Source organism: Dokdonella ginsengisoli (genome assembly GCF_042652785.1).
Taxonomy (GTDB): Bacteria; Pseudomonadota; Gammaproteobacteria; order Xanthomonadales; family Rhodanobacteraceae; genus Dokdonella_A; species Dokdonella_A ginsengisoli.
This window is the reverse complement of the sequence record NZ_JBHSHD010000005.1, coordinates 1-57,671: the sequence shown is the minus strand read 5'-3', so window position 1 is coordinate 57,671 and position 57,671 is coordinate 1. Positions and strand designations below refer to the sequence as shown.

The following is a 57,671-nucleotide window of genomic DNA, read 5'->3' as shown; positions in this document are numbered from 1 at the left end:
AGGCCAGGAGAACCTTCGTGCCTCTCCGGCTATCGAGCGCCAGCCAGAGCACGACGAGCATCCCGACCAGGACGCTCATGGTCAGAGCGAATTGGGGACGCGTCGACACCGCGGCGACGCCCAGCGACAGGCCCAGCCCCCAGCTCAGCCAGCCAGGCCACCCCTGCGGTGGCCGCAACAGCAAGGCCCAGCACGCGGCCAGGCACGCTGTCGCGATCAGGTCGATCTGCACGAGAGCGAAGTACGGCGTGATCAGCAGCAGATAGAGCGCGCCCAGATGGGCGAATACGCGCCAGCGCGTCGTATCGCAGCGCCAGAACAGCCACAGCAGGAACACCGCAGCCGAGAGATTGACGAACAGGGCCGCCCATTGCGGTGCGGACAGAAACCGCCGCACCAGCGCGAACACCAGCACGCCGGCGCCGCCGCGTTCGTAGGCCGCGGTTCCGCCGGCCTCGTCCCAATAGAGAAAGAAATCGCTGAACGGGGTGGGCCAGAACCAGAGGGTCCAGAGCACGCCCAAGACGACCAATGCCACCAGCTGTACGACGGCGCATTGGCCCAGCAAGGAAGATGGGGACGGATTCGAGCTTGCTCTCCGTCGCGCTGCCATAGGCCTGTCGTATTGTCCGAAACCGATTTATGTCCTTATGAGGAATTTCCTTCCTGCATCAATTTTCCAAAAATTCAATATAACCCAAGCTCAACCACGACTCGACCCTCAGGATCGTACCCGACGCTTTCGCCCTCGGCCGTGGATGAAATCTTTCATGTTCATGGGCTTTCCGGCGCCCCGAAGAATCAGCCGCTGAAAAGATCGCGAACACCGCTCGTGCCTGTTCTTCGCACGCCGGAAACTTGCGGAAGTTGCGCCAACGAATGGGCGCGCCAGAGGAAAGAGGCCGAATGGCAAAAGTCTTTTCGAAGACTCGATCGCGTGACCGCCGGCATGGGCTTCACCCTGGCGCAGCATCGCCGCGAACAAGGCGAGCATCAGTTAGCTGTCAGCGGAAAGCCTGCAGCGATGTCGGCGTCTGTCCAAAGGTGAGCAGGCAGCCGATTGCCGCCCGAGCATCGAGCGTGCACGAGGTCTTCCACGGAAGGCCGCTGACCAGCGGTTGTCGTGAGACGTTGCGATCGGATTCGGACATCAAAGGCTCCCCTCCGCCACGTTGTGGGGAAGCCGCCGTGCGTCCTTCAACTGGAGGACCGACGGGTCTTGCCAGGAAGGCCAGTGCGACGACGCAGATCCGGTGTCACAGGACGTGACCATGCGCCGGCCGAGCATTGCGCCGAAGGGCAAGCGACGAGAGAAAACCTCGATCGTCGCGCAAGCCTCGGCGGAACGGGGATCTATGCGCGAGCCGCTGTCATGCAGCGGCCCGCGCGAGCGGGATACGGCTCAGAGCACGTAGACGAACAGGAACAGGCCCAGCCAGACCACGTCGACGAAGTGCCAGTACCAGGCGACGGCTTCGAAGCCGAAGTGGTTGTCGCGCGTGAAGTGGCCCTTCGCGCAGCGGAACCAGATCACCGCCAGCATGATCGCGCCGAGCGTGACGTGCATGCCGTGGAAGCCGGTCAGCATGAAGAACGTGCTGCCGTAGATGCCGCTGCCGAGAGTCAGGTTCAGGTGGCCGTAGGCGTGCGCGTACTCGTACACCTGGAAGCCGAGGAAGACCACGCCGAGCAGCACGGTGAGCGCGAGGAACACCAGCAGGCGGCCGCGGTGGCCGGCGCGCAGCGCGTGGTGCGCGATCGTGATGGTGACGCCGGAGGTCAGCAGCAGCAGGGTGTTGAGCAGCGGGATGCCCCACGGGGTCATCGTGTGGAACGTGCCGCCGACGTCTCCCGGACCGTTGGTCGGCCAGGCCGAGGTGTAGTCGGGCCACAGGAAGTAGTTCGTCAGCGCGCCCTTGCCGGCGCCGCCGAGCCACGGCACCACCAGCTCGCGTGCGTAGAACAGCGCGCCGAAGAACGCGGCGAAGAACATCACTTCGGAAAAGATGAACCACATCATTCCCATGCGGAACGAAGTGTCGACCTGCTTGTTGTAGAGGCCGCCGACCGATTCACGGATGACCGTGCCGAACCAGCCGAAGATCATGATCACGAGCAGCGCGATGCCGACCGCCATGACCGGCTTGCCGAGGCTGTGCTCGTTGAGCCACATGCCGGCGCCGCCGACCGTGCCGAGCAGGCCGAACGAGCCGACGATCGGCCAGTGGCTGCCGTGGGGGACGTAGTAAGCACCTTGTGTTTGCGCCATGGCGGCGGCCCTCGATTCGTGTTGCGTTCGGTGAATGCGCGGTCTCAACCGGCCGTCGGAAGCGGCGAACCGGTCTCGGAAAGCCGCTGGGTGGCGACTTCGTTCGTATAGAACGTGTACGACAGGGTCAGCTCGCGCACGCTCTTGGGCAGCTGCGGATCGACGAAGAAGCGCACCGGCATGCGGCGCGTCTCCCCGGCGTTCAGCACCTGCTCGGTGAAGCAGAAGCATTCGGTCTTGTTGAAGTACAGCGAGGCGTTGCTCGGTGCGACGCTGGGCACCGCGTTGCCGACGATGGCCTGCGCGCTCGTGTTGGTCGCGTCGAACCAGACCTCGGTCAGCTTGCCCGGATGCACGTCGACGCTGGTGCGCTCGGCGGCGAAGCTCCACGGCAGCTTGCTGTTGACGCTGGTGACGAACTGCACGGTGACCGTCCGGCTGGTGTCCTCCACCAGGTCGGCCACGCTGGTCGGCGAGGTGCCGCCGTTGGCCAGCTTGATGCCGAACACGTGCTCGCAGACGATGCGGTACACCGGAACCATCGCGAAGCCGAACAGGAACGCGCACGCGACCACGATCGCGCCGGTCTTCAGCACGCTCGCGTTGCGGTTGGCGATTTCTTGCTTCATGTCCTGCGAGTTCGGTTCCGGCGAGTACATCCGATTCCAACGATGACGCGGTTCACCTCTCCCGCCTGCGGGAGAGGTCCAGACGCGAAGCGTCTGGGGTGAGGGAGCGCTTGCGACAACGTCACGAACTGTGCCCCTCATCCGGCCCTGCGGGCCACCTTCTCCCGCGAGCGGGAGAAGGGAAAACATTCCTTTTAGTGACTGACGTCGTCGTGCGCCAGCATGCCCGGCTTGATCACCGGCGGCGTCGAGAACGTGTGGTGCGGCGCCGGCGACGGCACGGTCCACTCCAGACCCTTCGCGCCTTCCCACACCTGCGCGGTCGCGCGCTGCTTGGAGAAGTACACGCAGTGGATGATCACGCCGACGAAGATCAGCTGGCTGGCGCCGAACCAGAAGCCGCCGATCGAGCTGATCATGTTGAAGTCGGCGAAGGCGACGTTGTAGTCCGGGATGCGGCGCGGCATGCCGGCCAAACCCAGGAAGTGCTGCGGGAAGAACAGCACGTTGACCGAGATCACGCTCGACCAGAAGTGGATCTTGCCCCACTTCTCCGAGTACATGTTGCCGGACCACTTCGGCAGCCAGTAGTAGGCCGCGGCCATGATCGAGAACACCGCGCCGGTCACCAGCACGTAGTGGAAGTGCGCGACGACGAAGTAGGTGTCCTGGTACTGGAAGTCGGCCGGCACGATCGCGCACATGACGCCGGAGAAGCCGCCGATCGTGAACAGGATGACGAACGCGATCGCGAACAGCATCGGCGTCTCGAACGTCATCGCGCCGCCCCACATCGTGGAGACCCAGTTGAACACCTTCACGCCGGTCGGGATCGCGATCAGCATCGTCGCGTACATGAAGAACAGCTCGCCGCCGAGCGGCATGCCGACCGAGAACATGTGGTGCGCCCAGACGATGAACGACAGGAACGCGATCGAGGCGACCGCGTACACCATCGCCTGGTAGCCGAACAGCGGCTTGCGGCTGAAGGTCGGGATGATCTCCGACACCACGCCGAACGCCGGCAGGATCATGATGTAGACCTCGGGGTGCCCGAAGAACCAGAAGATGTGCTGGAACATCACCGGGTCGCCGCCGCCGGCCGCGTTGAAGAAGCTGGTGCCGAAGAACTTGTCGGTCAGCAGCATCGTGACGGCACCGGCCAGCACCGGCATCGCCGCGATCAGCAGGAATGCGGTGATCAGCCAGGACCAGACGAACAGCGGCATCTTCAGCAGGTCCACGCCGGGGGCGCGCATGTTGAGGATGGTGGCGATGATGTTGATCGCGCCCATGATCGAGCTGATGCCCATCAGGTGCACGGCGAAGATCATGAAGGCGACGTTGGCGCCGCCCTGCATCGACAGCGGCGGGTACATCGTCCAGCCGCCCTGCGGGCCGCCGCCCGGCAGGAAGATCTCGAAGATCAGCAGGAAGAACGCGAACGGCAGGATCCAGAACGACCAGTTGTTCATGCGCGGCAGCGCCATGTCGGGCGCGCCGATCTGCAGCGGGATCATCCAGTTGCCGAGGCCGACGAACGCCGGCATGACCGCGCCGAAGATCATGATCAGCGCGTGCATCGTGGTCATTTCGTTGAAGAACTCGGGCTGCACCAGCTGCATGCCCGGCTGGAACAGCTCGGCGCGGATGACCATGGCCATCGAGCCGCCGATGAAGAACATCACCAGCGAGAAGACCAGGTACAGCGTGCCGATGTCCTTGTGATTCGTCGTGAACAGCCAGCGATTCAGGAAGCCGTGCGGCTTGTGATCGTGGTCGTCGTGCGCGTCGTGGATGGCGGGATTGGCAGCGGCCATGGCCTGAACCTCGTAATTTGAAAAGTGCGGTCAAGGACGACCGCTTTTTTCCAGCTCTGCGTTCAAGGACGAACGCTGTAAATCATGCGCGGCCGGAGATCACCGCTTTTTCTCTTGCTCTGGCGTTCACGGATGAACGCACATACGACTCGTCAACCCTGGGTGGCCGCCGGCACATTCGCCTGCGCGGTCGCCGGAGCCTTCGCCGCGGCCGCCTCGGCTTCCTGCGTGGCCAGCCACTGCTCGAACTCGGCCTTCGGCACCGCCTTGACCACGATCGGCATGAAGCCGTGGTCCTTGCCGCACAGCTCGGCGCACTGGCCGCGGTAGACGCCGGGCGTCTCGATCTGCGTCCACTGGTCGTTGATGATTCCGGGGATCGCGTCCTGCTTCCAGCCGAGCGAGGGCACCCACCACGAGTGGATCACGTCGTCGCCGGTGATGACGAAGCGGATCTTCACGCCGGTCGGCACCACCAGCGGCTTGTCGACGTTGAGCAGGTAGCTGTCGTAGCTGCCGTCCTTGGCCGACTTCGGATCCAGGCCCGAACCCGGCTGGCGGATGCGGTTGGACTCGGCGTCCAGGCTCGAGATGAAGTTCACGCCGGTCGCCTTCTTGTAGTAGTCGACGTACTCGTAGCGCCACTTCCACTGGTAGCCGGTGACCTTGACGGTCATGTCGGAATTCTCGACGTCGGCCATGTCCACCAGCAGCTTGGTCGCCGGCCATGCCATCACGACGAGGATGATGATCGGCACGACGGTCCAGATCGCCTCGAGCGTGGAGTTGTGGCTGAACTGCGCCGGCACCGCGCCCTTGGATTTGCGGAACTTCAGCATCGCGTAAATCATCGCGCCGAACACGATGATGCCGATGCCGACGCAGACCCACAGCGCGATCATGTGCACGTCGTGGATGCGCTGCGAGATCGGCGTCACGCCGCGCGTCATGTTGAGCTGCCACGGCTCCGGATTGGCGAATGCCGTACCGCTCGCCAGCAACGCGAGCGCCGCAAAGACGCGACTGGCGCGCCGTACCCCGGATGAAATCATCGCCATCACCTTGTCTCGATTAACCGGATGCGCCGCCGTGCCGCCGCGACGCCGACCCCTCGCCCGAGGCGCCGGTCGGTCGCCTGGGAGCCGAACATCTATTGGGAAAATCCCGGCGATGATAGTGGACGGCGCACGGCAGCGGCAACCGCGATGCCACGCAGCGACGCGGCGCGTTGCCGCGCCCGTGCAGGCCATCCATAGCCGATGCCACCGGCCTTTTCGCGCGCCCGACCGGCGGCCGCGAACCCCCGCCCGCACTGCGACAAAGCGCCGCGCCGGGGAGGCCGCCGGACCCCGGCGGGAGCGTCCTCGACCCCCGCCGGCCGCCTCACTACACTACGCGACTCCGCGGCGCCGGACGGCGCCGTCCTCTCGATTTCCGCGAGAACGACCGCCTTGAGCGAACTTCTGAATTCCGAGCTGCCGGCCGCGATCGAGCCGGCGCGCGCGCGCATCACCGCCGCCTGGTCGCGCAACGAAACCCAGGCCGTCGACGAACTGCTGGCACAGGCCGCCCTGCCCCCGGCCGAGCGCGAACTGGTGCTGGCGCGAGCCGCGGAACTCGTCGCGCGCGTGCGCAGCAAGGCCGGCGATCAGAGCGCGGTCGAATCCTTCATGCGCCAGTACGATCTTTCCAGCGAGGAAGGCGTGCTGCTGATGTGCGTGGCCGAAGCCCTGCTGCGCATCCCGGACAAGGCCACCGCCGACAAGCTGATCCGCGACAAGCTCGGCGAGGCGAACTGGAAGAAGCACCTCGGCGGCAGCGATTCGGTGTTCGTCAACGCCTCCACCTGGGGCCTGATGCTGACCGGCCAGCTGGTCAATCTCGCCGAGGAGACCCGTCGCGACTTCACCGGCGCGCTCAAGCGCCTGGTCGGCCGCGCAGGCGAACCGGTGATCCGCCTCGCCGTGCGCCAGGCGATGCGCATCATGGGTCACCAGTTCGTCATGGGCCGCACGATCGAGGAGGCGCTCGACCGTTCCGCCGAGAAGGACAACGCGGCCTACCGCTATTCCTACGACATGCTCGGCGAAGCGGCGCTGACGCAGCCGGACGCCGAGCGCTACCACCAGGCCTACAAGGACGCGATCGCCGCGCTCGGCCGGCGCGGGCCGTTCAGGAGCGTGCTCGACGCGCCGTCGATCTCGGTCAAGCTGTCGGCGCTGCATCCGCGCTACGAAATCGCCAAGCGCGCGCGTGTGCACGCCGAGCTGACGCCGAAGGTGCTCGAACTGGCGCAGCTGGCGATGAAGAACGGCATCGGCATGACCGTCGACGCCGAGGAGGCCGACCGCCTGGAACTCTCGCTTGACGTGATCGGCGCGGTGTTCGCGCATCCGTCGCTGGAAGGCTGGAACGGCTTCGGCCTCGCCGTGCAGGCCTACCAGAAGCGCTGTCCGTTCGTGATCGACTGGCTGGCCGAGACCGCGCACAAGGCCAAGCGCCGCTGGTGCGTGCGCCTGGTCAAGGGCGCCTACTGGGACTCGGAGATCAAGCGCGCGCAGGAGCTGGGCCACGGCGGCTATCCGGTCTACACGCGCAAGCCGAACACCGACGTGTCCTACCTCGCCTGCGCCAGGCGCCTGTTCGCCGCCGGCAGCGAGGCGATCTATCCGCAGTTCGCCACGCACAACGCGCACACCATCGCCGCGATCCATCACTACGCGCAGGGTCGTCCGTTCGAGTTCCAGCGCCTGCACGGCATGGGCGCTGACCTCTACGGCGAGGTGATCGGCGAAAAGAACCTCGCCGTGCCGTGCCGCGTCTACGCGCCGGTCGGTTCGCACGAGGACCTGCTGCCGTACCTGGTGCGCCGCCTGCTCGAGAACGGCGCCAACACCTCGTTCGTGAACCGCGTCGTCGACGAGGACGTGTCGATCCGCGACCTCGTCGCCGATCCCTGCGAGACGGCTCGCGCGTTTCCCTCCAAGCCGCATCCGCGCATCCCGCTGCCGATCGGTCTTTTCGGTGAACAACGGAAGAATTCCATGGGCGTCAATCTCGCCAACGACAACGAACTCAGGGCCCTCGCCGACGCGGTCAACGCGAACAAGGCCGGCTGGAAGGCCGCGCCGCTGGTGCCGGGCGCGAGCAGCACGACCGAGCTGCGCCTGGTCACCGACCCGGCCGACCGCCGCCGCGTGATCGGCGAAAGCCGCAACGCCGACGCCGCCACGATCGAGAAGGCGCTCGCCAACGCGGTCGCCGCGCAGGAAGACTGGGACACGCTGCCGGCGGCGAGCCGTGCGGCGATCCTCGAGCACGCCGCCGACCTGCTCGAGCAGCGCCGCGCCGACTTCATCGCGCTGTGCGTGCACGAAGCGGGCAAGACGCTGTCGGCGGCGATCTCCGAGGTGCGCGAGGCGGCCGACCTGCTGCGCTACTACGCGGCCACGGCGCGCAAGCTGTTCGGCCAGCCCGAACAGCTGCCCGGCCCGACCGGCGAAAGCAATCAACTGTTCCTGCGCGGCCGCGGCGTGTTCGTCTGCATCAGCCCGTGGAACTTCCCGCTGGCGATCTTCACCGGCCAGGTCGCGGCCGGCCTCGCCGCCGGCAACGCGGTCATCGCCAAGCCGGCCGACCAGACCACGCTGATCGGCCACGCCGCGGTCAAGCTGCTGCACGAAGCCGGCGTGCCGGAAAGCGTGCTGCAGTACGTGCCGGCGAAGGGCTCGACGATCGGCAGCACGCTGCTGACGCGTCCGGAGATCGCCGGCGTGTGCTTCACCGGCTCGACCGAGACCGCGTGGACGATCAACCGCACGCTCGCCGCGCGCCACGCGCCGATCGCCGCGCTGATCGCCGAGACCGGCGGCCAGAACGCGATGATCGCCGACTCCTCCGCGCTGCCCGAGCAGCTGGTCAAGGACGTCATCGCCTCCGCGTTCGATTCCGCCGGCCAGCGCTGCTCGGCCGCGCGCGTGCTGTTCGTGCAGGAGGACATCGCCGACAAGGTGATCAAGATGCTCGCCGGCGCGATGGACGAACTCGTCGTCGGCGATCCGGCCGTGCTCTCCACCGACGTCGGCCCAGTCATCGACGAACCGTCGAAGAAGGCGCTGACCGATCACGCCGAGCGCATGGAGCGCGAGGCGAAGAAGATCGCGCAGGTCGCGCTCGCCGCCGAGGCCGAGCACGGCACGTTCTTCGCGCCGCGCGCGTTCGAGCTGCCGTCGCTGTCGCTGCTGACGCAGGAAGTGTTCGGCCCGGTGCTGCACGTGATCCGCTGGAAGGCCGACCAGCTCGACGCGGTCATCGACGCGATCAACGCGACCGGCTTCGGCCTCACGCTCGGCATCCACAGCCGCATCGACGCGACCATCGAGCACATCTCGCGCCGCGCCAAGGTCGGCAACTGCTACGTCAACCGCAACCAGATCGGCGCGGTGGTCGGCGTGCAGCCGTTCGGCGGCGAGGGCCTCAGCGGCACCGGCCCGAAGGCCGGCGGCCCGCACTACCTGCTGCGCTTCGCCACCGAGCGCACGCTGACGATCAACACCACCGCCGCCGGCGGCAACGCCTCGCTGCTGACGCTGGGCGAGTGAGCGCGCCGATCGCCTGATCCGGGCTTCCGGCAGCGCGATCGACGCGATTGGGGTTTCCCGCGCCGTTCCGCGTACCTGTACGCAGGGACGACGAAAAGGGGACCTCCATGCCGACCATCCACCGGCGCGCCGGCGGCGCACTGCTTGCCTTCGCCGCATTCGCGGCGGCCGACGTCGCGTCCGCGGCGATCTACTGCGTGCGCAACGAAAGCGAACTGCAGCAGGCGCTGAACGACGCCGCCGCTTCGGGCAACGACGACGAGATCCGCATCCGCGAAGGCGCCTACACCGCCTTCAGCCAGAGCTTCCGCTACACCGCCACGACCACCGGCTGGCTCGTCATCAGCGGCGGCTGGACCACGGTCGACGGCGTCGACTGCGTCGGGCAGGGGCGGGACGCCTCGCGCACCATCCTCGAAGGCGCTGGCCAGCGCTCGGTGCTGCGCATCACCCATCTTGCCGCCGAAGGCGCGACGCGCGCGCCGAGCGTGTTCGTGCAGAACCTCAGCCTGCGCAACGGACGCGGCGACGAGGCCGCGTTCGAACGCGGCGGCGCGCTGGACGTCAGCGGCTACTCCGATCACTACATGGAAATCCGCCTCGACAACCTGGTCGTCGCCGACAGCAGCGGCTACTTCGGCGGCGGCGCCAACCTGTACGTCAAGAATGGCATGATCCGCGTGCTCAACAGCCTGTTCGCCGGCAACCGCTCGGAAACGGTGGCCACCGGCCATCTGACGACGACCGTCGTCGCCACCGAGGCAGGCACCAGCCCGGCGGTGACGATCGCCAACAGCACCTTCGTCGGCGGCCGCTGCCCGGGCCAGGGCTCGCGCGGCTGCGGCGTCAGCGCCGGCCTGCCGGAAGGCGTGCGCCTGGACGTCGTCAACAGCCTATTCTTCGACAACGAGATTTCCGACCTCAACATCGAGGGCATGAGCGTGATCGGCCTCGGCAACGGCGAGGCGCACGCCGACCACAGCCTGATCGGAACAGTCAGCGGCAACCTGCCGCTGGACGCGACGAACCTGCTGTCGGGCGATCCACGCTTCGTCGACGCCGCCAACGGCGACTACCGCCTGCGCGACGACTCGCCGTTCATCAACCAGGGGCTCGCCGCCGTGCCGCTGACGCAGCCACCGCTGGCCCACGACCTGGGCGGCTCGCCGCGCACGCGCTTCGGCGCGATGGACCCGGGCGCCTACGAGAACCAGACCTGGGACTTCATCTTCCGCGACGGCTTCGGGGACTGAGCCTCGCAAGCGCGGCCGCGAAAGGCGCGCCTCACCGCCGGAAAGCTCGCGGCAGCCGCGATCGCACACGATCGCGGCTGCCGAAAAGGCAGCGGGCGCCCGAAGGCGCCCGCCACGTCTCCCCAAACCGGTTGCGTCAGAACCTGTACTGGCCCGACACGCTGAGCACGTTGCCCTTGCTGGTGAACTTGCCCTTCAGCGTGCTGAAGGTGGCCGCCTGGTGGTCGACCGCACCATCGTCGACCCAGATGTGCAGGAAGGCCGCGTCGATCTTCAGCTGTTCGTTGACCTGGTAGCCGACGCCGATCGAACCCCAGGTGCGGTCGCCGTCGGGCACGCGCGGCGTGCGCGTCGCGTCCACCGTCGGCGTCTCGTCGAAGGCGACGCCGGCGCGCAGGGTCCAGCGATCGTTCAAGCGGTAGTCGCCGCCGATCGAGTAGAACCAGGAATCCTCCCACTTGAACTCGGACACCGAGTTCGGCTGCGCGGGATTGTCGTAGTCGACGACCAGCTCCTTGAAGCTCGACCAGTGCGTGAAGCCGAGATTGACGCCGAGGCTGAGGCGCTCGTTGACGGTGTGCCACCAGCTCGCGTTGACGAACCACGGCGTGTCGAAGCCGGCCTTGCCGCCGCTGTTGACGAAGGTGTTGCCCAGCAGCGGCCGCAGGTTCACCGGCACCTTGAACTTGCCGTCGCCGTCGATGGTGTGGTCGATCTGCGAATGGAAGTTGATGCCGATGCGGTCGGCGTCGGTCGGCTTCCACAACGCGCCCAGGCCCCAGCCGAAGCCCCAGTCGTTGCCCTTGAGGCTGCCGAAGCCGTCGGCTTCCTGCGGCAGCAGCGCGCCGCCGGTCGGCGTCGCGAGGATCGTGCCGAAGTCGATCGCCTGGGTCAGCTCGGCGGCGGTGTTCTGCACGATGAAGCTGGCGCCGACCGAGAAGCTGTCGCTGATCTTGTACGAGGCCGAGAAGGTCAGGTCGATCGACTGCAGCTTGGACTTCAGCGCTTCGTAGCGGCCGACCCAGGTGTCGTTGTACTGCGTCTCGAAGCCGAACGGCGCGTAGATCGCCGCACCGACGACCCAGTCCTGGTTGACGCGGTGCGTGAAGAAGGTGGCCGGCACCGGCTTGGTCACGCCGCCGTCGCCGCCGTTGCTGCCGGTCAGCGGTCGGCCGAGGAAATCGCTGCCGCCGCCCTTGAACTTGGTCTCGAAGTTGATGATGTTGAAGTCGGCCTGGGCGCAGTTGCCGTCACCGAGTTCGCTCATCGCCGCCGGATTGTTGACGACGACGGCGCAGTCGCCCGGCGCGGACGTCTCGCCGGCGAACGCCCGACCCAGTCCCTGCACGCTGTTTTCCTTGAGCTGGAACGCGCTGGCCTGCGCCTCCTGCCCCGCCAGGGCCGCAGCCAACGCCAGAGGCAGCGTGGCGAGCGCCGGTGCGAGCCGAGGACGACGGGGGTTACGCTGCATGGGACACTCCTTCTCCGAACGGCTTTTTTGCGGGTTTATAACAAATCAGCGGCGATCTTAGCCGCAAATTCGACGATCCATCATCGTGCGCTGCCGCAATTCGCATGGCACCGCGGGCTGGCGCCACCCCGCGGGGCCGGCAAACCCTACCGCGGCGTACGGGCGAGGCCGCCGGTGCCGCGGCTAACCACGCTCTAACCCGCGGCTAACCCGGCCGACGCCATCATCGTGCGGATGCGCCTGCCCCTCCGCTTCCTGTTCTGCCCCGTCCTGGCTTTCGCTCTCGCCGCTTCCGCCGGCGCCGCCAGCACCGTGCGCCTGCCGCCCGGCGAGTGCTCCGGCTCGGGCACGGACCGCATCTTCGGCGACGGCTTCGAGGGCGTGGCGATACCGCACGATCCGTCCAACGGCAGCGGCGGACCGTTCCCCGGCAACGTCACGCGCACGATCGCCGTCGCCGGCTTCGGCAACCGCAGCTACTACCTGCATCTGCCGCCCGACTACACGCCGACGCGCTCATGGCCGCTGCTGCTGGCGCTGCGCGGCTCGACCTCGCCCGCAGCGACGGCCACCGCCGCGCAGCAGGTGCGCAGCGACTGGTCGGCCTGGGCCGACAGCGGCGGCTTCATCGTGCTCGCGCCGGTCGGCACCTCGACCCAGGGCGGCTGGGGCGCCAGCGGCGACGGCGCCGAGATTTCCGCCGCGCTCGACGACGCGTTCGCCAGCTACAACGTCGAACGCAGCCGCATCTATCTGTGGGGCTTCTCCGCCGGCGCGCATTTCGGCCACGCGCTCGCGTTGAACAACACCGATTTCTTCGCCGCCTACGGCGTCAGCGCCGGTTCGCTGGAGCAGTACGCCTGCACCGACAACGGCTCGTTCCCGCCGACCTGCGCGGCGCTGCTGTCCGGCGCGCAGCCGAAGATTCCGGTCGACATCCACCTCGGCACGAGCGACCCGCTGGCGTCGCCGCCGTACACCGCGGCCGGCGATCCGGCGCGCTTCCAGAACCAGGGCTGGGTGTCCGGACAGACGCTGTTCTACACCTCGTTCGCCGGCGGCCACACCTACACCGCAGCGCACCTGGGGCAGATCTGGAACCACCTGTGCGGCTTCGCGCTCGGGCCCTGAGCGCGCGCCTCAGGACGCCACGGCGCTTTCCATCGACGCCAGTTCGCGCACCCCGGCACGCGCCAGCTCGCTGAGTCCCTCGCCGCCGGAATCCAGATGGGCGGCGATGCGCCGGCGCATGCGCGGCTCCCAGAAGCGGCGCATGTGCGCGGCGATGCCGCTGGTCGCGGCGACGCGGTCGGGCTCCGAGGCGAAGTAGTCGGCGATGTCGTTGGCCATCTTCACCAGGTGTTCGTTGCGGCTCATGCGACCGGCTCCGGCCGCGCGAGGAAGCGCTGCGGCTGCGTGTAGACGACGTGGCTGTCGCGCCGCGCGAAGCCGATCAGGGTGACGCCGGTCTGCTCGGCCAGCTGGATCGCCAGCGCGGTCGGCGCCGAGATCGCCACGACCAGCGCGATGCCGAAGGTCGCCGCCTTCTGCACCATCTCGTAGCTGGCGCGGCTGGTGACGACGAGGAATCCGCGCTGCGCGTCCTCGCCGCTGCGCGCCATCGCACCGATCAGCTTGTCCAGCGCGTTGTGGCGGCCGACGTCCTCGCGCAGCAGCGCGATCGCGCCGTCCTCGCGCACCCAGGCGGCCGCATGCGTGGCGCCGGTCGCCACGTTCAGCGGCTGGCGCTCGTGCAGGTCCGCCAGCGCGCGGCGCAGGATCGCCGCGTCGATGGCCGGGCCGCCGCTCACCGGTGCCGGCTGGCGCACCGCGTCCTCGAGCGCCTGCGCGCCGCACAGGCCGCAGCTGGTGCGGCCGGTCAGGTTGCGCCGTCGTGCCTCCAGCGCGTCGGCGCGTGGCGCCGGCACGCGCAGGCGCAGCTCGATGCCTTCCAGCAGCGTGCGCTCCTCGACCGCTTCCAGCTCGCACGCCTCGGCGATCACCGCCTCGCTCAGCGAGAAGCCGAGGGCGAAGTCCTCCAGATCGCGCGGCGTCGCCATCATCACGACGTGCGGCCGTTCGTTGTAGAGCAGCGCCACGGGCACTTCCTCGGCGATCGCGTCGCGCAGTCGCTCGACGCCGTCGCCGCGGTGGCGCTCGACGTCACGCGCGACGGCGCCGCGCGGGAGCGGATCGACTGTCGGGCTCGCGGGCTGCGCGGACATCTCACTTCACCGCCACGGCGTCCTGCAGCAGCGCCTGCTGCCGCTCGCTGAACGCGCGGTAGCGCTGCTGCCAGTCCGACGGCTGCGTCACGCGCGTGATCTGCACGGCGGTCACCTTGTACTCGGGGCAGTTGGTCGCCCAGTCGGAATTGTCGGTGGTGATCACGTTGGCACCGGAGAACGGGAAATGGAACGTGGTGTAGACCACGCCCGGCTGCATGCGCTCGCTGATCGTCGCACGCAGCACCGTCTGGCCCGCGCGGCTCTCGATGCCGACCCAGTCGCCCTCGGCGACGCCGCGGTCCTCGGCGTCCTGCGGGTGGATCTCCAGGCGGTCCTCGCTGTGCCAGCGGCTGTTCTCGGTGCGCCGCGTCTGCGCGCCGACGTTGTACTGGCTGAGGATGCGGCCGGTGGTCAGGATCAGCGGGAATTTCGCGTTGACCTTCTCCGCGGTCGGCACGTATTCGGTCAGCATGAAGCGGCCCTTGCCGCGCACGAACTCGTGCACGTGCATGGTCGGCGTGCCGTCGGGCGCCGCCTCGTTGCACGGCCACTGGATGCTGCCGAGCCGGTCGATGCGCTCGAAGCTGACGCCGTGGAAGGTCGGCGTCAGTCGCGCGATCTCGTCCATGATCTCCGAAGGATGCGCGTAGTCCATCCGATAGCCCATCGCGTTCGACAGCAGCTGGGTGATCTCCCAGTCGGCGTAGCCGCGCTTTCCGTCCGAATTGCGCGGCCGCATGACCTCGCGCACGCGCGAGATGCGCCGCTCGGCATTGGTGAAGGTGCCGTCCTTCTCGAGGAAGGAGGATCCCGGCAGGAACACGTGCGCGAACTTCGCCGTCTCGTTGAGGAACAGGTCCTGCACGACGACGCACTCCATCGACGTCAGCGACGCCGTCACGTGCTGCGTGTTCGGGTCGGACTGCGCGATGTCCTCGCCTTCGATGTACAGGCCCTTGAAGTCGCCGTCGAGCGCGGCCTCGAACATGTTCGGGATGCGCAGGCCCGGCTCGTTCTGCAGCGGCACGCCCCAGGCGTGCTCGAAGCTGGCGCGCACCGCGTCGTCGGAGACGTGCCGGTAGCCGGGGAACTCGTGCGGGAACGAGCCCATGTCGCACGAACCCTGCACGTTGTTCTGCCCGCGCAGCGGATTCACGCCGACGCCCTCGCGGCCGATGTTGCCGGTCGCCATGGCGAGGTTGGCGATGCCCATCACCGTGGTCGAGCCCTGCGAATGCTCGGTCACGCCCAGGCCGTAGTAGATCGCCCCGTTGCCGCCGGTCGCGTACAGGCGCGCGGCCGCGCGCACCGTCGCCGCCGGCACGCCGGTGACGCTCTCGGTGGCCTCGGGCGAATGCCGCCCCTCGGCGACGAAGGCGCGCCACTTCGCGAACGAGTCCGCCTCGCAGCGCTCGCGCACGAACGCCTCGTCGACCAGGCCCTCGGTCACGATCACGTGCGCCAGCGCGGTCACCAGCGCCACGTTGGTGCCAGGCCTGAGCTTGAGGTGATGGTCGGCGCGCACGTGCGGCGTGCGCACGATGTCGATGCGGCGCGGATCGACGACGATCAGCCGCGCGCCCTGGCGCAGGCGCCGCTTCATCTGCGAGCCGAACACCGGGTGGCCGTCGGTCGGGTTCGCGCCGATGACCATGATCACGTCGGCCTGCATGACCGAGTCGAAATCCTGCGTGCCGGCCGATTCGCCCAGCGTCTGCTTCAGTCCGTAGCCGGTCGGCGAATGGCACACGCGCGCGCAGGTATCGACGTTGTTGTTGCCGAACGCCGCGCGCACCAGCTTCTGCACGAGGTAGGTCTCCTCGTTCGTGCAGCGCGAGGAGGTGATGCCGCCGATGGAATCGCGGCCGTAGCGGGCCTGGATGCGCTTGAACTCGGACGCGGCGTGGCCGATCGCCTCTTCCCACGAAACCTCGCGCCACGGATCGCTGATCTTCGCGCGGATCATCGGCTTGAGGATGCGGTCCTTGTGCGTGGCATAGCCGATCGCGAAGCGGCCCTTCACGCAGGAATGGCCGTGGTTCGCGTGGCCGTCCTTGTTCGGCACCATGCGCACGACTTCCTCGCCCTTCATCTCGGCGCGGAACGAGCAGCCGACGCCGCAGTAGGCGCAGGTGGTGACGACGCTGTGCTCGGCCTGGCCCTTGGCGATCAGCGTTTTCTCGCTCAGCGTCGCAGTCGGGCAGGCCTGCACGCAGGCGCCGCACGAGACGCACTCGGAATCCATGAAGCCTTCGTTCTGGCTCGCCGACACCTTCGACTCGAAGCCGCGGCCCTGGATGGTCAGCGCGAGCGTGCCCTGCTGCTCGTCGCAGGCGCGCACGCAGCGCGAGCAGACGATGCACTTGGACGGATCGAAGGTGAAGTACGGATTGCTCTCGTCCTTGACGGCGAACAGCGGATTGGCTTGCTTTTGTCGAGAAGTGCGGCCATGGACGGCCGCTTCTTGATCTTCGCGATCAAGGACGATCGCACTGGTAACGGGAAACACGTGATTGGCGCCGTCATAGCCGTAGCGCACCTCGCGCAGACCGACCGCGCCGGCCATGTCCTGCAGTTCGCAATGCCCGTTCGCCGGGCAGGTGAGACAGTCCAGCGGATGGTCGGAGATGTACAGCTCCATCACGCCGCGGCGGATGTCGGCGAGCTTGGCGTTCTGCGTGGTCACCTTCATGCCCGGCGCGACCGGCGTCGTGCACGAGGCCGGGTAGCCCTTCATGCCGTCGATCTGCACCAGGCAGAGCCGGCACGAACCGAACGCGTCGAGCAGCTCCGTCGCGCAGAGCTTGGGGATGCGGATGCCGGCCTCGGCCGCGGCGCGCAGCACCGAGGTGCCGGCCGGCACCGTCACTTCGCGCCCGTCGATGGTCAGCGCGACCGGCTGCGCGGACGGCGACTTGGGCGTACCGAGATCGAGTTCGACGATCGACAACATGACGCTTTCTCCAACGCCGCTTCTCCCGCGGGAGAAGCGCGCACTATGCCGCGCCGACGCGCGGCTCGAAATCTTCCGGGAAATGCCGCAGCGCGCTGACCACCGGATCGGGCGTCAGCCCGCCCAGCGCGCACAGCGAGCCGTAGCGCATCGTCTCGCACAGGTCGTTGAGCACGACCAGATTGCCGTCGCGCTCGATGCCGGCGCGGATGCGGTCGATCACCTCGACGCCGCGCGTCGAGCCGATGCGGCACGGCGTGCACTTGCCGCAGGACTCGGCCGCGCAGAACTCCATCGCGTAGCGCGCCTGCTCGAGCATGTCGACCGTGTCGTCGAAGGCGACGATGCCGCCGTGGCCGAGCATCGCACCGACCGCGGCGAAGGCCTCGTAGTCGAGCGCGGTGTCGAACCGCGACTCCGGCAGGTAGGCGCCGAGCGGACCGCCGACCTGCACCGCGCGGATCGGCCGGCCCGACCAGGAACCGCCGCCGTAGTCCTCGAGCAGCTCGCGCAGGGTCAGGCCGAAGGCCCGCTCGACCAGGCCGGTACGGCGCAGGTTGCCGGCGAGCTGGATCGGCAGCGTGCCGCGCGAGCGGCCGACGCCGAAGTCGCGGTAGAACGCGGCGCCGCGGTCGAGGATGGTCGGTACCGAGGCGAACGAGATGACGTTGTTGATCACCGTCGGCCGGCCGAACAGGCCCTTGATCGCCGGCAGCGGCGGCTTGAAGCGCACCTGGCCGCGCTTGCCCTCGAGGCTGTCGAGCAGGGAGGTTTCCTCACCGCAGATGTAGGCGCCGGCGCCGAGCCGCACCTCCAGGTCGAAGCGCCGGCCGCTGCCGCCGACGTCCGCGCCGAGCCAGCCGGCGGCGTAGGCGTTGGCGATCGCCGCCTGCAGCGCGCGATGCGCGTGCGGGTATTCGCTGCGCAGGTAGATGTAGCCCTGCGTCGCGCCGACGGCGACGCCGGCGATCGTCATGCCTTCGATCAGGCACAGCGGATCGCCTTCCATCAGCATGCGGTCGGAGAACGTGCCCGAGTCGCCCTCGTCCGCATTGCAGACGACGTATTTGGCGGCTCGTCCGATTCCCGATTCGCGATTCCCGATTCCCGACGGTGCGTCCAGCACCGTCTTCCACTTGATGCCGGTCGGGAATGCCGCGCCGCCGCGGCCGCGCAGGCCGGATTCGGTGACGGTCGCGACGATTTCGGCGCCGCTCGTCACGAGCGCATTGCGCAGGCCGCGATAGCCGCCGTGCGCGACGTAGTCCTCGACGCTGAGCGGATCGGTGATGCCGACGCGCGCGAAGCACAGGCGCTGCTGCCGCGCGAACCAGGCGCTTTCCTCGATCGCGCCCCGATGCAGCGCATGCGCGCGGCGACCGTCCTGCGCGGAAGGAGAAGCGTCGAAAGCGCCGGCCTCGAAAAGGCCCGCCACGTCGTGCACGCCGACCGGGCCGTACGCGACGCGCGCGCCGGCATTGCCGGACTGGACTTCGACCAGCGGCTCGAGCCAGAACATCCCGCGCGATCCGTTGCGCACCAGTTCGATGTCGAGGCCGCGCCGCTGCGCCGTCTCGACGATCGCGCGCGCGACCGCGTCGGCACCCAGCGCCAGTGCGGTGGCGTCGCGCGGCACGTAGACCTTCACGCCGCTCACGGGGCCGTCCTCGCCGCTTCGACCAGCGCGTCGAACGCCGCCGGCGTCACGCGCGCGTGCAGCTCGTCCTCGCCGACCAGCACCGACGGCCCGCAGCCGCAGTTGCCCAGGCAGTAGACCGGCTCCAGGGTGACCGCGCCGTCGGCACTGGTCTGGTGCCAGCCGATGCCGAGCGTGCGCATCGCGTGCGCCTCGAGCGCGCGCGCGCCGAGCGCCTGGCAGGCTTCCGCGCGGCAGATGCGCACGACGCGGCGGCCCGGCGGCGCGCTGCGGAAGTGGTGATAGAACGTGACCACGCCGTGCACTTCGGCGCGGGTCAGGTTGAGCTCGTGCGCGATCAGCGCCAGCGACTCGGGCGGCACGTAGCCGAGCGCCTCCTGCACGCCGTGCAGGATCGGCAGCAGGGCGCCGAGGCGGTCGCGGTGCGCATCGAGCGCGGCGCGGACCGCGGCGGCGACGGCCGGTGCGAGATCGGCGCCGCGGCGTCGCGGCGGATCCATCGGTAGCGGTTGGGCTGCCATGTCATTCCTCGAGTCGCCATCGCGGGGCACGGCCGCGGCGGCCGTTCCCGCGCGGACCGGCGCAGGGCACAATAGGCTTTTTCCGACCTATTCGGGCGCGTCGCTTGCGATCCTGCGAGGACTCTGCCGCAGCGCCCGAAAGTCTACAATAGGCTCCGGAAAGCCTTTTTGGGACTCGGCTCATGTTCAAGGTGGCGATCGACACGCACTGGCAGCTGCGACGCGCCGACGGCACGCCGCTGGTGCCGCGGCTGACCACGCTGCTGGTCGGCATCCAGCGCAGCGGCACGCTCGCGGCGGCCTGCCGCTCGGCCGGGCTGACCTACCGCTACGCCTGGGGCCTGCTGCGCGAAGGCGAACGCGCCTTCGGCTGCAGCCTGGTCGAAAGCCAGCGCGGGCGCGGCGCGCGGCTGACCTCGCTCGGCGAACGGCTCGCCTGGGCCGACCAGCGCATCTCGGCGCGGCTGGCGCCGATGCTCGACAGCCTCGCGTCCGAGGTCGAGGCGGAGATCGAACGCGCGCTGTCGCAGGCGCAGCCGGTGCTGCGGCTGCAGGCCAGCCACGGCTTCGCGGTCGAGACGATGCGCCAGCTGATGATCGACCGCGAGATCCCGCTCGACCTGAAATACCGCACTTCCGACGAAGTGCTCGGCGCGCTGGCCGATCGCCAGTGCGACCTGATCGGCCTGCACCTGCCGATCGGCGTGCTCGAGCCGGCCGCCGCCGCGCACTACGCCGAGCGCATCGGCGCCGACTGGAGCGTGATCCATCTGGCCACGCGGCGGCAGGGCCTGATCGTCGCCGCCGGCAACCCCAGGCGCATCCGCGGCCTGGACGACCTGACGCGGCGCGGCCTGCGCTTCGTCAACCGCCAGCCGGGCTCCGGCACGCGGCTGCTGTTCGACCTCGTGCTGCAGCACGCCGGCATCGACGGCCGCGCCATCGAGGGCTACGAAAGCGTCGAGTACACGCATGCCGCGGTCGCCGCCTACATCGGCAGCGGCATGGCCGATGTCGGGTTCGGCCTGGAAGTGCCGGCGCGCCGCTTCGGCCTGGGCTTCGTGCCGCTGCTGAGCGAGCGCTACTTCTTCGTCTGCCGCGACGAGCTGCTCGACGAGCCGGTCATGCGCGACTTCCTCGCCATGCTCGGCGACGCCGAGCTGCGCGCGAAGATCGCCCGGCTGCCCGGCTACGATCCGTCCGGCGCCGGTCGCATCGAGCCGGCACGCGAGGTGTTCCCGGCCGCGCGCGCGCGTCCCCGCGGCGCGCGCCGCACGTAGCCGATCGCCTACCATGCACGGTCCGCCGCCCGCCGCATTCCGATGAGCAAGCCCTACGATCGCGCCTATTTCGACAAGTGGTACCGCAGCCAGCGCCACCGCGTCGGCTCGCGCGCGCAGCTCGCGCGCAAGGCCGCGCTGGCCGTGCATCTGGCCGAGTACTACCTCGCACGGCCGATCCGCAACGTGCTCGACGTCGGCTGCGGCGAGGCGCCCTGGCGCGCCGCGCTGAAGCGGCTGCGCCCGGACATCGAGTATCAGGGCCTGGATTCGAGCGAGTACGCGGTGCGCCGCTACGGCCGCACGCGCAACATCGGCCTGGCGACGTTCGGCCAGCTCGGCGAGCTGCGCTTCGACACGCGCTTCGACCTGATCGTCTGCTCCGACATGCTGCACTACGTGCCGGCGCCGGAAGTGCGCCGCGGACTGGCCGGCTTCGCCGACCTGCTCGAGGGCGTCGCCTTCATCGAGGTGTTCACCTCGCGCGATCGCGTCGACGGCGACACGCACGGCTACATCGCACGCTCGCCGGCCTGGTACCGGGCGGCGTTCGTCGAGGCCGGCCTGCTGCCGTGCGGCTCGCACGCCTATCTCGCGCCGCGCCTGATGCGCTCGGTGGCCGCGCTGGAGAGCCTGTAGGGCCGCACCGCATGCCCGCTTCGATCTACCGCTTCGGCGCCTTCACGCTCAACGCCTCGACCCGCGAACTGCACAAGGACGGCGCACGCATCGCGCTGCCGCCGCGCGCGTTCGCCTGCCTGCTGAAGCTGATCGAGCAGCGCGAGCGCGCGCTCGGCCGCGACGAACTGATCGCCGCGCTGTGGCGGCACGGCGCGGCCTCGGACGTGCAGCTCGGCCAGCTCGTCGTGCAGTGCCGGCGCGCGCTCGACGACGACGGACAGACGCAGTGGGCGATCCGCACCGTGGCCGGCTTCGGCTATCAATGGGCGGCGGCCACCGTCGCCGAGGAAGCGCCGCCGGTGATGCCGGCCGCGGCCGCCGAAGACACCGCTTCCGCGCCGCCCCTCGCAGCGCCGCCCGGGACGGATGCCGCGCCGCGGCCGCGAAGGCGCGCACGTGCGGCGGCCGTCGCCGTCGCCGCGCTCGGCGCGCCGGCGGCGGCCGCGCTGGCGATCCTCGGCTCGCCGCGACGCGCCGCGCCGGTCGCCACGGGCGACGCCGAGCGCGTGATCGTGCTGCCGCTCGCCGCGGGCGACGGCGAGGACAGCTGGCTGCGCCTGGGCGGCATGGATCTGATCGCCGAGCGCCTGCGCCGCGGCGGCCTGGTGGTGCAGCCGAGCGAACAGACCGTCGGCCAGCTGCGCGCGCTCGACGAATCCGGCGCCGCGACGCAGGACCCGGCCGCCGCCCTGCACCGCGTCGCGCCGGCGGCGACCTGGGTGGAAGGCTCGATCGAGCATCGCCAGGCGCGCTGGTTCGCGCAGGTGCGCGCGACGCACGACGGCAGGCCCGCATCGGCGGCGAGCCACGAGGACGCGACGCCGACCGGCGCGCTGCGCGGCGCGGCCGACCGCCTCGTCGCCGCGCTCGGCCGCGTGCCGGCGGCGGCGGTCGAGACCGAATCCGTGGCCGAGACCCTGCAGCGCGCGCAAGCCGCCCTGCTCGCCAACCAGATCGACACGGCGCGCTCGATCCTGCTGGCCGACGCACGCCTGGCACGCGACGCGCCGCGCCTGCGCCTGCAGCTGGCCGAGGTCGACATCCGCGCCGGCCGGCTCGACGACGCGCGCGCCGCGCTGGACGAACTGCTCGCCGCGCCGGGCGGCGATGCGGTGTTCCGCGGGCAGCTGTTCGCCGCACGCGGCCTGGTCGCGGTGCGCTCGGGCGAGTACGCCGACGCCGGCCGCTGGTTCGGCGAAGGCATCCAGGCGCTCGGCGAGGCCGCCGAACCGCAGCTGCGCGGCCGCCTGCACAACGGCCGCGCGGTCAGCCGCACCTCGCTGGAGGACTACTCGGCGGCGCTGCTCGACTACGGCATCGCGCGCGACGCGTTCCGCCGCGCCGGCGACGAAGGCGGCGTGGCGCGCGTGGACGGCAACATCGGCGCGATGGAACTGCTGCGCGCGCACCCGGCGCAGGCCGAGCCGTATCTGGTCGCCGCGATCGCGCGCTTCGAGACGCTCGGCCTGGTGCAGGAGCGCATCGGCGAACTGCAGCTGCTGTTCGAGGCGCGCCGCGCGCAGCTGGACAACGCGCGCGCCTGGGAGGCGATGGACGCCTCGTGGGCGCAGCGCGCGCGCGTGCCGAGCCCGTACTCGCGCCTGTCGATGCGGCTGTATCGCACGCAGCAGCTGCTGCAGCAGGGCCGCCACAACGAAGCGGGCGAACTGCTCGACGATCCCGCCAACGACGGCCGCCCGGCCGACGTGGCCGAGAACGAGCGCATCCGCCTGCTGCGCGCCGAACTGGCGTGGCGCCGCGGCGACGGTGCCGCGGCGCTGGCCGAACTCGAACCGGTGCCGGTGGGAGCGCTGGCCTCGGCCGACAGCGACCTGATCCGCGCCGACGTCGAGCTGCTGCGCGCGCGCATCGAGCGCGCGCTCGGCCGTCGCGACGCGGCGCCTGCCGGGGCCGACGACGGCTCGGGTCTGGCGGCGGTGCCGAACGCGCGCACGCCGCTGCGCCTGGCCGCCGCGGCCAACCGCGCCTGGGCCGCGGAGCGCAGCGACGCGGCGGCGCGCGGATTCGGCGAGGCCTTCGCGCTCGCGCAGGCGCAGGGCGTGGCGCTGACGATCCTGCGCGTGGCGCAGGACTACGTCGACTTCCTGCTCGCCCAGGGCCGCGTCGACGACGCCGCGGTGATCTCCAACCAGGTCGCGCTGTGGGCGCCGGTCGACTACGACGCGGCGCGGGTGCAGCTGGCGGTCGCACATGCACAGGGCCGGCGCGAAGCCTGGGCGGCCGCGTTCGAGACCGCGCGGCGCCTCGCCGGCGAGCGCGTCATTCCGCGCGCGCTCGGCGTTCCGCCGCCCTGAGCGGCGCGGCGAATGCGATCCGAGCGTGATCCGAGCGCGATCGGAATGCGCCGGCAACACGCCCGACGCAGGCTGCCCGCTCCCGTCCGCCGCGACGCCGTTCCCGGAGTGCCGTCCATGTCCCGTTCCGCCCTGGCCCTGTCCGCCCTGCTCTGCCTGCCGGCGCTGGCCGCGCACGCCGGCGAGGCGCCGCGCTACCACCTGACGCCGATCGAAGTCCCGGGCGCCACCGGGGTCTACGTCAACGCCGTCAACGAGGCGGGTCAGGCGGTCGGCTACTACGTCTCGGACGAGGGTTACAACCAGGCTTTCCTGTTCGACGGCGCGAAGGTGGTCACCCTGCCGCGCCCGGCCGGCCGCGACGAGGCGATGGCCACCGCGATCAACGACTCGGGCCAGATCGTCGGCTACGCCAGCACGATCACCGACGACGGCGCGCAGACCACCGCGCTGGTCTGGAACGCGGCCGCGCCGCAGGACTACCTCGTCATCGGAGACGACCAGTCGCACAAGCTCAATCCCGCCGACATCAACGACAACGGCGTGGTCGTCGGCCTGGCTTCCGTGGACGGCGCGTTCCGGGCGTTCAGCTGGACCCAAGCCGGCGGCCTGGTCGACGACGGCGTGCCGCCGAACGGCCCGGATTCGCAGGCGTACTGGTCGGCGATCAACAACGCCGGCACCATCGTCGGCGGCTGGAACGCGATCTTCGCCGCGACGCACGCGACCACCGGCCAGTTCGGCGCCGCCGGCATCGTGCCGATCGCCGCCGGCGTCGACGACGTCGCCAGCATGGCCCACAACCTCGACGAGGACGGCACCGCCGTCGGCGAGATGGACGTGGACGGCAGCGGCAACTCGGTGCCGGTGACCTTCCGCGACGGCACCGCCAGCGCGATTCCCGGCGCCCTGCTCGGCCTGAGCACCGGCGCCGCCTTCGGCATCAACGCCGCCGGCACCATCGTCGGCCGCGCGCAGGACTTCGCCACGCTGAGCTTCAAGGCGTTCGTCTACGCCGACGGCGTCGCCTACGACCTGCTGCAGCAGAGCGACGGCGACGCGGGCTATCCGTACCTGCTCAAGGCGGCCGCGATCAACGACCGCGGCGTGATCGTCGGCCTCGGCCGCGTCGGCGACTTCCAGGTCGGCAGCTTCATCGCCACGCCGCTCGCGGGCGACGCAATCTTCGCCGACGGCTTCGACGGCTGAGTTTCAGCGCCGGGCGTCTTTCGGTTTACCGGGAAGAACGGCTCTCGCAGAGACGCAGAGGGCGCGGAGAAAAGCTTTTTAAAGTGTCCTTTTCTCTTCTCTGCGTCCTCTGCGTCTCTGCGAGAAATCAGGCTTTGGCCGTCACTTCTTACTCGCCTGCAGCAGCTGCGCGCGCGTCGGCTGCTCGACCGGCACGCCGTCGCGGTCGCAGGCGCCGAGCCGGCACAGCTGTTCGCGCAGCGCGTCGGAACTCTGCGCCAGCACGTGGAACAGCGCGTTCTGCTCCATCGAGCCGCGCACCGCGCCCGCGCCGGGGCCGCGCGCGTAGACGGCCACGTCGTCGCCGCCGTGCGTCTCCGACGACAGCGGCACCAGCGCCTCCTGCTCGTAGTCGGGGCTTTCGGTGTCCACGTCGGTCAGGTTCGGGCGGCCGTCGCGCGCGGCCTGGTAGCCGCTGGCCCGGTGCGGGTAGCGCTTGGCGCCCTCGGGCTGGGAGTCGCTGGCGCCGGCATAGCCGGGGCCGTTGGCGTAGCTGAGCGTGGCGTACGGCAGGCCGATGGCGTCGCGCGCCAGCTCCTTGCTCGGCGCGCCTTCGCCGCTGGAGCCGCGCACCTTGCCGAGGATCGGGTTGCCGCGCGCCGGATAGCCGACGATGTTGAGCGTGTGCGCGTGGTCGGCGGTGACCAGGATCAGCGTGTCGTCCGCCGAGGTCAGCTCGTTGGCGACGGCGACCGCGCGGGCGAACTCGATCGTCTCGGTCAGCGCGCGATGCGCGTTGCCGGCGTGATGGGCGTGATCGATGCGGCCGCCCTCGACCATCAGGAAATAGCCCTTCGGATTCTTCTGCAGCACCGACAGCGCGGCGCGCGTCATGTCGGCCAGGTTCGGCTCGCCGGCCGGATCGGTGGCGCGCTCGATCTCGTACTTCAGATGCTCGGGTTCGAACAGGCCGAGCAGGTGCCGCGTCTTGGCCGGATCGATCGCGGAGAGCTGCTGCGCGTTCCACACGTAGGCGGAACCGGACTTCTTCTTCCACTCGGCGATCAGGTCGCGTCCGTCCAGGCGCTTGCCCGGCAGGCCGTCGTATTCCGGATCGCGCTGCGTGGCCGGCATGAATTCGGTGCGGCCGCCGCCGAGCGCGACGGTGACGCCGCCGCCGAGCGGGAACTCGACCAGCTGGCGCGCGAAGTCGGCGCAGCCGGCCGCGCGTTCGCGCTCGGGCATCTCGACGTCGACTTCCCAGTCGCGGTCCGGCAGGTGGCCGTAGGTGGCCGCCGGCGTGGCGTGGGTGATGCGCGTGGTGGTGACCACGCCGGTCGCCTGGCCGGCCAGCGCCGCCAGCTCCAGCGCGCTGACCAGCTCGTGCCCCTTGCTCGCGGCGCAGTCGCCGCGGTTGGGCACCTGGTCGATGCCGATGTAGCCGGCGCGCGTCTTCACGCCGGTCATGATGGCGGTCATGGTGCCGGCCGAGTCGGGCGTCTGCTGGTCGGTCTCGTAGGTCTTGGAGAGCGCGCTGGCCGGGAAATTCTCGAAGCTGAGCCGGTTCTCCTCGCCGCTGCCGCCCTTGCGCTGGCCGTCGAGGATGCGCGCGGCGGTGATGGTCGGGATGCTCATGCCGTCGCCGAGGAAGACGATGACGTTCTTCGCGTGCGCAGGTCCCGGCGCGTTCGCATGCGCGGCGGCGGCGCCGGCACGGAACCAGTGCGCGGGCGTCTCCTCGCGCGGCTGCACCGCCGGCGGCGGAACGATCGCGGCGAGCGGCGCCGGCGGCGGAGTGGCCGGGCCGGACGTCGCACAGGCGGCGAGGCCGAGGCAGGCCAGCACGCTGGCGGAAAGGACGGACGGGAACGCACGGCGCATGGCGGAGACTCCGAATTCGATCCGTGCAGTATCGGGAATTCGGTTACCGCTTGCCTACAACGGCGGCCTCGTCTGCCGCCGGCCGCCCTGTCGCGACGCGCTCAGGCGCCGGCAGTTTCGCGCCGGCGGCGCGCCCGCCGTTCGCGCCGTTCCGCCAGATGCCGCTCGATCTGCACCACCACCGGACCGGCCGCGCGCACGGCCCGCACCAGTTGGGACTCGCTCAGCCCCAGGCGCTCGGACCAGTAGCGTCGCGAATGCCAGTTCTCGACGTCGACGCGGGCCGTGTCGCACACCGCCGCGCATCCGCCGTCGCCGGACGGGGCGCGGGGCCCGGTAGAAAAAACTGCCGTGATTTGTCGCTCACTGACGAGTTGAGGCTTGTTCAAACGCGTCATGGAACACCTTCCGCCTGCAATGCGCCGCATCGCGTCCGCGATTTGGCTGGATGATTTCCGTTTCGCCAGCGCGCCGTCCTGGCCCCCGCGAAAAGTGAATCAAGTTTCGTGCCAGCAATTACCGGAAGGCGTTGATGTACTTCACATTTCAGTATTCCACTTTGTCACGAAGTGAAACCTTGCCGCGATCAGCGCGGCGCCGGCTCGGCCGGAAGCAGGCGGATTTCGTCGACGGCCCACAGCGGATCGTGCCCCTTGCCGCTGAACCGGAAACACAGGTCGCCGCGGCCCGGATGTGCCGCAAGCGGCGCCGACAAGGTCGTCAGCACCGGGTTCGCCGCGGCGGCGGCGAGCGGCAGCGCGGCCAGCGTCTGCCCGTCGCAGCCGCCGAACCGGACCTGCAGTTCGCCGGGCACCGACGCCGGCGCGGGACGCGGCACGATGTTGCGCACGTCGTTCCACAGCTGGAAGTTGTACGGAAGCTGGCCGACCACCGCCTCGATGCGCGCGATGCCTTCGAGCGGCGCGTCCGGCCAGATCCAGCACGGATCGAACAGGTCGACGTCGAAGAACGCGCGCGCGCCGGCCGGCGGCGCGTCGTCCTCGATGCGCAGGGTCAGCTTGCCGCTGCACTGCTGCAGGCGATCGCTGCCGCGGGCCAGGACGGACCGCGCGGGCTCGAAGCGCAGCACCGGCCCGGCGCGTTGCGTGCCGAGGAAGGCCGCCGCGCGCAGCTCGCCCGTCGGCGCCAGCGATAACGGCTCGCGGTACGCGGGCGAGTCCGCCTGCGGATCGCGGCCGTCGAGCGCGTAGCGGATCGGCAGATCGGACTGGCTCGACAGCGCGACGTCGATGCGTGCGTCGTCCACGGCCGGTTGCGCGGTCGCACGCACCTGGAGCGCGCTGTCGGCCGCGGCGACGCCGAGCGAGCGCCAGCGCGCCATCTGCGGCACCAGCCGCTCGACGAAGCCGGGCCAGTCGTGCGTGCGCAGCGGCGACCACAGCACCTCGGCGAGCGCGGCCAGGCGCGGGAACGCCGCGTGCTCGACGAAGGCGGGCGTGCGCAGGTGCTCGGTCCACAGGTTGGCCTGCGCGCCGAGCACGTGCCTGGCCGCACTCTCGTCGAGCGCCGCGGGCAGCGGGTCGAAGGCGTAGACGTCGGCGAGGCTGCGCACCTCGAAGCGCCCGCCGGGCTCGCCGGCAGCATCGCTCTGTAGGTGGTTGAGGTACAGGTCCGGGCTCGGCGACATCACCACGTCGTGCCCGGCGTGCGCGGCCTCGACGCCGCCCTGCGCGCCGCGCCACGACATCACCGCCGCCTCGGGCGGCAGGCCGCCCTCGAGGATCTCGTCCCAGCCGATCAGCAGCCGGCCGCGCGCGGCGAGGTGCCGCTGCAGGCGCGCGACGAACCAGCCCTGCAGGCGGGCGTCGTCCGGCAGTCCGAGTTCGCGCCGTCGCGCCTGCACGCGCGCCGACGCCTGCCACTGGTCCTTGACCGCCTCGTCGCCGCCGATGTGGACGTAGCGCCCCGGGAACAGCGCGATCACCTCGTCGAGCACGTTCTGCACGAACGCGAACGTCGCCTCGTCGACGTTGAGGAGATAGCTGTGCACGCCCCAGTCCGGCGAGACCGGCGGCGTGTCGCCGGCCGAGCCGAGTTGCGGATAGGCGGCGATCGCCGCCTGCATGTGGCCGGGCACGTCGATCTCCGGAACGATCGTCACCTGGCGTTCGGCGGCGTAGCGCACGACGTCGCGGATCTCCTCCTGCGTGTAGTAGCCGCCGTAGCGCACCGGCTGTCCGTTCGCGTCGGTGCCGGCCGCGCCGGCCGGCCGGCGCCACGCGCCGACCTCGGTCAGCCGCGGATAGCGCTTGATCTCGATGCGCCAGCCCTGGTCGTCGGTCAGATGCCAGTGGAAGGTGTTGAGCTTGAGCAGGGAAAGCTGGTCGATGAAGCGCTTGACGAATTCCACCGGCTGGTAGTGGCGCGCCGAATCGAGCATCGCGCCGCGCCAGGCAAAGCGCGGCGCGTCGACGATGCGCAGCGCCGGCAGTTCGATCGCCGTCGCCGGTGCGGTGCTGGCGGTCAGCAACTGCCACAGCGTCACGCCACCGTAGAACAAGCCGCGCGGCTCGCGCGCGCGAACCACGGCGCGCTGCGCGTCGACGTCGATTTCGTAGCCCTCGCCGGCCGGCGCCTGCGCGTCGAGACGGAACGTGATCGCTTCCGCGTCGATGCCGGTGCCTTCGTCCGTCTGCAGCTGCAGATGCAGCCCGCGCGTCCGGGCCAGCAGGTCGGCGAAGCGGCGCGCGACGCCGACGGCTTCGTCGCTGCGCGCATCGACCCGCAGCGCCATGCCGTCGCGAACGAGGAAATGGCCGGGGCGGCGCTCGACCTGCGCCGGCATCGGCAGCAGCGGCAGGGCCGTCCGGGTGTCCGGGGCGACGGCCGCCTGCCGGGCGCAGCCGCCGCACGAGAGGACCAGCAGCGCGAGCGCGGCGAGCCTTCGTGTCCGGGTCGCGATCACGCGCATCGGCGGTACCTCCGTTCGATCAAAAAAAAACGGGCCGGATTCTCCGCCGGCCCGCAATTCGCCGCGTTGGAGTCGGGGGCGTCGCGCAACGCCGAGGTCCCCTCGACGTTTCCGCGACGTGCGAAACGGAGTTGCGGAACGGGAGTCCGCATCGCCGCGTTCGACGTCGTGCTCGCGTTGGCGGGCACGACGCCGGCGCAGCCTTCCGGACTTTCCCGAGGCGCGCTCAGAAATTCAAGCGCAGGTTCGCCATGTAGCGCTGGCCCGTGGTGTATTCGGCGAACAGCTGCTGCTTGTTGCCGACCGCATACTGGTGGTACTTCTCGTTGAGCAGGTTCATCGCGTCGAACGTGACCATCAGGTTCGGCGTGAAGCGCCAGCCCAGGCTCGCGCTGAGGTCGGTGTAGTCGTCCACCACCGCCGGCGGCGCACCGGCGACGTAGCCGCCGGCGAGGTAGTGGCTGCGCCAGTTGTAGTTCAGGCGCGCGCTGAGCGGACCGTGCTCGTAGTACGGACCGATGCTGATCGAGTTCTTCGACTGGTACGGCATCGGATTGCCCTGGCTGGTCTCGCCGTCGGCGTAGGTGTAGTTGGCCACCACGCCGAAGCCGCTTTCGCCGAACGCCTGCTGGTAGGTCAGCGTGACACCCTTGATCTTGCCGCTGCCGGCGTTGTGCGGACGCGAGACCTGGTAGTCGCAGAAGCCGTCGGCGCTGCAGCCGCCGCTGCCGATCATGCTCGCCCACTGCGTCGGGTCGGTGTCGCGGATCGAGTTGTAGTGGCGTTCGGTCGCCGGCGTGGTGTCGATGAAGTTCAGCACGTGCTTGAAGAACACCGATGCCGCCAGCACCGACTGTTCGGCGAAGTACCACTCGGCCGACAGGTTGAAGTTGGTCGACTTGTACGGCTTCAGGCCGGCGTTGCCGCCGGTACCGGTCAGCACCGTGTCGTTGAGGAAGGTGTTGTTGACCATCTGGTTGTACGGCGCCCACGCGATGACCTGCGCGCCGGCCAGGCGCAGCACGACGTCGCTGGCCAGGTCATAGGCGAGATTGAACGACGGCAGCACGTTGTTCTGCGTCGAGCTCCGGGTCTGCCACCAGCCCGGCTGCGCCGGCAGGCTCGGCGCGATGCTGCCCGGCAGGTTGAAGCCCGAGCCGTCGGTCTTGGTGTGCACGTAGCGCAGGCCGACGTTGCCGCGCCAGCCGTCGCCGCCGAAGTTCAGCTGCATGTACGCGGCGCTGTTCTTCTGCGTCAGCTCCCAGGTGTTGTTGAGGAAGCTGCCCGGATCGGGATGCGCGCGATCGAGCGGGCTGTTGCGGATCCAGCGCAGGATGTTGCCGCGGCCGACCTGGATGTGCCGCGCCTGGTCGCGCGAGAAGCCGCCGAACTCGCCGAGGATGTCGGTGAAGCCGATCGTGCCGACGTCGGCCAGCGTGCCGGGATTGACGCCGCCGTAGACGTTCAGCGCGTAGTCCTCGTCGTGCTTGTTGTAGCGCACGCCGACCAGCAGCTGGTTGAAGAAGCCGCCGAGGTCCTTGCTGAAGTCGAGCTGGCCGTAGGTCTCCTTCGCGTGCGCGGAGAAGATGCCGTTGTTGCCGAGCCAGCCGCCGCCCCAGCGCGACGGGTCGCGGCCGGACTGCGGATCGTCGAGCGTGTAGCCGTTGCGCAGCGTCCAGCTGAAGTCGCCGTAGTAGACCGGCTCGAGCAGGTACTGGCCGATCTTCGGGTTCTCCGACTTGCTGACGCCGGCCTGGCCGCTCAGGCCCCAGCCGTTGCCGTGGTAGTTCAGGCGCAGGTCGGCGCCCTTGGTGGTGACTTCCGACTGGCGCAGCTGGTTGTCGTAGATGATGCCGGCGTTCGGCCCGGACGAATGTCCGCCGACGACGAGGCCGTTGTCGCCCTGCGTCAGATGGTCGACCGCCGCCATCGTGCCGGCGTTCCAGTGGATGAAGTTGTAGACCGACTGGTTGTAGCTGTCGAAGTTCTCGCGGATCCACATGCCGCTGAGGGTCGCGTCGAACTCGTCGCTCGGCTTGAACTGCAGGTTGACCACGGCGCTGTCGCGCTTGCGCGTCTGCTGGAAGTACGCCGCGTTGATCTCGTCGGGCACCAGCGCGTTCGGATCGAGTTCGCCGGCGGCCACCTGCGCCGCCACCGCCGCGCTGTGCTCGGCGTATTCGGCGACCTTGTGGTAGTTGAAGATCTCGATGCCCTGGCGGTCGACCTTCTCCTCGTAGCGCTGCGCGGCGACGTTGAAGCCGAAGGTGCCTTGCGGGTTCTTCCAGTTGTACAGGATGGAGCCGGTCGGCCGGCCGCTGCCGGCCTGGTCGTTGTAGTTGTAGCCGATGGAGCCGGAGATCGTGTTCGCCTCCAGGTCGAGCGGCTGGCGCGTGTGCATCATCACGGTGCCGCCGAGGCTGCCGTCCGGCAGGCGCGCCTCGGGCGACTTGTAGACCTCCAGCCGGCCGAGGATTTCCGGCGCCAGCAAGGTGTAGTCGAAGCCGCGGTTGGGCTGCTCGCCGTACAGCCAGATCGCCTGCGCGACCGGATGGCCGTCGATGAAGGACAGGTTGAGGCTCGGGTCGGTGCCGTCGATGCTGACGCGCTCGCCCTGGCCGAAGCGGCGGTCGATGGAGACGCCGGGAATCGTCACCATCGCCTCGGCGACGTTGGTGTTGGGAAACTTGCCGATGTCCTCGGCGGTGATCGCGTCGACGATGGCATCGGCGTCGCGCTTGGTTTCCAGCGAGCGCTTGAGGCTCTCGCGGATGCCGTGCACGACGATCGTCTCCATTTCCTGTCCCGGAGCCCTGTCGCCCGGCGCACCGGCGTCCTGCGCGGCGTCGGCGCCTTCCGGCGCCGCGGCCTCGGCCGGCGCTCCGGCATGCGCGGCGCTGGCGAGGGCGAATGCGGCGAGGATGCCCGCCGAAAGCAGCGTTCTGTTGTACTGGATCATCTCGTTCCCCTCTCAGGTCTTGGTCTGCTGACGCGTCCGCTGCGCGCCGCTCGCCGGGTCTGGCCGATCCTTGCTCGGTTGCGCCGCGGTCCCCGCAGGCGTGTCCGCGCGGACCGCGCGGCGGGTGGTGGACGGGTGCCGGTCGGAACCGGGCCTGTCGAAATCGGACCGGCCGACGTCGCGCTGGAGGAACCAGCTCGCCGCGCCGATCACGCCCAGGCGCGCGTGCTCGACCAGACGCACCGGCGTGCGCTCCAGCGCCGCGCGCATCGCGCCCTTGTCGAGGAAGCGCTCGACGAAGCGGCTGCGCAGCAGCAGCGGCTTCATCTGCGGCAGCACGCCGCCGGCGAGATAGACGCCGCCGGTGGCGCCGTACAGCAGGGCCAGATCGCCGAGCACGCTGCCGAACCAGCCGCAGAACACCTCGACCGCCTCGACGGCGTGCGCGTCGCTGCGCTCGAGCGCGGCGGCGGTGATCTGCGCCGGCGTCAGCGCGCGCGGCGGCGCGCCGCGCAGCGTGCGCACCGCCACGTGCAGGTTGGCCAGGCCCGTGCCTGACATCACGTCCTCGATCAGCACGCGCGAACCGCGTGCGCGCAATTCGCGCAGCAGGGCGAACTCCAGATCGCTGTCCGGCGCCAGCGTGGCCTGGCCGGCCTCGGTCGCCAGCACCAGTGTCTGGTGCGGATGCGCAATGCGCACCGCCGCGCCGAGCCCGGTACCCGGACCGACCAGCAGCACCGGCCCCGCGCCCGATTGCGCCGGTCCGCTGAGCAGGCTGGCGTCGTCCGCGCCCAGATGCCCGAGCGCGTGCGCGGCGGCCTCGAAGTCGTTGACGATCGCCAGCTCGCGCAAGTCCAGCGCGTCGCGCAGGCCGGAGATCGACACCGGCCACGGCAGGCTCAGGTTGACCACCGCGTCGTCGATGACGTAGCCGGCGATGGCGAGCGCCACGCGTTCGACCGCCGCGCCCGCGTGCGCGTCGCGGAAGGTCTGCACGATCGCGGCCAGGCTGGCGAAGTCGCCGCAGGCGTATTTCTCGTAGCGCGCCACCGTGAAGGGGGCATCACCGCCGGCGGCGGAATCGATCAGGGCCAGGCGCGCATGCGTGCCGCCGACGTCCGCCGCGATCAGCGGCGCGGCCGATGCCGACGCGTGGATTGGCTGCCCCGGTTCGCTGCGCACTCGTCCCTCCGCCCCTCGCCCGCCGCTCGGGCGACGGTGATCTCGGGCGCAGTCTCGAACTCGATGACAACGTTGTCAATCTTGCACTGCAAAATGACGCGTTGTGTAAACGTGGGTAAGTTCCGAGTCGATCCGCGCGCCTTCCGAACGGCGTCCGGAAGCCTTCAGGAATGCTTTCCGGCCAGGGAAGGGAGCCGGAACCTTCATCGCGGCGGCGATCCTGCGCTGCGATGACAACGTTGATACATCGCCGTCATGACCGGACTGGAGCAGCCTCCGCCCGGCCGGCGACGACGGACTCCAAGGGGAGATTCGCACGATGACAGCCGCCGCCGCGTCGAAGCCGCAGGACACGCTCACGCCGATGCTCGTCATCGGCCTGCTGTTCTTCATCTTCGGCTTCGTCACCTGGCTCAACGGTCCGCTGATCCAGTTCGTCGAGCTCGCCTTCGACCTGGACACCGTCAACGCCTTTCTCGTGCTGATGGTGTTCTACCTGTCGTACTTCTTCTTCGCGCTGCCGGCCTCGTGGCTGCTGCGCCGCACCGGCATGAAGAAGGGCATGGCGATCGGCCTGCTGGTGATGGCGGTCGGCGCGCTCGCCTTCGGCGAGTTCGCCGTGCGCCGCTGGTATCCGGGCGCGCTGTCGGGACTGTTCGTGATCGGCGCCGGCGTCGCCCTGCTGCAGACCGCGGCCAATCCGTACATCAGCATCCTCGGGCCGATCGACAGCGCGGCGCAGCGCATCGCCTTCATGGGCATCTGCAACAAGGTCGCCGGCATCCTCGCGCCGCTGGTGCTCGGCGCGCTGGTCATGCACGGCCTGGGCGACCTGAAGACGCAGATGCACAGCGTCGACGCCGCCGGCCGCGCGGCACTGCTCGACGCGTTCGCCGCGCGCATCCACCTGCCCTACGTCGCGATGGCGGTGGTGCTGGCCACGCTCGGCTTCTGGATCGCACGCTCGCCGCTGCCGGAGATCCGCGCCGCCGACGTCAATCGTGCCGACGACGAAGCGCACGCCGGCGCGAAAGGCCTGTCCGCCCACCCGCACCTGTGGCTCGGCGTGCTGTGCCTGTTCCTCTACGTCGGCGTCGAGGTCATGGCCGGCGACGCGATCGGCACCTACGGCCACGGCTTCGGCCTGCCGGCCGACGAGACCAAGTTCTTCACCTCGTTCACGCTGGCGGCGATGCTCGCCGGCTATCTGGCCGGGCTGGTGGCGATTCCGCGCTTCGTCTCGCAGGCGCGCTATCTGGCGCTGTCGGCCGCGCTCGGTGCGATGCTGGCGATCGGCGCGTTCCTGACCACCGGCTACGTCTCGGTCGGTTTCGTCGCCGCGCTCGGCTTCGCCAACGCGATGATGTGGCCGGCGATCTTCCCGCTGGCGATCGCCGGGCTCGGCCGCCTGACCGAAACCGGATCGGCGCTGCTGATCATGGGCATCGCTGGCGGCGCGATCGTGCCGCAGCTGTTCGCCCTGCTGCGCGAACGCTGGGACTTCCAGCTCGTCTTCGTCGCGATCATGCTGCCGAGCTATCTGTACATCCTGTACTACGCGCTGCGCGGGCATCGCGCCGGGCGCCGCTAGCAGCGGCTGGCGACGCGGCCATCACGTCGAGCGCCGCAGGCGGCGTCCGGGGCGTTGCAGAACGGGGCGCGGCTTGCGCCGACGCGACAGCCGCGCAGACGGCCTCAGTGCGCGCCTTCGAGCGCGACGCCGTGCTGCTGCAGCCAGGTCTTCACCGCGTCGCGCTGACGGCGCACGTCGGCACCGAGCACCGAGTCCTTGGTCATGAAGAGGTAGCGCTGGAACGTCACGCCCTGCGCGTTCTTGCGCGTCGGATTCGCGCCGGCGTCGAGCAGCTGCAGCACGCGACCGGCCTCGTTGATCTGCGCGGCGACGTGCAGCGCGGTGTCGCCCTGCCGGTCGGCCAGGTCGACCTTGGCGCCGGCCTTGAGCAGCCGGTCGGCGTTCTCGGCGCGCTCGGCCATCAGCGCCGCCATCAGCGGCGTGGCCTGCGTGATCGTGTTCGGCGTGTCCGGGCTGACGCCGCGCGCGAGCAGCGTTTCCAGCCAGTACGGCGAATCCGCCTGCGCGGCCAGATGCATCGCGGTGGTGCCGCCGGCGTCACCGCGGGTCGGATCGGCGCCGGCCGCGAGCAACGCCTCGAAGCCGCGACGACTCTGGTTCAGCATGGCCCATTGCAGCAGCGGCAGGCCGCGCGCGCCCTGCGCGTTCGGATTGGCGCCGTCGGCGACGAGCTTGCGGATGCGCAGTTCGTCACCGGCCTTGGCGGCTTCGGCCAGCGCTTCGGCGGAAGGATCGGTGAAAGTCTGTTGGGTCGTCATCGAACGGGATCCTGATTGGCCGCAGGCGGCGCCGCAGACAAGGAGAATAAGGCAGGCCCAGCGCGCGAAGCGAGTCGCGCGCGGAAGGCTGAACGAGGGGAGGCGCGGAGTCATTGCCGGGATTGGACGCGAGCCGCATGGGGCACGGGGTCCCGAGCATAGCGAAGCCCGCGGACTTCGCTACGCGAACGCGAGGGGACTACCAGTTCCAGGGCAGCAGCTTGCTGGCCTTCTCGCCGACCCACTTGGCGCCGTCGGAGACCTTGTCGCCGACCCACTGGGCACCTTCGACAGTCTTCTCGCCGACCCACTTCGCTCCCTCGACGGTCTTCTCTCCGACCCATTTCGCTCCCTCGACGGTCTTTTCGCCCACCCACTTGGCGCCTTCGACGGTCTTTTCGCCGACCCACTTCGCACCCTCGACGGTCTTCTCGCCGAGCCACTGTGCGCCGTCGCCGACCTTGTCGATGCCCCACTCCAGGCCGTCACCGAGCTTGTCGGTGGCCCAGGCGACGCCCTTGCCGACCGCGTCGGTGCCCTTGCTGAGCAGGTTGCCGCCGCCTTCGATCAGGCCGGCGACGAAGTTGGCCGGCGTCTCGAGGCCGACCGACTTGCCCAGATCGCGCACCAGCTGTCCGCCGGCGTCGGTGGCGTTGCGCACGACCTTGCCGGCCGTCGACACGCCGTCCTGCACGACCTTGCCGGCCAGATCCAGGCCGCCGTCGACGACGTCGCCGGCGATGCTGGCGGTGCCTTCGATGAACTTGCCGTTGGCGAACTCGTTCTGCACCACGCCGCGGATGTCGCCGGCGGTGTTCTTGACCACGTCGATGCCGTCGGTGACGACGTCCTTGACGCCGCCGATCAGGCTGCCGAGCGTGTTGAACTCGAACTCGCCGAGGTTCTGCACGGTGTTGGACAGCAGCCCCGGGTTGGTCGCGTCGTACGGCGTGCGCGTGCGCAGCGCCTCGACGTAGGAGGTGCCGTCGCCGCTGCCGCCGTGCGCGCCGATCACCGGCGTGGTGCCTTCCGGCAGCGCGATGCGCAGCTCGTGGCCGACCGCATTGGGCGGCGAGATCGTCAGCGGGGTGAACGGCACCGGGATCGCCGGGATGTCCTGCTGCGCGAGCGTCAGCGGATCGGAATTGACCGTGTAGCGCCGCACCTGGCCGCTGTCGGCGACCTGGTCGCGCGCCTCGTTCGGGTTGAAGCCGAGGCCGCGCAGGGTCTCGTTGCTCAGGCCGGCGGAGTTGAACGTCACCGCGCTGGCGTCGGTGGCGAGCGCGGCCGCCGAGGCGAGACCGCCGCCGAGCGAATGGCCGGTGAACACCACGTTGCCGTCGCCGAAGGCGACTTCGGCCTTCTTCGCCAGGCTGATCGCCTGGTTGTACTGCTTGGTGTCGAGGCCGAACGCCTGCGTCGCGTCGGCGCCGAGATCCGGCAGCTCGGACGGGTTCGTGCCGGCGTAGGCGACGACGTACTGGCCCTGCGGGTTCTGGTAGATCGCGGCGCGGAAACCGGTCGAGGGATCATCGAGCGCGGCCGGATCGATGTTGACGCGATTGCCGTTCGCATCGACGAGGTGATCGGGGTTCTCGCCCGGCGCCGGCTGCAGGCGCGTCCAGCCGGCGGCCTTCAGCTCGGTTTCGGACTGCGTGCCGGTCGCGTGCGTGGTGCCGTCCGGCAGGCTGTAGGAATCGTTGGCCATCTGCGCCATCTGCAGATCGGTCTGCTGCTGCGGACTGGTGCCGCCGACCTGATCGCTGAAGCGGCCATCGCCGACCGGCGTGGGCTGCGTCGACTGCGGCTGCAGCTGGGAGCGCGGCGGCTCGGGCGGCGGCAACGAGGACAGCCGTGAGGCGGAGTCGTAGGCGTTGATCGCGGACATGGCACCACCCGGGCATTACGGACGATGCCGCAGCTTCGCAGGCCGTCCAGCCACGGCCTAGCTAGGAAAAACCCTACCTAGGGCGGGGCCTGCCGCCCCCCGGCGGGCCGGTTCCGGCGGCGTCGCCCGTTTCCCGATCCGGTGGCGGCCGCTAGGATGGCCCCAACAGGCTCCAAGGCGGTCCCGGTGAACCGACCCACGATCAAGGACGTCGCACGGCACGCGAAAGTGTCGCTGAAGACGGTTTCGCGCGTCATCAACAACGAGCTCTCGGTGCGCGAGGAGACGCGCGAGCGCGTGCAGCGCGCCATCGACGAGCTGGACTACGAACCGGACCAATCCGCGCGCAGCCTGCGCAGCGCCACCTCGTACGCGCTCGGCCTGGTCTACGACAATCCCAACCCGTACTACGTCATCAGCGTACAGAACGGCGTGCTCGCCGCCTGCCGCGACCAGGGCTTCGGCCTGCAGATCCACCCCTGCGACTCGCGCGTGCCCGACCTCGCCGACGAGCTGCGCGAGCTGGTGCGCCGCGCCCGCCTGGCCGGGCTGGTGCTGGCGCCGCCGATGTCCGAGCGCATGGACCTGATCCGCCACCTCGCCGGGCACGGCATCCGCCTGGTGCGGATCCTGTCTGCCGCCGAGGATCCCAACGACGGCTACCCCTGCGTCTACGTCGACGACCGCGACGCCGCCTACGACATCACCGAGCACCTGATCCAGCTCGGCCACCAGCGCATCGGCTTCCTCTGGGGCGGCGCCGAGCACCGCTCCAGCCCGGAACGCTTCAAGGGCTACGAGGCGGCGCTGAAGGCCTACGACATCCCGCTCGACAAGAAACTGGTGATCCCCGGCGACTACTCGTTCGAAGACGGCTTCCGCGGCGCCCGCCGCCTGTTCGCGCTGCGCGACCGCCCGACCGCGATCTTCGGCTCCAACGACGAGATCGCCGCCGGCGTGCTCGCCGCGGCAAAGGCCAACGGCATCGACGTGCCGTACGAGCTGTCGATCGCCGGCTTCGAGGACAGCCCGTTCTCCAAGCAGAGCTGGCCGGCGCTGACCACCGCCAAGCAGGCCACCGAGGACATCGCCCGCCACGCCGCGCTGCGCCTGATCGCCGAGCTGCGGCCTTCCGCCGGCGCGCCGCCGCCGGCCAACCGCGGCTTCAGCCCGCAGCTGGTGATCCGCGATTCGACCGCACGCGTGCGCATCGCCGCTTCGTCCTGACACGGAGCCGTTCGTGCCCGCGATCTCCGTCCGGGACGCCTGGATACGCAGCGACCGCGGCCGCCTGTTCGCGCGGCGCTGGAATCCCGCGCCGCGGAACGACCGCGCCGCCGTGGTGCTGCTGCACGATTCGCTCGGCTGCGTCGAGACGTGGCGCGACTTCCCGGCCCGCCTCGCGTCGGCGAGCGGGCGCGAGGTAGTCGCCTACGACCGCCTCGGCTTCGGCCGCTCGGATCCGCATCCGGACCGGCTCGGCTTCGACTTCGTCCACGACGAGGCGCGTACCGGCCTGCGCTGCCTGCGCGACCAGCTGGGCCTGGAGCGCTTCGTCGCGTTCGGCCACAGCGTCGGCGGCGGCATGGCGATCGCCGCCGCCGCGCAGTCCGGCGCGGACTGCATCGCCCTGATCACGGAGTCGGCGCAGGCCTTCGTCGAGGACCGCACGCGGGAAGGCATCCGCGCCGCGCGGCAGGCTTTCGCCGGCACGGACCGGCTCGAGCGCCTCGCCCGGTACCACGGCGACAAGGCCGCCTGGGTGCTCGGCGCGTGGATCGACACCTGGCTGGCGCCGGAATTTGCCGGCTGGAACCTCGATGCGGACCTGCGCGCCGTGCGCTGCCCCGCCCTGGTGCTGCACGGCGACCGCGACGAGTACGGCTCGGCGCGCCATCCGCAGCGCATCGCCGGCGGCGTGGCGGGACCGGCCGACACGCATCTGCTGCCCGACTGCGGCCACGTTCCGCATCGCGAACGGGCCGAGGGGGTGCTCGATCTCGTCGCGCGCTGGCTGGATCGCCTGCCGCCCGAGACGGACGACGCGCGCAACCGCCTCAGCGATTCCACGACCTGAACACGGCGCTGTCGCGCAGCGGCCGGTACCGCTCGTCCTGCATCCGCGCGCCCGGTTCGTCGGAAAAGCTGGTCAGGTGCGAGAACGCGCGTTCGATGCGCTTACGCGGGAAAGGTTGCGCGCACCGGTGGTACTTGACTGGTATTGAAGTGGTATAGTCCCGCACATGCTCGCCGCCGCCCGCCCGCTCGCCTACCTCGACCTGCGCGAAACGCTGCAGCGGCAGATCGAGAACGGCGCGCTGCCGCCCGGCCGGCCGCTGCCGGGCGAACGCGAACTGGCCGAGCGCCACGGCGTGTCGCGCGTGACCGTGCGCAAGGCCATCGCCGGCCTCGTCGCCGACGGCCTGCTGGTGCAGCGGCGCGGTTCGGGTACCTTCGTCGGCGCGCGCATCGAGCGCGCGTTCTCGCACCTGACCAGCTTTTCCGACGAACTGCGCGCGCGCGGCATCGAACCGGGCAGCCGCACGCTGTCGGGCGAGTCGGGAGCGGCGACACCGGACGAGGCGATGGCGCTGGGCCTCGCCCCCGGCGCGCGCGTGATCCGCCTGCGCCGGCTGCGCCTGGGCGGCGAGCAGCCGCTCGCGCTCGAGCGCAGCACGCTGCCGGCGTTCGCGCTGGCCTCCGCGGCCGGCGTGCGCGATTCGCTGTACGCCGCGCTCGACCGCCGCGGCCTGCGCCCGTGCCGCGCGCTGCAGCGCCTGCGCGCGGTCGCCTTCGACGCCGAGGCCGCCCGCCTGCTCGGCGTGAAGACCGGCAGCCCCGGGCTGCTGATCGAGCGGCGCGGCTTCCTCGCCGACGGCCGCGTGGTCGAGTTCACGCGATCCCACTACCGCGGCGACGCCTACGACTTCGTCGCCGAACTCCGGAGCGACTGACATGACCACCGCACCCGCGCGTACCGCCGAGGCGACGCGCATGTACCAGGAGGCGCACGAAGCCGGCGCCGCGATCGCGCGCCAGCTCGACGCCAATGCCGCCCTCGTGCGCGAGTTGGCCGCCGCGCTGCGCGCCGATCCGCCGCGCCTGGTCGCGACCGGCGCGCGCGGCAGCTCCGACAACGCGGCGACCTACGCGAAGTACCTGTTCGAGACGCGCCTGGGCGTGACCACGACCTCGGCCGCGCCCTCGGTGCAGTCGGTCTACGCCGCACACACCGATCTGCAAGGCGCGCTGTTCGTGGCGATCTCGCAGTCCGGCCGCAGCCCGGACCTGCTGCGCCAGGTCGAGGCCGCGCGGCGCGACGGCGCGCGCGTGGCCGCGCTGGTCAACGTCGAGGACTCGCCGCTGATGCAGCGGGCGGACTTCCCGATCCCGCTGCGTGCCGGTCCCGAGCGCAGCGTCGCCGCGACCAAGAGCTTCCTCTGCTCGCTCGCCGCGCTGCTGCACCTGGCCGCCGAATGGAAGCAGGACGACGCGCTGCGCGCCGCGCTCGCCGGCGTGCCCGCCGCACTCGAGGCGGCCTGGTCGGCGGACTGGTCCGATCTCGTCGACGGACTCGTATCGGCGCGCAGCCTGTTCGTGGTCGGCCGCGGAATCGGCCTCGCCGCGGCGCAGGAAGCCGCGCTGAAGCTGAAGGAAACCTGCGGCCTGCACGCGGAGGCGTTCAGCGCGGCCGAGGTGCAGCACGGCCCGATGGCGCTGGTCGAGCGCGACTTCCCGGTGCTGTTCTTCACACAGGACGACGACACGCGCGCGAGCACGCTGGAGATCGCGGCGAAGTTCCGCGCGCGCGGTGCGCGCGTGTGGGTCGCCGGCGGCGACGCCGAAGCGACGCTGCCGCTGCCGGCCGGACTCGATCCGGTCTGCGCGCCGCTGGTCGCCGTGCACCGCTTCTACGCGGCGGCGAGCGAGCTGGCGCTGCGCCGCGGCCGCGATCCGGACGCGCCGCCGCATCTGAACAAGGTCACCGAGACGACGTGATGAAGAAGGTGCTGCTGACCCACGCGCGCGTCCTGGCCGAAGACGGCCTGCGCGACGGCCTCGCCGTCCTGCTCGACGGCGGCCGCATCGAGGCCGTGCTCGAGGCCGGCGACGCGCGGCCGGAAGGAGCCCAGATCCACGACCTCGAAGGACGCACGCTGCTGCCCGGCTTCATCGACGTGCAGGTCAACGGCGGCGGCGACGCGCTGTTCAACGACGCGCCGACCGTGGAGACGATCCGCCGCATCGGCGCCGCGCACCGGCGCTACGGCACGACCGGTTTCCTGCCCACGCTGATCAGCGACGACGTCGAGGTCATGCGCGCGGCGATCGAGGCGACCGCGGCGGCGATCGACGCCGGCGTGCCCGGCGTGCTCGGCGTGCACCTGGAAGGCCCGTACATCGCGCCGGAGCGGCGCGGCGCGCACGACGCGGCCAAGTTCCGCGTGCCCGACGCGCGCGAGATCGACCTGGTCTGCTCGCTGCGCAACGGCGTGACCGTGCTGACCCTGGCGCCCGAGCGCGTCGCCCCGGAACAGGTGCGCGAATTCGTCGCGCGCGGCGTGATCGTCTGCCTCGGCCACAGCGCGGCGACCTACGAGCAGGCGCGCGCCGCGCTCGACGCCGGCGCGCGCGGCTTCACCCACCTGTACAACGCGATGTCGCCGCTGCAGGGCCGCGCGCCGGGCATGGTCGGCGCAGCGCTGGAGGATCGCCACAGCTGGTGCGGCCTGATTGCCGACGGCCACCACGTGCACGCCGCCGCGCTGCGCGTGGCGCTGGCGGCCAAGCCGCGCGGCAGGCTGCTGCTGGTCACCGACGCGATGCCGCCCGTCGGCGGCGCGCGCGACACCTACGCGCTGGCCGGCGAAACGATCACCTGCCGCGACGGCCGCTGCGAAAGCGCCGACGGCGTGCTCGCCGGCTCCGCGCTCGACATGGCCGCCGCCGTGCGCAATGCGGTGGCCACGCTCGGCATCGATCTCGCCGAGGCGGCGCGCATGGCGTCGACGTATCCGGCCGACTTCCTCGGCCTGGCGCACTCGCACGGGCGCATCGCCGCGGGCATGCGCGCGGATCTGGTCGAACTCGACGCGAGCCTCGACGTGCAGCGCAGCTGGATCAGCGGCGTCGCGTCGCCGTGAGCGATCGCGCCTACTCGCGCGTCGAGCCGACGCAGCGGCCGAGATCGAAGATCGCGTAGAGCAGCGCCTTCTCCTGCGGCGTGAGCTGGTCCGCCGGCGAGTGGCAGCCGCCCGACGGAAATCCGGGACTGCCGCTGGAGGATGAATCGGCCGGCGTGCCGTGCACGTCGGTGAACACGACGCGCCCGCACTGCTGCGCGGGCCCGGCTTCGACCGGCGTGGTGAACGAGAAATACTGCACGCTCGGTGTGCCGTTCGCGGTCTGCTCACGGTAGATCCAGCGTTTCGCCACGGCCGCGTCGATCCCGGTCACCGTGTGCTGCGCCTCCTGCACGACGAGTTCGCCCGGCGTCGCCGATGCGCCAACGGCGAACAGCCACTGCGCCAGGATGTCGCCCTGCGCGAAGCCCTGCTCGACGGTCGTGTCCAGCTCGCCGAGATCGGCCTGGAAATTCCAGGTCGCCAGCGCCGGCCACGGCGACGGCCCCGCCTGCAGCCAGTAGTTGTGCCAGTGTTCGGCGTAGAGGCGCCCGCCGGCGTCGGCGTAGCCCTTCATGGCGGCGAGCGCGTTCGGCGGCTTGGTCTGCGCGCCTTGCGAGCCTTCGCAGGACAGCAGCACCGAATCGTAGCCGGCCAGGCTGGCCGGACTGTCCCACAGCGCGGCCGGCGAGGCCGGGAACGCGGCCCCGCCGTGCGCGGCGTCGAAACGGTCGGCACCGCCGGCGCCGGCGAACAGGTGCACGCGGCCCGCCGCGCCGGCGACCGTGAACTCGGCGTCGTCGATGCCGCTCTTGCGCAGCAGGCACTCCATCGCGTCGGCGGCGCCGGTGGAAACGGCGATGCGCGGCAGGTCGCCTTCGGAGCGGTTGCGCGGCAGGCGCGTCGCCGCCGGGGCGACCGGCGTGTCGACGCAGGCGGCGACGTTCGGCACGACGATCTGGCGTCGCCACTTGCCGCTGAGCAGGACCAGCGGCACGTCGGCGGTGGCCGGCACGTTCTCCAGCGTGAAGCGGCCGTCGGCGGCGCTGAGCGTGGACACCAGCGGCGCGCCGGACGGCGGCGTGTCGCAGCGCGCGCACTGCACGCCGTCGGGCAAGGCTTCGAGCGGTGCGTTCGGCACGTACACGAGCACGTTGGGCAAGGGCAGCGTGCCGTTCGGCGCGTAGACGACGCCGCTGACCGACGTGGTCGCCCCGGCGCTGCACGGAACCTGGAAACAGGCCAGGCCCACGCAGGGATCGAAACCGTCGGAGAAGATGCGGTCTTCCTCGCCGGCACGGACGCCGCCGGCGGAGACGACGAGAGCGGCGAGAACCGCCGCCAAGGCGCAGTTGGAACGACGCATAGCCCACCCCCGCCAGCGTTGCCGCGGCAGTCTAGCGCGCGGCCGGTGCCGGCGCATCCGCCCGCCCCGGCGAGGCTTAAGCTTGGCCTAAGCCGGAGCCGCTACGCTGCCGGCCTTTCCTTTCGGCACGGACCATGCACGTACTGGTAGTCGAAGACGACGAACTGCTCGGCGCCGGCATGCGCGACGCGCTCGCGCGCTGGTCGCACACCAGCGTGTGGGTGCGCGACGGCGCGGCGGCGCTGGCGGCCGTGCGCGACGGCGCCTTCGATCTCGTCGTGCTCGACCTGGGCCTGCCGAAGATCGACGGCCTGGACGTGCTCAAGACGCTGCGGCAGCGGCGCATCGGCTTGCCGGTGCTGGTGGTGACCGCGCGCGACGCGACACCGCAGCGCGTGGAGGGGCTCGACGCCGGCGCCGACGACTACCTGGTCAAGCCGTTCCACCTTGACGAATTCGCCGCGCGCCTGCGCGCGCTGTACCGGCGCTCGCAGGGCCTGTCGCGCGAATCCATCGAGGCCGGCGCGCTGAGCCTGGACCCGCACACGCGCGAGGCGAGCTACGCCGGCCGCACGCTGGAACTGTCGCGCACCGAATTCCTGCTGCTGCGCGCGCTGGCCGAGCGCGCCGGCCGCGTCGCGCTGCGCGAGACGCTCGAGCGCGCGGTCTACGGCGACGACGGCGTGGAGAGCAACGCGCTCGAGGTGCACGTGCACGCGCTGCGCCGCAAGCTCGCGCCGGAGGCGATCCGCACCGTGCGCGGCCTCGGTTACCTGCTCGTGAAGGAGCCCTGATGTCTTCGCTCAAGGGGCGCATCACCGCGCTCGTGCTCGGCTGCCTCGCCGCGGTGCTGCTGCCGCTGGTCGCGCTCAGCTACCGCTTCACGATGGAGGAGATCGACGAACTGGGTGACGCGCGCCTGGCGCAGAACGCGCGCACGATCGCCGCGCTCGTCAGCGACGCCGGCACGCCGGCCGCGGACGCGCCGCTGACCGTCGAGGCGTGGCGGCGCGAGCACGGCCGGCAGCCGCTGACCGTGCGCGGGCATCCCTACGAGACGCAGATCGGCTTCCAGTACTGGAGCGGCGACAACCGTCCGCTGCTGCACTCGGAGAACTTCGCCGACGTGCCGCTCGACGCCGCGCCGGCCGGCTTCGCCGACATCCAGATCAGGAACCGTCACTGGCGCGTGTTCACCCTGCTCGTCGACGACCGCAACTGGGTGCGCGTGGGCGAGCGCTACGACAGCCGCCGCGAGATCGCGCGCGCGCTGGCGATCGAGGCGATCGCGCCGCTGCTGCTCGGCCTGCCGCTGCTGGCGCTGCTGGTCGGCTGGGCGGTGCGGCGCGGGCTCGCCCCGCTGCACGTGCTGGCCGGGCGCGTGGCGGCGCGGCGGCCGGACCAGAACGAGCCGATCGGCGGCTCGATCCTGCCGCGCGAGATCGAACCGCTGGTGGCGGCGATGAACGGCCTGTTCGGCCGCGCCGGCGCGCAGCTGCGACGCGAGCGCGAGTTCACCGCGAACGCCGCGCACGAGCTGCGCACGCCGCTCGCCGGCGCGCTGATGCAGCTGGAGAACGCGCGCGCCGCGGCCACGCCGGCCGAACGCGAACAGGCGCTGGGCCAGGCCGAACGCGGGCTGGCGCGGCTCGGACGCGTGGTCGGACAGATGCTCGAGCTGGCGCGCTGGGACGCCGCTCCCGCCGCGGCGTTCGAGCGCGTCGACCTGCGCCGCTGCCTCGAGGAGGAACTGGCCGACCTCGGCGCCGCGGCCGCCGACAAGGACCTGCAGATCATCGTGGAGGCCGATCCGCCGGCGCGTTTCGTCGACGGCTGGGAGCCGGGACTGCGCGTGCTGCTGCGCAACCTGCTCGACAACGCGGTGCGCTACGGCGAGCGCGGCGGCCGCGTCGAGATCGCCCTCGCCGCCACCAACGACGGACGCACACGGCTGAGCGTGCGCGACCACGGCCCCGGCATCGAGCCGGCGCTGCGGCGCAGCGTGCTGGAGCGCTTCCGCCGCGGCCAGCACGGCGAAGGCAGCGGCCTGGGCCTGGCGATCGCGGCACGCATCGCCGAACTGCACGGCGCGACGCTGGCGCTGGACGAAGCCGACGGCGGCGGCCTGCGCGTGGACGTTGCCTTTCCCGCCTCGCGCGGCTGACCCGGCCGCCCGCAAAAGCGCGACAATCGGCGGGCTGTCACTCGCGGGCGCGTTTGGGCGTATCTGGATTGGTGTCCGATGCGGAGACTCGCTCCCGCCCGGACCGGGGCCTGCCGAATCGCTGCGGGAGGCCCACGGCACAGGGACGTGCCACCCACGCGCGCTGGCCGCGCCCGATCGAGCGAAGACGGCGGGACCGTTCGATCCGGTCCCATCGACTCGAAGCATCGCCCCGGACGGCGGTTTTCGAGATTCCACTCCGGGAGAGAAGTCATGAGCAACGAGAAGAAGAGCCAGCCCAGTCCGGGCGGCTCCGGCGGCAACGGCAAGGGGGGCGCGGACGCGCCGAAGGATCCGTCCAAGGGCGGCGGCGGTCAGACGCCGGACGACGTCATCGGCAAGGGTCCGCCGACCGCCAACTGAGGCGGCCGCGCCGGCGTCACGATTCGTCGAGCAGCCGGCGCGCGGTCGGATACAGGTCCAGCTCGATCGCCGGCAGCGCGCGCAGCGCCTGCCGCGCGGCGGACAGGCGTTGCGCGTCGGCCGGCTGCGGCGGCGCGTGCCGCGCGCAGGCGGCGAGCAGGATCTCCGCCTGCGGGCGCCAGATCGGATTGACGTTGACCGAGGCGCCCAGCGTGTCCGCCGCCTTGCGCAGCAGCGGCGTCGCCTCGGCGCAGCGCCGCTGCCCGACCAGGAAATCGGCCAGCGGAATCTGCCAGCCGTGCACGGCGAAGCCGCCCGACGGCGCCAGTTCCTCGGCCAGCGCCAGCGCCGCGCGGTAGTGCGTCTCGGCCGACTTCGCATCGCCGAGCCGGTGCTCGGCCAGCGCGACCTCGCGCAGCGCCAGCGCGGTGCCGCGCGAGCGTTCGCCGGTCAGGCCGCGCTGCACGTCGAGCGCGCGCCGCACCAGTTCGAGCGCCTCCGGCACGCGTCCTTCCTGCTCCAGCGTGCGCGCGAGGTTGTGCAGGTTCTTCACGTCCACGCCCTGGCCGTTGTCCGGCCGCAGCTTGCCGACCAGGTCGCGCTGCAGCGTCTCGGCCTCGTCTGCGTGCCCGGCGTAGAACAGGCTGATGGCGAGGTTGTCCTCGACCGTGAGCGTGTCGGGATGCTCCGCACCGAGGCCGTCGCGGAAGCGGTCGAAGACCTCGCGGAACAGGCTCACCGCCTGCGCGTAGTCGCGCCGGTCCAGGTGCAGCACCGCCAGCGTGTTCATCGCCTCGGTCACCAGCCGGTGCGACTCGCCGAGCTTGCTGCGGAAGATCGCCAGCGCCGCCTGCGCCAGCGGCTCGGCGTCGGCGACGCGATAGGTCGCCTCGTACACCGAGGCCAGCGCGAGCTGGCTCTCGCCGACCAGCGGATGCACCGGCCCGAATATCTGGCGGCGGATCGCCAGCGCGCGCTGCAGCGCCTTCTCCGCCTCGGCGTAGTTGCCCAGCGCGGCGAGGTTGAGGCCGAGGTTGTGCAGCGAGGCGCCGACGTCGGGATCGGTCGCGCCCAGGCGCGCCTCGCGGATCGCCAGCGCGCGGCGGTACAGGCTGACCGCGTCCTGCATCTTGCCCAGCGTCTTCCGGTTGCCGGCGAAGTCGTCGAGGCTGTTGGCCGTCTCCACCGATTCCGGCCCGAAGCGGCGCTCGGCCGTCTCCAGCGCCTCGCGCAGCGGCGCGCTCGCCTCCTGGAACGCGCCGCGGTCCTGCAGCAGCTTGCCGACGCCGCCGAGGCTTTCGAGCAGGGCCGCGCCGTCGCGGTCGGCGTTCTCGCGGCGGCGTTCGAGCGCCTCGCGCAGCAGCGGTTCGGCGCGCGCGTAGTCGGCCTTGCGCGCGTAGATGCGGCCGAGCGCGTAGAGGCTCTCGGCGATGGCCGGATCGCGCGGCGCCAGCTGGCGGCGGCGGATATCGAGCGCCTGTTCGGCCAGCGGCTGGGCGCGGTCGTACAGGCCGAGCGCGGCATAGCTGGTCGCCACCGTATGCAGCAGGCGCGCGCGCAGCAGCGGCTGCTCGGACAGGGCCGAATGCAGGCGCGCCGCGCCCTGGTCGAGCAGGTCTTCGGCGGTGGCCGCGGCGCCGCGGCTGTGCGTGGGGTCGGAATCTTCGAACAGGCCGACCAGGAAGTGCGCGACCTCCTGCGCCGCCTGCGCCTCGCTGGCCTTCTCGCGCGCCTGCCAGGCGGCGACCGCGATCGCCGCGCTGAGCGCGGCCACGGCCAGCGCCGACATCGACGTCGCCAGCCAGTGCCGCGCGACGAACTTGCGCGCGCGGTACAGGCCGCTGTCGCGGTGCGCGGCGATCGGCAGCCCGGCGAGGAAGCGCTTGAGGTCCTCGGCGAGCGCGTCGACGGTGGCGTAGCGGCGGTCCGGCTCGCGCTTGAGCGCCTTCAGCACGATCGTGTCGAGATCGCCGCGCAGGCGTTGCGGCGGCACCGGCGCGCCGCTGCCGCGCAGCTGGCTCGGCGCGACCGGGCCGGTCGAATCGAGCACCTGGCGCAGCTGCTCCAGGCTCGGCTCGTCGTGCAGGCGGAACGGGCGCTGCCCGGTCAGCAGCTCGTACAGCAGGCAGCCGAGCGCGTAGACGTCGGTGGCGGTGCTGAGCGGTTCGCCGCGGATCTGCTCGGGCGCGGCGTAGGCCGGCGTGAGCGGGCGGTCGCGCGTCTGCGGCGCCGCGGCACCGTCGCCGCCGAGCAGCTTGGCGATGCCGAAGTCGAGCAGCTTGACGTCGCCGTTCGCGCCGACCAGCACGTTCGACGGCTTCAGGTCGCTGTGCACGACCAGTTGGCGATGCGCGAACTGCACCGCGGCGCAGACGCCGAAGAACAGGCGCAGGCGTTCGCCGAGGTCGCTGCCGTGCGCGGCGCAGTACTGCGGCAGCGGCATGCCGTCGACGTACTCCATGACGAAGTACGGGCGGCCGTCGGGGATCAGGCCACCGTCGAGCAGGCGCGCGATGTTGCGGTGCTCGAGACGGGCGAGGATCTGCCGCTCGCGCAGGAAGCGCGACAGCACCGCTTCGCTGTCCATGCCGCGCTTGATCAGCTTGAGCGCGGCGAGCTGCTCGAACTGGCCGTCGGCGCGCTCGACCAGAAACACCACGCCCATGCCGCCGCGGCCCAGTTCGCGCACGACCCGCCAGGAGCCGATCAGGCGCCCGTCGAACGAGGCGTTCCAGTCGACCCAGTCGGCGGCGGCGGCGCCGCGCAGGTCGTGCGCGTGGCGGTCGAAGGTGTCGCCGGTCGCGTCCGCCTCGAGCAGCGCCTCGACTTCGTGGCGCAGTTCGGCATCGCCGGCGCAGGCATGCTCGAGCAGCGCGGCGCGGCCGGCCGGCGCCAGCTCGACCGCGCGTTCAAAGATCGCCGTGATCTGCCGCCAGCGTGCGCCGTCCATCGCCCTGCTCGCCCGTCATGCCCAGTTGCTTCACGAGAAACGCGCGCGCGGCGCGCCAGCGCCGGAACACGGTGCGCACGTTGACGCCCTGCAGCTGCGCCACGTCGTCGAGGCCGATGCCGCCGAACACGTGCCACTCGACGATCTGCCCCATGCTCTCGTCCAGTTCCGACAGCCGCGCCAGCGCGGCATCGAGCGCGAGCACCTCGAACAGGTCGCCGCCCGGGTCGGCCTGGTTCAGGTCGAGGGTGACCGGTGCGAGATCGCCGCCGCGCTTCTGCCGGCCGCGGTTGCGCGCGTGGTCGACCAGCACCTGGCGCATCGCGCGTGCGGCCAGCGACAGGAAATGCGCGCGCGAGTAGCCCTTCGCCTCGCGCGAGGCGGCCAGCTTGAGCCAGGTTTCGTTGATCAGCGCGGTGGTGTCGAGGGTGGCCGGATTGCCGGCCTGGCGACGGCGGCTGCGCGCGATGCGGCGCAGTTCGTCGTAGACGAGCGCGAACAGCTGATCGGCCTGCCTGGGGCCGGTCTCGCTCGCCGGTGGTTCGGCCATGACGTTTCGCCCCGTGACGCATGCGCGATCCGACGTCGCGCCGAACGACTATAGCAGCCGCCGTCCCGGGCCGCTCGCGGCGGTCCGGGACGGGGTTTTCCGGCAGGTTTTCCCCGGAGCGCGCCGGCGCGGGAACCGCCGCCGACGCGCTCCGACGGAAGCGAAGGCTTACTTCGCTTCCTTCTCCATCAGCTTGTCGACCAGGTTCGCCGGCACTTCGGCGTAGTGGTCGAACGTCATCGAGAAGTTGCCGCGGCCGCTCGTGGCCGAACGCAGGAAGTTGATGTAGCCGAACATCTCCGCCAGCGGCACGAAGCCCTTCACGAACGCCTGCGGACCGCGCTGGCCCTGCTCGCTGACCGAGCCGCGGCGACGGTTCATGTCGCCGATGATGTCGCCGAGATAGTCCGGCTCGGTGACCACTTCCAGGCTCATGATCGGCTCGAGCAGCTTCGGCCGGCTCATCTTGTGCGCTTCGCGGAACATCTGCTTGCCGGCGATCTCGAACGCCAGCGCGGACGAGTCGACGTCGTGGTACTTGCCGTCGATCAGGCGCGCCTTGAAGTCGACCACTTCGTAGCCGGCGATCTGGCCCTGCTGCGATTCGCTCTTGATGGCGAACTCGACCGCCGGGATGTATTCGCGCGGGATGCGGCCGCCGACGATTTCATCGACGAACTGCACGCCCGAACCGGCTTCGCCCGGCTCGAAGATCATCTTCACTTCGGCGAACTGGCCCGAACCGCCGGACTGCTTCTTGTGCGTGTAGGTGTGCTCGACGCGGTTGCCGAACGCCTCGCGGAAGCTGACCTTCGGCTTGCCCATGTTCGCTTCCACACCCAGCTCGGTGCGCATGCGGTCGATGGTGATTTCCAGATGCAGCTCGCCCATGCCCTTGAGCACGGTCTCGCCGGTTTCCTTGTCCACTTCCAGCCTCAGCGACGGGTCGGCCTTGACCATCTTGTAGAGCGCGGTCGACATCTTGTCGATGTCGTTGCGCGACTTCGGCTCGACCGACACGCTGATGACCGGATCGGGGAAGCGCATGCGCTCCAGCAGCACCGGCGAGTTCGGATCGGTCAGCGTGTCGCCGGTCTCGGTTTCCTTCATCGAGACGAACGCGCAGATGTCGCCGGCGCGGACTTCGTCGATTTCCTTGGTCGCGTTCGCCTGCACCTCGACGATGCGGCCGATGCGCTCCTTCTTGCCGCGCGTGACGTTGAGCAGCGTGTCGCCCTTCTTGATCACGCCGGAGTAGATGCGCGTGAAGGTCAGCGTGCCGAACTGGTCGTTGATGACCTTGAACGCCAGCGCGCGCGCCGGCGCGTCGTCGGTGACTTCCTGCTCGCCGATGACGTTGCCGTCCTCGTCGACCATCGAGATGCCGCCGTTCTCGCCCGGATACGGCATGTAGTCGACCACGCCGTCGAGCAGGTGCTGCACGCCCTTGTTGCGGTAGGACGAGCCGCAGAACACCGGCACCAGCTTGCCGGCGACGCAGCCCTTGCGGATGCACGCCTTGAGCGTTTCCAGCGAGGGCGTCTCGCCGCCGAGGTAGGCTTCCATCGCCGCGTCGTCCATCTCCACCGCGGCTTCGATGCTCGCTTCGCGCAGCGCAGCCAGGTTGGCGACCCACTCCTTGTCGGCGGTGGTGGTGAAGACCTGCACTTTCGGATGGCTGGCGATCTGGTCGAGCGGGATCGTCTCCCACTTGCTGTCCTTGTCGTCGCCGAGCCAGATGTAGCCGCAGTTGGCGATCAGGTCGGCGATGCCGATGAAGTCGTCGTGGCTGCCCAGCGGCACTTCGCAGATGACCGCGTTCGCGCCGAGGCGGTTGCGGATGCCGTCGACGGCGTTCTTGAAGTTCGCGCCGATGCGGTCCATCTTGTTGATGTAGCACATGCGCGGCACGTTGTACTGGTCGGCCAGGCGCCAGTTCGTCTCGGTCTGCGGCTCCACGCCGGCGACGCCGTCGAACACCACGACCGCACCGTCGAGCACGCGCAGCGAGCGGTTCACCTCGATGGTGAAGTCGACGTGTCCGGGCGTGTCGATGACGTTGATCTGGTGGCCCTTCCACTCCGCGGAGACGGCGGCCGACTGGATCGTGATGCCGCGCTTGCGCTCCTGCTCCATGTAGTCGGTGGTGGTCGAGCCCTTGCCGTCCTTGGTGTCGTGCACGTCGACGATCTGGTGCTTCTTGCCCGTGTAGTACAGGATGCGTTCGGTCGTCGTCGTCTTGCCCGCGTCGATGTGCGCGATGATGCCGATGTTGCGGTAGAGCTTGAGTTCCTTCTGCCTTGCCATGGATGCAGCCTCTAGGAATGTGTCGGGGTTCGGAAGCGCCCGGACGCCGCCGCCGCGCTTCATCGGGCGAGTGGAATTCACGACGACGGACGCCGCGCCGCGCGCATTGCGCCCGGTGCCAGCGTCCGTGTCGTCGAAGCCGCGAACCGGCGCGCCGCCGACGTTCGCAGGACGTTGCGCTGCGACGAAGAAGGCGTGATGACGCGCCGACGGCCAGTCCGCCGAAAGAGGCCGGACGTTCGAGCCTGCCTGATTGGGCGGCGGATTCTACACGATCGGCCGCGTAAACGCGGCCCGGCAGGTGCGAGCGGTTCGAGTTCGGCCCCGGCGGGGCCGTTCAGCGCCGTTCCGACGCCGAGCGCGAGGGAGGCGGTCCGGCCCTGGAGGCAGGTCCGGCCAGGTACGGCGCCCGCCACGCGATCACCGCCGTCGCCACCAGGCGCAACCCGTCTCCGACCGAGAAGTAGCCCGTCGGGTCCGTGTACGTCATCGGGTTGTTCAGCACGTAGCTGTAGCGGTTCAGGCTCTGGCTGTTGAGCGGGTCCTGCACTATCGGATCGGCCTGCAGGACCCGCCCAGACCGGGGTCGTACAGCCGACCGCCCATGTGGATCACGCCGAACGCGTCCACCTGCTCGTGGCCCGTGTAACCGTGGCGCGTGCTCGCGTCCAGCTCCTGCAGCACGCCCGACCACCAGGGCGGCGTGCCCCCGCCCGTCGGGTCGCGTCGCGCCCCGAACGGATCGAAACTCATCGACGCGCTGTCGTTCAGCGGCTGACCCCAGTCCGACAGCACCGCCGACGTCGAACCCTGTGCATCCGTCAGGAAGTACTGACGCTCGATCCGGTAGTTCTGCTCGCCGAACACGCTGGCCGACCGCACCGCCCACCGGCAGGAAGTTCAAATCCCAAACCGAACATTTTATAGCTCAAGAAAAATGCATATCGCTTAGATATTTAAAATTTTTACGAGTAATAATATTAAGAACATCCATCGCGAAAAAAAATACTTCGCAAACAGTTAGCTCGGCACCCATTGACAGTCCGCCCACTTAATTCGCCGGGGAAGAAAATATTCCGTACATTAGCCAGTTAATAGATTCTTTTGGGTCAGCAAGAATCTTCTCTGGCATGTCCTTGAAACGGGAATTTGAAATTCTAGCCTCCCCCGGCACTCTTAACTCGTCCCAAAGGATCGGCCCCAGCCAAGAAGTACTTTCACACTCAGCGGAAACATACCCCGAAAACGCCTCTAATGTGGAGAACATGACGTAGCGATACTGCTCTTCGCTTATTGGCCATGTTGGAAAAAAGACCTGCCGCCCATCTTTCTTTTGCTGCCGCCAAGCCTTTTTTACTCCTTTAGCAAAATTTGACCTATTTAATTTTATTGAAATTCTTCGTGTTTCCCCCATGGATTCCCGGACCCCCCCCCCTTCCTTCTTCCATCCCTGAAGCAAAGAATTCCATTCTGCGTAGCATTTCCTCTGCTCATAAAAATAATTCTCAGATATCACATCTGATTCGCTTTCTTTTTTTTCTTTAAGAAAATTCTTAGCCTGAATTGATTGAGACAGGCATCCCACCAAGAGAATGCATGCCGCCATAGACAGTATTTCTCTCCAATAGTTCATAGCTCACTTCCTGGAAAACCGTTTTTCTCATAGAATTTTCTTAATCCATCAAATCCTTTGGATTTATAATCCCTCGGAAGACTCTTCAGCGCACCCTTGAGCTGCGCATCTGTTAGAGATCTGACCTGCCCAACACTGTTAACCAGATAAGTTGGCTGCGATTTCCCCCACACCATGGAGAAATCCACGGCGGAGAAAAACAATTGCGAATCAAAGTGACCATGCATCCAAGCCTGCACCGACAGACCAGCCGCCCTATATGCTTGAAGAAGGGCTGTCGGGTCTACACGCACTGCACCTACCGGCCCCCAGCCGGGAGTGAGGTAACTCCAGTTGCCCTCACTGATGCGACTAAGTCCAAGCTGGAGCTCTTGACGTCGACGCACTCCTTCTTCGCCATACGCGGCTCCAGCCGCTTTAGCAGCTGCATTTTGTGTTTCAAAACCCTGCGCTTCGATTTTCACTGAAGAGGGAACCTCAATTGGCGAAACATCCGTCACATCGGACGAGCCAGTTTCAAATTTTTCTGCTACGCGTCCAAACGCATAACTAAACGCCGCCGACATCGCCCCATTGGCGAACTTTCCGCCACCGGCCGCCGAGGCCGTGCCGCCCACGATCGCCACCAGGAAGCCCTGGCCCACCGAATTGGACGCCACCCGGCCAGCCACCGGCGTCAGCGCGCTGCCCAGGCCCGCCGAGGCGAACCCCGCCCCGAAACGACCGCCCTGCATCGTCGACAACACGCCGCCTGCCACACCCGACGTCAGCGCCCGTACCGCGTAGCCGCTCGTCGACAGGCGGCCGCTCTCATACAGCGCGCCGCTGCCTTCCGCCGGAAGGCTCGCCCCGATGCCGCCGAAGACCGCTCCGCTCACCGCTCCGTTGACTGCCCCCTTCAGGTTGCCCGTCTGCACCGCACCTGCCGCAAAACCGCTGATCGCGCCCGCTGCCACGGCGCCTCCGAAGCCGCCGCCCAGGTACGAGGCCAGGTACGGTGCGTACCACGCGATCACCGCCGTCGCCACCAGGCGCAACCCGTCTCCGACCGAGAAGTAGCCCGTCGGGTCCGTGTACGTCATCGGGTTGTTCAGCACGTAGCTGTAGCGGTTCAGGCTCTGACTGTTGAGCGGGTCCTGCACTATCGGATCGGCCTGCAGGAACCGCCCCAGACCGGGGTCGTACAGCCGACCGCCCATGTGGATCACGCCGAACGCGTCCACCTGCTCGTGGCCCGTGTAGCCGTGGCGCGTGCTCGCGTCCAGCTCCTGCAGCACGCCCGACCACCAAGGCGGCGTGCCCCCGCCCGTCGGGTCGCGTCGCGCCCCGAACGGATCGAAACTCATCGATGCGCTGTCGTTCAGCGGCTGACCCCAGTCCGACAGCACCGCCGACGTCGAACCCTGCGCATCCGTCAGGAAGTACTGACGCTCGATCCGGTAGTTCTGCTCGCCGAACACGTTGGCCGTCTGCACCACCAGCACCGGCCCCACGTAGCGGCGCACCTCCACCCGCGCCACCGAGCCGGATATCCAGTGCACCTCCGCCGATCCGACGTAGTGCAGCACGTCCAGCGTCGAGGTCACCGTCGCGTTCGCGTAGTTCAGGCGGCTAGGTTTTGAATACTACACCGCCCGCCGGACAAATCTCAGAAAAAGCAACCACCTAAGCACATTAATTTCGGAAGAATTAAATCGGCGCCGGCGCGAAGTCAAAGTCCGCGCCAGGCGAGAAACCGGGCGGCACGCAAATGGCCATGGAGATGACGCCCGGATCAACGAGGCCCAATAGGCAAACGGCGCATTAATATATTTGCTTTATATCCATAAATTAAATTTTATTGTTATAATATTTTTTCTCCTGCTTTTCTTGAAACTCTAACAGTAACAAGAAAAACAAAGCTTACAATATAAAAAAAGATACCGGCAATTATCAGTGGAGTTACACCAGATTTATATTTTATATACTCATCAGTAAAACGGAAATACAGCAAGAATTCCAAAATTAAAACCGTGACCACAAGAACAACCAACCTAGTACTGCATGTTAGAACATTGTCCGTCTTTGAACTTATTGAATCTATAGAAAAAGCCATCGCTGCGCACATTGCGATGAAATATGCAATCTCCGGCCATGAGCTTGAGCTTTTATTTAAATAATCCCTAGCGACCCACGAAATAAAAAATATCGCGACCCCCGAAACGATCGATAAAATTATCCTCATTTCAATCCCCCTTTATTGCTTTTCCACCAGGATTGAGACCGATTATAGAACGATATGTGATGTTGGGGATGGCAAGTAACGCGGATGGGGCACTGACCCTTCCGGCTCGCAATGTCTGATTCACCAAGTCAGCGCAATTGTTTGAGCAGAAATCGTATTTGGAATCGTAATTGCTTCTTGCAAAATCAAGCATATCTATATCTTGAGATATACTCGTCTCAATTAGATATTGTCGACTGTATCTTATCGCGGTTTCACTTGCCTCAAACTCAGACAATGAAGAGAAATGCGAAATGACATTGTTGTCGCCCCCCTCCTTGGCAGCGTAAATCCATCCGCCGCTATCGTCCCCACCTATAAGCAGGGCATTGTGCCCCATCGACATGCCAACAATTCTTGCGCCATTAGGGTCATTTAGAACCACTGCATGTGCGACTGAATATTTTGGATCGAGCGCGGCCGCTTTTTCCATTCTTTGGCTGGCTACTCGATTCGCGACCTCACCAAACGCATAACTAAACGCCGCCGACATCGCCCCATTGGCGAACTTTCCGCCACCGGCCGCCGAGGCCGTGCCGCCCACGATCGCCACCAGGAAGCCCTGGCCCACCGAATTGGACGCCACCCGGCCAGCCACCGGCGTCAGCGCGCTGCCCAGGCCCGCCGAGGCGAACCCCGCCCCGAAACGACCGCCCTGCATCGTCGACAGCACGCCGCCCGCCACACCCGACGTCAGCGCCCGTACCGCGTAGCCGCCCGTCGACAGGCGGCCGCTCTCGTACAGGGCGCCGCTGCCTTCCGTCGGAAGGCTCGCCCCGATGCCGCCGAAGACCGCTCCGCTCACCGCTCCGTTGACTGCCCCCTTCAG

General features: G+C 69.4%; 43 protein-coding genes and 1 pseudogene (1 of these 44 running past the window's edge). 17 read left to right on the top strand and 27 right to left on the bottom strand.

What is annotated here, in order from left to right; genetic code table 11:
• Positions 1–538, bottom strand: the start of a protein-coding gene (locus ACFO6Q_RS04870) for a hypothetical protein (RefSeq protein WP_380019428.1). It extends 659 nt beyond the left edge of the window; 538 of the gene's 1,197 nt are visible here — the first part of the coding sequence; the start codon lies at positions 536–538; its stop codon lies beyond the left edge, outside the window.
• 87 nt (positions 539–625) lie between these two features.
• On the opposite strand from ACFO6Q_RS04870, the gene ACFO6Q_RS04865 reads away from it, so the two are divergent.
• Positions 626–1,048 (top strand): hypothetical protein, encoded by a 423-nt coding sequence (locus tag ACFO6Q_RS04865; protein WP_380019427.1) that lies wholly within the window; start codon positions 626–628, stop codon positions 1,046–1,048.
• Between the two features lie 354 nt (positions 1,049–1,402).
• On the opposite strand, the gene ACFO6Q_RS04860 is transcribed toward ACFO6Q_RS04865, so the two are convergent.
• The 4 genes from ACFO6Q_RS04860 to coxB all read right to left on the bottom strand — a co-directional run bounded on the left by ACFO6Q_RS04860 (position 1,403) and on the right by coxB (position 5,776).
• Positions 1,403–2,269, bottom strand: coding sequence for a cytochrome c oxidase subunit 3 (locus tag ACFO6Q_RS04860; RefSeq protein WP_380019426.1), 867 nt, complete (start codon positions 2,267–2,269; stop codon positions 1,403–1,405).
• A gap of 44 nt (positions 2,270–2,313) precedes the next feature.
• Positions 2,314–2,898 (bottom strand): cytochrome c oxidase assembly protein, encoded by a 585-nt coding sequence (locus ACFO6Q_RS04855; RefSeq protein ID WP_380019425.1) that lies wholly within the window; start codon positions 2,896–2,898, stop codon positions 2,314–2,316.
• A gap of 194 nt (positions 2,899–3,092) precedes the next feature.
• Positions 3,093–4,718, bottom strand: coding sequence for a cytochrome c oxidase subunit I (gene ctaD, locus ACFO6Q_RS04850; RefSeq protein WP_380019423.1), 1,626 nt, complete (start codon positions 4,716–4,718; stop codon positions 3,093–3,095).
• Positions 4,719–4,870: 152 nt separating this feature from the next.
• Positions 4,871–5,776 carry a cytochrome c oxidase subunit II gene (gene coxB, locus ACFO6Q_RS04845; protein ID WP_380019422.1) on the bottom strand — a complete coding sequence of 302 codons (906 nt, stop codon included), beginning with the start codon at positions 5,774–5,776 and terminating at the stop codon, positions 4,871–4,873.
• Between the two features lie 393 nt (positions 5,777–6,169).
• Between coxB and putA the strand changes: the two genes are divergently transcribed.
• Together putA and ACFO6Q_RS04835 are read left to right on the top strand one after the other, a co-directional pair.
• Positions 6,170–9,319, top strand: a complete 3,150-nt coding sequence (putA, locus tag ACFO6Q_RS04840; protein ID WP_380019421.1) for a bifunctional proline dehydrogenase/L-glutamate gamma-semialdehyde dehydrogenase PutA — start codon at positions 6,170–6,172, stop codon at positions 9,317–9,319.
• Positions 9,320–9,426: 107 nt separating this feature from the next.
• Positions 9,427–10,572, top strand: coding sequence for a hypothetical protein (locus tag ACFO6Q_RS04835; protein ID WP_380019420.1), 1,146 nt, complete (start codon positions 9,427–9,429; stop codon positions 10,570–10,572).
• Positions 10,573–10,708: 136 nt separating this feature from the next.
• Here the strand turns inward: ACFO6Q_RS04835 and ACFO6Q_RS04830 are convergent, their stop codons facing one another.
• Positions 10,709–12,043 carry an OmpP1/FadL family transporter gene (locus ACFO6Q_RS04830; protein ID WP_380019419.1) on the bottom strand — a complete coding sequence of 445 codons (1,335 nt, stop codon included), beginning with the start codon at positions 12,041–12,043 and terminating at the stop codon, positions 10,709–10,711.
• 234 nt (positions 12,044–12,277) lie between these two features.
• On the opposite strand from ACFO6Q_RS04830, the gene ACFO6Q_RS04825 reads away from it, so the two are divergent.
• Positions 12,278–13,174: a CE1 family esterase gene (locus ACFO6Q_RS04825; RefSeq protein WP_380019417.1), complete on the top strand. Its 897-nt coding sequence runs from the start codon at positions 12,278–12,280 to the stop codon at positions 13,172–13,174.
• A 9-nt stretch (positions 13,175–13,183) separates the two neighbouring features.
• Here ACFO6Q_RS04825 and ACFO6Q_RS04820 read toward each other — a convergent pair whose 3' ends face one another.
• The 5 genes from ACFO6Q_RS04820 to ACFO6Q_RS04800 are packed head-to-tail and all read right to left on the bottom strand — an operon-like array spanning position 13,184 to position 19,402.
• Complete coding sequence (locus ACFO6Q_RS04820) at positions 13,184–13,420, bottom strand: formate dehydrogenase subunit delta (RefSeq protein WP_380019416.1); 237 nt, start codon at positions 13,418–13,420, stop codon at positions 13,184–13,186.
• A complete protein-coding gene (fdhD, locus tag ACFO6Q_RS04815; protein ID WP_380019415.1) occupies positions 13,417–14,268 on the bottom strand; it encodes a formate dehydrogenase accessory sulfurtransferase FdhD in 852 nt (283 codons plus the stop codon). The genes ACFO6Q_RS04820 and fdhD overlap by 4 nt, the downstream gene beginning before the upstream one ends.
• Before the next feature lies 1 nt (position 14,269).
• Positions 14,270–17,224, bottom strand: coding sequence for a formate dehydrogenase subunit alpha (fdhF, locus tag ACFO6Q_RS04810; RefSeq protein WP_380019414.1), 2,955 nt, complete (start codon positions 17,222–17,224; stop codon positions 14,270–14,272).
• A gap of 43 nt (positions 17,225–17,267) precedes the next feature.
• Positions 17,268–18,881: a formate dehydrogenase beta subunit gene (locus ACFO6Q_RS04805; RefSeq protein WP_380019413.1), complete on the bottom strand. Its 1,614-nt coding sequence runs from the start codon at positions 18,879–18,881 to the stop codon at positions 17,268–17,270.
• Positions 18,878–19,402: a formate dehydrogenase subunit gamma gene (locus ACFO6Q_RS04800; protein WP_380019412.1), complete on the bottom strand. Its 525-nt coding sequence runs from the start codon at positions 19,400–19,402 to the stop codon at positions 18,878–18,880. The genes ACFO6Q_RS04805 and ACFO6Q_RS04800 overlap by 4 nt, the downstream gene beginning before the upstream one ends.
• A gap of 182 nt (positions 19,403–19,584) precedes the next feature.
• On the opposite strand from ACFO6Q_RS04800, the gene ACFO6Q_RS04795 reads away from it, so the two are divergent.
• From ACFO6Q_RS04795 to ACFO6Q_RS04780, 4 genes are all read left to right on the top strand, one after another.
• The gene (locus tag ACFO6Q_RS04795; RefSeq protein WP_380019411.1) at positions 19,585–20,682 is read left to right on the top strand and encodes a substrate-binding domain-containing protein; all 1,098 of its coding nucleotides are present in this window, start codon (positions 19,585–19,587) and stop codon (positions 20,680–20,682) included.
• A gap of 42 nt (positions 20,683–20,724) precedes the next feature.
• Entirely contained in the window at positions 20,725–21,321 is a 597-nt protein-coding gene (locus ACFO6Q_RS04790; protein WP_380019410.1) for a class I SAM-dependent DNA methyltransferase, read from the top strand.
• Positions 21,322–21,332: 11 nt separating this feature from the next.
• A complete protein-coding gene (locus ACFO6Q_RS04785) occupies positions 21,333–23,678 on the top strand; it encodes a winged helix-turn-helix domain-containing protein (RefSeq protein ID WP_380019409.1) in 2,346 nt (781 codons plus the stop codon).
• A gap of 117 nt (positions 23,679–23,795) precedes the next feature.
• Positions 23,796–24,887 (top strand): hypothetical protein, encoded by a 1,092-nt coding sequence (locus tag ACFO6Q_RS04780; RefSeq protein ID WP_380019408.1) that lies wholly within the window; start codon positions 23,796–23,798, stop codon positions 24,885–24,887.
• A 141-nt stretch (positions 24,888–25,028) separates the two neighbouring features.
• Here the strand turns inward: ACFO6Q_RS04780 and ACFO6Q_RS04775 are convergent, their stop codons facing one another.
• The 5 genes and pseudogenes from ACFO6Q_RS04775 to ACFO6Q_RS04755 all read right to left on the bottom strand — a co-directional run.
• Positions 25,029–26,747 carry an alkaline phosphatase gene (locus tag ACFO6Q_RS04775; RefSeq protein WP_380019407.1) on the bottom strand — a complete coding sequence of 573 codons (1,719 nt, stop codon included), beginning with the start codon at positions 26,745–26,747 and terminating at the stop codon, positions 25,029–25,031.
• Positions 26,748–26,848: 101 nt separating this feature from the next.
• The gene (locus ACFO6Q_RS04770; protein WP_380019406.1) at positions 26,849–27,145 is read right to left on the bottom strand and encodes a DUF3606 domain-containing protein; all 297 of its coding nucleotides are present in this window, start codon (positions 27,143–27,145) and stop codon (positions 26,849–26,851) included.
• A gap of 188 nt (positions 27,146–27,333) precedes the next feature.
• Positions 27,334–29,679 (bottom strand): beta-N-acetylhexosaminidase, encoded by a 2,346-nt coding sequence (locus ACFO6Q_RS04765; RefSeq protein WP_380019405.1) that lies wholly within the window; start codon positions 29,677–29,679, stop codon positions 27,334–27,336.
• 226 nt (positions 29,680–29,905) lie between these two features.
• Positions 29,906–32,635, bottom strand: coding sequence for a TonB-dependent receptor (locus ACFO6Q_RS04760; RefSeq protein ID WP_380019695.1), 2,730 nt, complete (start codon positions 32,633–32,635; stop codon positions 29,906–29,908).
• A gap of 186 nt (positions 32,636–32,821) precedes the next feature.
• Positions 32,822–33,799 (bottom strand): annotated as a pseudogene (locus ACFO6Q_RS04755) (glucokinase); the annotation flags it as partial.
• A 343-nt stretch (positions 33,800–34,142) separates the two neighbouring features.
• On the opposite strand from ACFO6Q_RS04755, the gene ACFO6Q_RS04750 reads away from it, so the two are divergent.
• On the top strand, positions 34,143–35,414 hold the full coding sequence (locus ACFO6Q_RS04750) for a sugar MFS transporter (RefSeq protein WP_380019404.1): 1,272 nt from the start codon (positions 34,143–34,145) through the stop codon (positions 35,412–35,414).
• 104 nt (positions 35,415–35,518) lie between these two features.
• Here ACFO6Q_RS04750 and ACFO6Q_RS04745 read toward each other — a convergent pair whose 3' ends face one another.
• A complete protein-coding gene (locus tag ACFO6Q_RS04745; RefSeq protein WP_380019402.1) occupies positions 35,519–36,175 on the bottom strand; it encodes an ankyrin repeat domain-containing protein in 657 nt (218 codons plus the stop codon).
• Positions 36,176–36,374: 199 nt separating this feature from the next.
• Positions 36,375–38,063, bottom strand: coding sequence for a Tle-like phospholipase domain-containing protein (locus ACFO6Q_RS04740; RefSeq protein WP_380019401.1), 1,689 nt, complete (start codon positions 38,061–38,063; stop codon positions 36,375–36,377).
• A 156-nt stretch (positions 38,064–38,219) separates the two neighbouring features.
• Between ACFO6Q_RS04740 and ACFO6Q_RS04735 the strand changes: the two genes are divergently transcribed.
• From ACFO6Q_RS04735 to nagA, 5 genes are all read left to right on the top strand, one after another.
• Positions 38,220–39,290, top strand: a complete 1,071-nt coding sequence (locus tag ACFO6Q_RS04735) for a LacI family DNA-binding transcriptional regulator (RefSeq protein ID WP_380019400.1) — start codon at positions 38,220–38,222, stop codon at positions 39,288–39,290.
• A 13-nt stretch (positions 39,291–39,303) separates the two neighbouring features.
• Positions 39,304–40,140 (top strand): alpha/beta fold hydrolase, encoded by an 837-nt coding sequence (locus ACFO6Q_RS04730; RefSeq protein ID WP_380019399.1) that lies wholly within the window; start codon positions 39,304–39,306, stop codon positions 40,138–40,140.
• Between the two features lie 166 nt (positions 40,141–40,306).
• Positions 40,307–41,017, top strand: a complete 711-nt coding sequence (locus tag ACFO6Q_RS04725) for a GntR family transcriptional regulator (protein WP_380019398.1) — start codon at positions 40,307–40,309, stop codon at positions 41,015–41,017.
• Position 41,018: 1 nt separating this feature from the next.
• Entirely contained in the window at positions 41,019–42,062 is a 1,044-nt protein-coding gene (locus ACFO6Q_RS04720) for an SIS domain-containing protein (protein ID WP_380019397.1), read from the top strand.
• Complete coding sequence (nagA, locus tag ACFO6Q_RS04715) at positions 42,062–43,207, top strand: N-acetylglucosamine-6-phosphate deacetylase (RefSeq protein WP_380019396.1); 1,146 nt, start codon at positions 42,062–42,064, stop codon at positions 43,205–43,207. The genes ACFO6Q_RS04720 and nagA overlap by 1 nt, the downstream gene beginning before the upstream one ends.
• Before the next feature lie 10 nt (positions 43,208–43,217).
• On the opposite strand, the gene ACFO6Q_RS04710 is transcribed toward nagA, so the two are convergent.
• The gene (locus ACFO6Q_RS04710) at positions 43,218–44,552 is read right to left on the bottom strand and encodes a hypothetical protein (RefSeq protein ID WP_380019395.1); all 1,335 of its coding nucleotides are present in this window, start codon (positions 44,550–44,552) and stop codon (positions 43,218–43,220) included.
• A gap of 134 nt (positions 44,553–44,686) precedes the next feature.
• Between ACFO6Q_RS04710 and ACFO6Q_RS04705 the strand changes: the two genes are divergently transcribed.
• The 3 genes from ACFO6Q_RS04705 (at position 44,687) to ACFO6Q_RS04695 (ending at position 47,139) form a co-directional block, all read left to right on the top strand.
• Positions 44,687–45,346 carry a response regulator gene (locus ACFO6Q_RS04705; protein ID WP_380019394.1) on the top strand — a complete coding sequence of 220 codons (660 nt, stop codon included), beginning with the start codon at positions 44,687–44,689 and terminating at the stop codon, positions 45,344–45,346.
• Positions 45,346–46,716, top strand: coding sequence for an ATP-binding protein (locus ACFO6Q_RS04700; RefSeq protein WP_380019393.1), 1,371 nt, complete (start codon positions 45,346–45,348; stop codon positions 46,714–46,716). Before ACFO6Q_RS04705 ends, ACFO6Q_RS04700 begins: the two co-directional genes overlap by 1 nt.
• 273 nt (positions 46,717–46,989) lie before the next feature.
• Positions 46,990–47,139 carry a hypothetical protein gene (locus ACFO6Q_RS04695; RefSeq protein WP_380019392.1) on the top strand — a complete coding sequence of 50 codons (150 nt, stop codon included), beginning with the start codon at positions 46,990–46,992 and terminating at the stop codon, positions 47,137–47,139.
• 16 nt (positions 47,140–47,155) lie between these two features.
• Here the strand turns inward: ACFO6Q_RS04695 and ACFO6Q_RS04690 are convergent, their stop codons facing one another.
• The 8 genes from ACFO6Q_RS04690 to ACFO6Q_RS04655 all read right to left on the bottom strand — a co-directional run.
• Positions 47,156–50,089, bottom strand: a complete 2,934-nt coding sequence (locus ACFO6Q_RS04690; protein WP_380019391.1) for a tetratricopeptide repeat protein — start codon at positions 50,087–50,089, stop codon at positions 47,156–47,158.
• Entirely contained in the window at positions 50,049–50,639 is a 591-nt protein-coding gene (locus ACFO6Q_RS04685; protein ID WP_380019389.1) for an ECF-type sigma factor, read from the bottom strand. The genes ACFO6Q_RS04690 and ACFO6Q_RS04685 overlap by 41 nt, the downstream gene beginning before the upstream one ends.
• A 168-nt stretch (positions 50,640–50,807) precedes the next feature.
• Positions 50,808–52,946, bottom strand: coding sequence for an elongation factor G (gene fusA / locus ACFO6Q_RS04680; RefSeq protein ID WP_380019388.1), 2,139 nt, complete (start codon positions 52,944–52,946; stop codon positions 50,808–50,810).
• A 337-nt stretch (positions 52,947–53,283) separates the two neighbouring features.
• A complete protein-coding gene (locus ACFO6Q_RS04675) occupies positions 53,284–53,496 on the bottom strand; it encodes an RHS repeat-associated core domain-containing protein (protein ID WP_380019387.1) in 213 nt (70 codons plus the stop codon).
• The gene (locus ACFO6Q_RS04670) at positions 53,496–53,813 is read right to left on the bottom strand and encodes a hypothetical protein (RefSeq protein ID WP_380019386.1); all 318 of its coding nucleotides are present in this window, start codon (positions 53,811–53,813) and stop codon (positions 53,496–53,498) included. Before ACFO6Q_RS04670 ends, ACFO6Q_RS04675 begins: the two co-directional genes overlap by 1 nt.
• Before the next feature lie 184 nt (positions 53,814–53,997).
• Positions 53,998–54,579, bottom strand: coding sequence for a hypothetical protein (locus tag ACFO6Q_RS04665; RefSeq protein WP_380019385.1), 582 nt, complete (start codon positions 54,577–54,579; stop codon positions 53,998–54,000).
• Positions 54,576–56,165, bottom strand: a complete 1,590-nt coding sequence (locus ACFO6Q_RS04660) for an RHS repeat-associated core domain-containing protein (protein WP_380019384.1) — start codon at positions 56,163–56,165, stop codon at positions 54,576–54,578. Before ACFO6Q_RS04660 ends, ACFO6Q_RS04665 begins: the two co-directional genes overlap by 4 nt.
• 639 nt (positions 56,166–56,804) lie before the next feature.
• A partial coding sequence (locus tag ACFO6Q_RS04655) for a hypothetical protein (protein ID WP_380019383.1) occupies positions 56,805–57,671 on the bottom strand: 867 nt, incomplete at its 5' end.

Bases quoted from the DNA above. Each gene is read 5' to 3' on its own strand.
- ACFO6Q_RS04860 (WP_380019426.1), bottom strand. From the start codon at position 2,269: ATGGCGCAAACACAAGGTGCTTACTACGTCCCCCACGGCAGCCACTGG.
- ACFO6Q_RS04855 (WP_380019425.1), bottom strand. From the start codon at position 2,898: ATGAAGCAAGAAATCGCCAACCGCAACGCGAGCGTGCTGAAGACCGGC.
- ctaD (WP_380019423.1), bottom strand. From the start codon at position 4,718: ATGGCCGCTGCCAATCCCGCCATCCACGACGCGCACGACGACCACGAT.
- coxB (WP_380019422.1), bottom strand. From the start codon at position 5,776: ATGGCGATGATTTCATCCGGGGTACGGCGCGCCAGTCGCGTCTTTGCG.
- ACFO6Q_RS04835 (WP_380019420.1), top strand. From the start codon at position 9,427: ATGCCGACCATCCACCGGCGCGCCGGCGGCGCACTGCTTGCCTTCGCC.
- ACFO6Q_RS04830 (WP_380019419.1), bottom strand. From the start codon at position 12,043: ATGCAGCGTAACCCCCGTCGTCCTCGGCTCGCACCGGCGCTCGCCACG.
- ACFO6Q_RS04825 (WP_380019417.1), top strand. From the start codon at position 12,278: ATGCGCCTGCCCCTCCGCTTCCTGTTCTGCCCCGTCCTGGCTTTCGCT.
- ACFO6Q_RS04820 (WP_380019416.1), bottom strand. From the start codon at position 13,420: ATGAGCCGCAACGAACACCTGGTGAAGATGGCCAACGACATCGCCGAC.
- fdhD (WP_380019415.1), bottom strand. From the start codon at position 14,268: ATGTCCGCGCAGCCCGCGAGCCCGACAGTCGATCCGCTCCCGCGCGGC.
- fdhF (WP_380019414.1), bottom strand. From the start codon at position 17,224: ATGTTGTCGATCGTCGAACTCGATCTCGGTACGCCCAAGTCGCCGTCC.
- ACFO6Q_RS04800 (WP_380019412.1), bottom strand. From the start codon at position 19,402: ATGGCAGCCCAACCGCTACCGATGGATCCGCCGCGACGCCGCGGCGCC.
- ACFO6Q_RS04795 (WP_380019411.1), top strand. From the start codon at position 19,585: ATGTTCAAGGTGGCGATCGACACGCACTGGCAGCTGCGACGCGCCGAC.
- ACFO6Q_RS04790 (WP_380019410.1), top strand. From the start codon at position 20,725: ATGAGCAAGCCCTACGATCGCGCCTATTTCGACAAGTGGTACCGCAGC.
- ACFO6Q_RS04785 (WP_380019409.1), top strand. From the start codon at position 21,333: ATGCCCGCTTCGATCTACCGCTTCGGCGCCTTCACGCTCAACGCCTCG.
- ACFO6Q_RS04780 (WP_380019408.1), top strand. From the start codon at position 23,796: ATGTCCCGTTCCGCCCTGGCCCTGTCCGCCCTGCTCTGCCTGCCGGCG.
- ACFO6Q_RS04775 (WP_380019407.1), bottom strand. From the start codon at position 26,747: ATGCGCCGTGCGTTCCCGTCCGTCCTTTCCGCCAGCGTGCTGGCCTGC.
- ACFO6Q_RS04770 (WP_380019406.1), bottom strand. From the start codon at position 27,145: ATGACGCGTTTGAACAAGCCTCAACTCGTCAGTGAGCGACAAATCACG.
- ACFO6Q_RS04765 (WP_380019405.1), bottom strand. From the start codon at position 29,679: ATGCGCGTGATCGCGACCCGGACACGAAGGCTCGCCGCGCTCGCGCTG.
- ACFO6Q_RS04750 (WP_380019404.1), top strand. From the start codon at position 34,143: ATGACAGCCGCCGCCGCGTCGAAGCCGCAGGACACGCTCACGCCGATG.
- ACFO6Q_RS04745 (WP_380019402.1), bottom strand. From the start codon at position 36,175: ATGACGACCCAACAGACTTTCACCGATCCTTCCGCCGAAGCGCTGGCC.
- ACFO6Q_RS04740 (WP_380019401.1), bottom strand. From the start codon at position 38,063: ATGTCCGCGATCAACGCCTACGACTCCGCCTCACGGCTGTCCTCGTTG.
- ACFO6Q_RS04735 (WP_380019400.1), top strand. From the start codon at position 38,220: ATGGCCCCAACAGGCTCCAAGGCGGTCCCGGTGAACCGACCCACGATC.
- ACFO6Q_RS04725 (WP_380019398.1), top strand. From the start codon at position 40,307: ATGCTCGCCGCCGCCCGCCCGCTCGCCTACCTCGACCTGCGCGAAACG.
- ACFO6Q_RS04720 (WP_380019397.1), top strand. From the start codon at position 41,019: ATGACCACCGCACCCGCGCGTACCGCCGAGGCGACGCGCATGTACCAG.
- nagA (WP_380019396.1), top strand. From the start codon at position 42,062: ATGAAGAAGGTGCTGCTGACCCACGCGCGCGTCCTGGCCGAAGACGGC.
- ACFO6Q_RS04710 (WP_380019395.1), bottom strand. From the start codon at position 44,552: ATGCGTCGTTCCAACTGCGCCTTGGCGGCGGTTCTCGCCGCTCTCGTC.
- ACFO6Q_RS04705 (WP_380019394.1), top strand. From the start codon at position 44,687: ATGCACGTACTGGTAGTCGAAGACGACGAACTGCTCGGCGCCGGCATG.
- ACFO6Q_RS04700 (WP_380019393.1), top strand. From the start codon at position 45,346: ATGTCTTCGCTCAAGGGGCGCATCACCGCGCTCGTGCTCGGCTGCCTC.
- ACFO6Q_RS04695 (WP_380019392.1), top strand. From the start codon at position 46,990: ATGAGCAACGAGAAGAAGAGCCAGCCCAGTCCGGGCGGCTCCGGCGGC.
- ACFO6Q_RS04690 (WP_380019391.1), bottom strand. From the start codon at position 50,089: ATGGACGGCGCACGCTGGCGGCAGATCACGGCGATCTTTGAACGCGCG.
- ACFO6Q_RS04685 (WP_380019389.1), bottom strand. From the start codon at position 50,639: ATGGCCGAACCACCGGCGAGCGAGACCGGCCCCAGGCAGGCCGATCAG.
- fusA (WP_380019388.1), bottom strand. From the start codon at position 52,946: ATGGCAAGGCAGAAGGAACTCAAGCTCTACCGCAACATCGGCATCATC.
- ACFO6Q_RS04665 (WP_380019385.1), bottom strand. From the start codon at position 54,579: ATGAACTATTGGAGAGAAATACTGTCTATGGCGGCATGCATTCTCTTG.